We start from the raw sequence: 57,671 nt of genomic DNA, 5'->3' as shown, positions 1-57,671 counted from the left end.
TTCCATTACCAGGTCAAAACAAGGTGTCCGGGAGTTTTTCTCTCTGTGGCAGGCCATTGTTTTTTCCCTTTTCAGGAAACCATTTGATGATCCCGAACAAAAAAAAGGTCATGCTGGTCTTCAGCATTATTCTTATTACCGGATTCCTGCTCACCAGTTTTGTGAGCTATTATACCTCGCGGGCAGCCCTGCGGGTGGAAATCAGACAGAACGAACTTCCTCTTACCAGCGACACCATCTATTCTGAAATCCAGCGGGATCTGCTGCGGCCCATTTTCATCGCATCCCTCATGGCCAACGATACCTTCCTGCGCGACTGGGTTCTGCATGGCGAAAAAAAAGCGGAGCCCATCACCAGATATCTCAAGGAAATCCAGAAAAAATATGGCACGTTCACCAGCTTTTTCGTATCTGACAAAACAAAAATATATTACCAGTCAGAGGGCATACTCAAGACGGTCAACGAACAGGCAACCCGGGACGTCTGGTATTTCAGGCTGAAGAATCTCGACGCAGAGACAAAGTATGAAATAAACATAGATATCGACATGGCCCACAATGATGCCATGACCATCTTCATCAATCACAAAATGTTCGATTACCAGGGGAAGTACATCGGAGCCACCGGAGTGGGCCTCCAGGCCCATGCCGTCCAGGAATTGATTGATACCTATAAACAGCGCTACAACCGGACGATTTATTTTGTAGACAGGCAGGGCGCAATTACCCTGGACAGTTCCGATCTTCCCGGCCCCCGGGAATCCCTTTTTTCCATGCCCGGCATACAACCCTTTGCATCACACATTCTCGCATCTCCTGAAACATCCGTTACCTACTTCCGAGAAAATAAAACCGTCCACCTGAACACCCGCTTCATACCGGAATTCAAGTGGTATCTTCTTGTAGAACAACCGGAAGATGTGGCCATCCAGACAATCAACCGGGCTCTGGCCGTCAATCTCCTTGCCTGCGCATTCATTACCCTCATTGTGCTGGTACTCACCTATACTGTCCTGACCGCCTACCAGAAGAAGGTCGAGAAGCTGGCCATCACGGATTCCCTGACCGGTGCCTGGAACCGCACGCCCTTTCAAATCATTTTTACTGAGACCTTGAAAGACTGGAAACGAAAAGGCGGTCCCCTTTTTTCCGTTATTCTCCTCGATCTGGATCATTTCAAAGAAATCAACGATACCTATGGACATCCGGCAGGGGATGAGGTGTTAAAAGCCCTTGTCCAGACCATGCAGCAGATCATACGCCGGTCCGATGTCATTTTCCGGTGGGGCGGAGAAGAATTCCTGCTGCTGCTCAAGGAATGCCCGCCTGACCAGGCCAGTGTTACAGCGGAAATGATTCGCGAAAAAATCAAGTTAACCCCCTTCCGGTTTGAAGACCGGACAATCACTGTAACCATCAGTCTTGGCGTGGCAGGGTACCGGAATATGGAAACAAAGGAATCCCTGATCTCCCGGGCGGACCAGGCCATGTATAGAGCCAAACAGCAGGGACGCGACCGGACAGAAATGGCTGTGGAGGAATAACGAAGACATGGGGCAGCATCTGCAACTCCATTCTCAATAAGGAGTTCCATTATCAGGTCAAAATAGTTATTCTCTGTGCGCCAGGTTATTGCTTTTTTTTCCCCTTTTCAGGAGACCATTTGATGATCCCGGACAAAAAAAAGGTCATGCTGGTCTTCAGCATCATTCTGATTGCTGGATTCCTGCTCACCAACCTTATGGGCTATTATACCTCGCGGACGTCCCTGCGGGTGGAAATCAGACAGAACGAACTTCCTCTTACCAGCGACACCATCTATTCTGAAATCCAGCGGGATTTGCTGCTGCCCATTTTCATCACATCCCTCATGGCCAACGACACCTTCCTGCGCGACTGGGTTCTGCATGACGAAAAAGACACGGATGCCATCACCAGATATCTCAAAGAAATCCAGAAAAAATACGGCACTGTAACCAGCTTCTTCGTATCTGACAAAACAAAGACCTATTACCACTCAACGGGCATACTCAGGACGATCAATGCGCATGAGGCCCAGGATCTCTGGTATTTCAGGCTGAAGAATCTCGGCGCAGATACAAAGTATGAGATAAACATAGATATCGACCGGGCCCACAATAATGCCATGACCATCTTCATCAATCACAAAATGTTCGATTACCAGGGGAAGTATATCGGAGCCACCGGAGTAGGCATCCAGGCCAACACCGTCCAGAAATTGATTGAGACCTATAAACAGCGCTACAACCGAACGATTTATTTTACAGACAGACAGGGCGCGGTCACCCTGGACAGTTCCGATCTTCCCGGCCCCCGGGATTCTATTTTTTCCATGCCCGGCATACAACCCTTCGCCTCACAAATCCTGACATCCCCAGAGACCTCCCTCACCTATACCCGGGGGAATGAAACCATCCACCTGAACACCCGCTTCATACCGGAAATCAAGAGGTATCTGTTTGTGGAACAATCGGAAAATGCGGCCATTCAGGAAATCCACCGGGCTCTGGCCATCAATCTCCTTGCCTGCGCATTCATTACCCTTGTTGTACTGATGCTCATTTATATTGTCCTGACCACCTACCAGAAGAAGATCGAGAAGCTGGCCGTCACAGATTCCCTGACCGGTGCCTGTAATCGCACACTCTTTAAAAGCATTTTTGCTGAGACCGTAAAAGACTGGAAACGAAAAGGCGGCCCTGTTTTTTCAGTTATTTTCCTTGATCTGGACCATTTCAAAGAAATCAACGACACCTATGGACATTCGGCAGGGGATGAGGTGTTAAAAGCCCTTGTCCAGACCATACGACAGACCCTGCGCCAGTCCGATGTTATTTTCCGCTGGGGTGGAGAAGAATTTGTGCTGCTGCTCAAGAAATGCCCACCTGCCCAGGCCAGCGTTACAGCGGAAATGATCCGCGAAAAAATCAAGTTAACCCCCTTCCGGTTTGAAGACCGGACAATCACTGTGACCATCAGCCTTGGCGTGGCAGGCTACCGGGATATGGAAACAAAAGAATCCTTAATCGTCCGGGCAGACAAGGCCATGTACAGAGCCAAACAGCAGGGACGCGACCGGACAGAAATGGCTGTGGAGGAATAACGCAACATGGCACTCGATTACACAACCCTCGATCTGCTCCGCCAGAACCACCCCGCATGGCGATTGCTCTGCGCACAGCGTGCGCCCCTGGTGGCCAGTTTTCTGCATCGGATTTTTATTGCCCCCAATGTACGGAGCGTGTCTCAGGCAGATCTGGCCGAGGCACTGGAAGATGAACTTTTTGCCTTGCGTGAACAACTGGGGCCGGAAACACTTCCCGGATCCCCGCAAAAGTACCTCAACGACTGGGCGGAAAATGACAAAGGATGGCTGCGTAAATTTTATCCCGCCGGGACGGATGAACCCCATTTTGACCTGACCCCATCTACAGAAAAAGCACTGGCCTGGCTGGAAAGTTTGACTGAACGAGCCTTTGTAGGAACGGAGTCTCGTCTTCTTACCCTGTTTGAACTTCTGCGTCAGATGAAGGAGGGAAGCCAGAGCGACCCTCGGATACGGGTTGCCGAACTGCAGAAACGCCGTGACGAAATTGACTCTGAAATTGAACAAATCCTTGGCGGAGACATCCCGGTTCTGGATGATACGGCGCTCAAGGATCGTTTCCAGCAATTTCTGCAACTGGCCCGTGAACTGCTGACGGATTTTCGTGAAGTGGAACAGAACTTCAGGACGCTGGATCGCCGGGTACGCGAACGGATCGCCCTCTGGGAAGGAACCAAAGGGGCTTTGCTCCAGGAAATAATGGGCGAACGAGATGCCATCGCCGATTCAGATCAGGGAAAAAGCTTTCGCGCCTTTTGGGATTTTCTCATGTCACAATCCCGTCAGGAAGAGTTGACCCTGCTGCTGGACCTGGTGCTGGACCTGCCGTCGATCGTGGAAATGCGGCCTGAACCGCGCCTGCGCCGCGTTCACTACGACTGGCTGGAAGCGGGAGAACATACTCAGCGGATGGTGGCCCGGCTCTCTGAACAACTGCGCAGGTTTCTCGATGACCAGGCATGGCTGGAAAACCGGCGCATCATGGACATTCTGCGCGGTGTCGAAACCCATGCACTGGCACTGCGCGAAGACTTTCCTGCCGGGGGGTTCATGCCCCTGGCTGCAACCTCCGTCAGCATTGAACTTCCCCTGGAAAGACCTCTCTACCGCCCATCAATCAAGGCATTGATCACCGATATCGCCCTGGATGAAGGGAACGCCGAAATCGATACGGCAGCTCTCTACGCGCAGGTGGTCGTCGACAAAGCCGAACTTGCACGCAACATCAGCCAGGAACTTCAGGACCGCAGTCAGATCACCCTTGGTGAAGTAATCTCACGTCATCCCCTGCGCAATGGCCTGGCTGAACTGCTTGCCTATATGCAACTGGCCGGAGAATGGCCACAAACGACAGTGGATGAAAAAGAGCAGGAAAAGATCAGCTGGCAGACCGACACAGGTACAATCAGGCAGGCGACCCTGCTTCGTATTATCTTAATGAGGAACGGATAATGGATCATTCAAATAGCGATGAAACCCGGCCGATCTATCCCGTGCAGGAACTTTCACCCGTTGTGGTGCCCCTTTTGAAGGGCGTTATCTACCGGGAAGAAAATCCGGCACTGTGGAATTCCCTGCTCAATCTGCAGGCAGGTATTCGGGACTATGTGCTCGTGCTGGGCCTGGAGCTCATTCTTGACGAGGCCGAAGGATACGCTTTTTTGCGTTCCAAAGTCGAACCCGATGAAGAGATCGCCACTGCTGTTCCACGGCTGGTGACACGGAGGCAGCTCTCCTATCCGGTCAGCCTTCTCCTGGCACTGCTGCGCAAGAAGCTTGCCGAATTCGACGCCAGTGGCACGGAAACACGGATGATTCTTTCCCGGGATGAGGTGGTGGAGATGATCCGGATTTTTCTTCCGGTCGGGAGTAACGAGGTCAAATTGATCGACCAGGTTGATGCCAATCTGAACAAGATTGCTGATCTCGGTTTTATCCGACGTTTGCGGGGCCAGAAACAGATGATTGAGGTTCGACGAATCATCAAGGCATTTATCGACGCTCAGTGGCTGGCCGATTTTGATCTGCGGCTGACCGAATACCGGCAGCATCTTGAGCCAACACAGGAGAAAACAAATGGCTGATCAGCTTGATCTCGATTTCAGTTGTGATGACAGCCTGGCCGGCTTCCGTCTGCAACGCCTTGAAGTTTTCAACTGGGGGACCTTTGACGGACAGATCTGGACCTTGCACCTGGGAGGGAAAAATGAGCTCCTCACAGGAGATATTGGTTCGGGAAAATCAACACTGGTCGATGCCGTAACCACTTTACTGGTACCGAGCCGGCGCATTGCCTACAATAAGGCGGCTGGAGCCAGCAGCAAGGAACGCTCGCTGCGCTCATACGTGCTGGGCTATTTCAAATCCGAACGGCAGGAGAACCTCGGCAGCGCCAAACCCGTTGCCCTGCGCACATCCAGCAGCTATTCCGTAATCCTCGGTGTCTTTCACAACGCCGGATACAAAAAAACAGTGACCCTGGCTCAAGTCTTCTGGATGAAGAACAATGAGAGTCAACCCGCCCGTCTGCACGCCGTGTGTGAACGTGACCTTTCCATCGCCGCTGATTTTTCCGGTTTTGGCACAGAGATTTCAGGTCTGCGCAAACGGCTGCGCAAAGCCGACGTTGAGCTGTTTGACTCCTTTCCTCCCTACGGAGCCTGGTTTCGTCGACGATTCGGAATCGACAACGAGCAGGCACTGGACCTGTTCCATCAGACCGTATCCCTCAAATCAGTGGGCAATCTCACCGATTTTGTGCGCACCCACATGCTCAAGCCCTTTGATGTCGCTCCACTCATCGCCGCCCTTCTTGAGCATTTTGAAAATCTCAACCGGGCTCACAAAGCCGTCCGCAAGGCCAAGCAGCAGGTAGAGATGCTGACTCCCCTGGTGAGCGACTGCACTCGTCACCAGGAGCTGAAACAGATAACGGAAAACCTGCGGAGCAATCGCGACACCCTGCGCCCCTGGTTTGCCACCCTCAAACTTGCACTGCTTGAGAAACGTCTTCTCTCCCTGCATGACGAATACACCCGTCATCATGCCACCATCAAACGTCTGGAAGAACAACGCGGTGCGCAGCAGGAAAGTGAACGCGAACTGCGACGTTCCATCGCCAAAAACGGCGGCGACCGGATCCAGAGCATCGGCGCAGAAATCCGGCAGAAACAGCAAGACCTTGAGGGACGTAAAAAGAAAGCCGTGCGCTATGAAACATTGGCGCACGACCTGGGAGAAGCTCCCGCAACAACGCTGGAAGATTTTCTCTGTCGACGCGCTGAACGTCAGCATCTGCGTGAAGTGGCTGAGGAAAATGAAGTCCGGGTACAGAACGATCTCAACGAAGCCGGGGTTCTTTTTACTCAGGGGAAGCATGAACATGAACAGCTCATCTCTGAAATCAAAGGGTTGAAAGCCCGGCGAAGCAATATCAGCGAAAAGCAGGTCGCCATGCGTCGTTCCCTGTGCAAAGCACTCACATTGCCAGAAGATGAAATGCCCTTTGCAGGCGAACTGCTCCAGGTGCATGAAAACGAACGGGACTGGGAAGGGGCCATTGAACGACTGCTGCACAACTTCAGTCTTTCCCTGCTGGTGCCGGACCAGCACTACGCCCAGGTCGCTGCATGGGTAGATCGTACCCATTTGAAAGGACGACTGGTCTATTTTCATATACGCCAACAGGTACAGCAGAACCTGTCTTCAAGTCATCCTCATTCACTGGCACGTAAACTGGCCATTAAAACCGATTCTAAATATTTTGCATGGATGGAATACGAAGTCGGACGTCGTTTCGATCTGGTCTGCTGCACCAGCCAGAAAACATTTCTGCAGGAAAAGAAAGCCATCACCCAGGCTGGACAGATCAAGATGCCGGGGGGACGTCATGAAAAAGACGACCGCCACCGCCTGGACGATCGCAGCCGCTATGTGCTGGGGTGGAGCAATACAGCAAAAATAGCAGCCCTGGAAGAGAAAGCACAGGTGCAGGAGACGTACCTGGCCGGATTGGGTTCTCGTATCAGTGCTTTGCAGCAGGAACAGACAGCGCTCAAAAAGCAGCTCACCACCCTCTCACAGATCGACGAATATACAGATTTCCGCGATCTCGACTGGCAACCGCTGGCCGTGGACATCGCCACCCTGGAAGCAGAAAGAAAGGCTCTTGAAACAGCCTCAAATATCCTGAAAACTTTGACCGACCAACTTGAAGAGCTGGAAAAAAACCTGAAGAAAACCGAAGATCGCCTTGATGGCTCTAAACACAAACGTTCCCAGACAGAACTGAAGATACAAACTGCCGAGCACCTGCAACGTGAGAGCAAAACACTGCTGCCTGAAGAGGGAACGGATCTTTCACAACAATTCAAACTCCTTGAAGCCATACGTGTCGAAGCCACCGGCGACCATGCACTGACGATCGAATCCTGTGACAATCGTGAGAGAGTCATGCGCGAATGGCTGCAGATACAAATCGACGGCGAAGACAGAAAGCTCAACCGCTTGAGAGACAAAATCATCAAGGCGATGACCGAGTACAAGCAAAAATGGCCGATGGAAACCCGGGAGGTGGACCAGAGTATTGAAGCCGGATTTGAGTACCGGGCCATGCTTGAACAGCTGCAGGCCGACGATCTGCCCCGCTTTGAAAAACGCTTCAAGGAATTGCTCAACGAAAATACTATCCGCGAGGTGGCCAATTTCCAATCGCAGCTGGCCCGCGAACGGGAAACCATCAAGGAACGCATTACCCATATCAATGAATCCCTCACGCAGATAGATTACAATCCCGGTCGGTACATCAGCCTTGAAGCACAAATGAACACCGATGCCGAGATCCGTGCATTTCAGGCTGAGCTGCGCGCCTGCACCGAGGGTACATTGACCGGATCAGAGGATACCCAGTATTCTGAAGCCAAATTTCTGCAGGTACGGCAGATCATTGACCGGTTCCGCGGCCGGACAGAATACTCGGATCTGGATCGACGCTGGACGGCCAAAGTCACCGATGTGCGCAACTGGTTTGTTTTTGCTGCCAGCGAACGCTGGCGGGAGGACAACAGCGAACATGAACATTATGCTGATTCAGGGGGGAAATCCGGAGGGCAGAAAGAAAAGCTCGCCTATACGGTGCTTGCAGCCAGCCTGGCCTATCAATTTGGGCTGGAATGGGGAGAAGTACGGTCGCGTTCCTTCCGTTTCGTGGTGATCGACGAAGCCTTTGGCCGCGGTTCCGATGAATCGGCCCAATACGGACTGCAACTCTTTGCTCAACTCAATCTGCAACTGCTCATCGTCACCCCTCTGCAGAAAATTCACATCATCGAACCCTTTGTCTCAGGAGTCGGTTTTGTTCACAATGAAGAGGGACGCAACTCAGTGCTGCGCAATTTGAGCATCGAAGAATACCGCGCCGAAAAAGAGAAGGTACAGGTGTGAAGTGGACAACCCCGGCCGATCTGCGGGTTCAGGTGCAGAAACTCTGGGACAGGGGATGCCTCCTGGCCGAACTGGCAGGTGGTGAAACGATCTTCCCCCGCCGATTACCCCTGAAAGGACCCAATTCCAAAGAACTGAGTGATCGTTTCAACGAGGTGCGTGACTGGATCACGCACCTGAAAAACATAGACAGCAACTACCGGATTACATGGCGCAGCATCAACCACCGCATCCTGGGAACGAATGAAATCCCTGCTCAGGTATGGATAGACTCGCTGCAAGATGCCCTTGCCGTGCTCGGCAAACGCCGGGAAGCCAGGACCTTTGCCGGGTTGATCGCCCTGACCCGGAAGAGTCATCCAGAACTGCTTCCATGGCTCGCAAAACATCCACTGACAGCTCTGAAACTGGCCGACGACTGGTCGTGTCTACTGAAGATTGTAACCTGGCTGCAGAGTCATCCCCGACCGGGAATCTATCTGCGACAGATCGATATCCCGGGGATACACAGCAAATTCATTGAAAAACACCGGGGAGTGCTGGGGGCCTTGTTTGATCTGACACTGCCGCCGGAGGCTCTTGATCTCACAGCCAGAGGCATGGGAGGATTCTGCAGTCGCTACGGCTTTCAGGAGAAACCCCTGCAGATCAGGTTCCGTATCCTTGATCCAAAATCGGCCCTGCTTTCGACGAAAACCGACCAGGATATAACAGTAACCCAGGCGACCTTTGCCGAATTGAACGTGCCTGTTACCAGGGTATTCATTACCGAAAACGAGATCAACTTTCTGGCCTTTCCACGAGTTCCTGACGCCATGGTTATTTTCGGTGCCGGCTATGGATTTGACAACATGGCCACGGCTCACTGGCTGCAGGAACGGGAAATCCATTATTGGGGAGACATCGATACCCACGGCTTCGCCATTCTCAACCAGCTGCGAAAATTCTTTCCCAGAGCAACATCCTTCTTAATGGATCAGGAAACGCTGCACACCCATCGTACCCTCTGGGGTTTTGAACCTGGCCAGGAAACCGCAGATCTCCCGCGACTGACCTCCTCAGAAAATGCTCTGTATACGGCACTGCACCAAAACCTCTGGGCCAGGCAGGTCCGTCTGGAACAAGAAAGAATCGGCTTCGATTCCCTGCTCGAAGCACTGCAAAAGATCTGACATTGTAACCACGAATGGACACGACTGCGTAGACATCTTTTTTGCTTTTTCCTTTCTCCCGTCTCCTTTCTCCCTTTCCCCCCCCTGCCTTTGAATCCGCCAATACAAAATATAAATGGCATAACTTCTCAAAAATTTATGAGAAAAAAATCAGCTTATCCACTTTTCGACATCAGACTGTTTAGGAATATTACCCACCGATTTCACCTTGCCATCAATCACCACGGCTGGAGTTGAGAAGATACCCATCTGAGCAATTTCCTGAAAATCAGTGATCTTAAGAATTGTCGCTTCAATTCCTTTTGCAGCGACAGCCGCCTTGACAATTTTTTCGGTTTTCTCGCAGGAAGCACACCCTGGTCCACATACTTTAATTTCCATATTGTTCCTCATGTTGTTGTGTTGAATTTAGACTCATCTCATACAGATGAGTCCCGTTTGCTGCGTACTGATTACAAGATACCCTGCGGTCAAAAAATCAGATTAAATAAAAATCCCGTAAATAATATGCCGCTGCCAACCACCCCGATAAAAACAGCTATCAGTTTCAGGGTGAGCACTTTGCGGAGAATGACCATTTCTGGCAGCGATAAGGCAATAACGCTCATCATAAAGGCAAGCACGGTACCAAGTGCGGCCCCCTTGCCAAGAAGCGCTTCTACTACCGGGACGATACCTGCGGCATTGGAGTACATGGGGATACCAACCACAACAGCGGCAGGCACTGACCACCAGGCATCTTTACCCATGATGGTGGCCATAAAAGTTTCGGGCACATAACCGTGAATAGCTGCACCCACACCAATACCTGCAACCACATAGATCCACACCTTGCCAACGATATCCCGCACAGCTTCCCACCCGCGATCAATGCGATCGTGCCAGGTAAGCGTTTCTTCGACGACAACCGCTTCACCTGCCCGCAGCTCCTGAACCCATCCTTCAATCCAATGCTCAAGTTTGAAACGGCCAATGACCCAGCCTGAAACAATGGCAATCACCAGGCCCGAAACAAGATAAATTGCAGCAACTTTCCAGCCAAGCAAACCGTAGAGCAGAATCAGAGCAATTTCATTGACCATCGGAGATGCAATCAGAAAAGAGAAGGTGACGCCCAAAGGAACTCCAGCCTGAACAAAACCGATAAAAAGCGGCACTGCAGAGCAGGAACAAAAGGGGGTGACAATACCAAGCAGCGCGGCCATGACGTTGCCAGTGGACTCTCGTTTACCTGCCAGATATTTACGGGTTCGCTCCTGGGTAAAGAAAGAGCGGATAATGCCAATCACAAAGACAATAAGCGTCAGGAGCATCATCACTTTTGGGGTGTCATAAACAAAAAACTGGATTGCTCCACCGAGATGACTTCCCTTTTCAAGACCGAGCAGCGAATAAGCGAAGAAAGAGGAAAAAGGTTCCAGCTGTTTGTATATTATGTACCAGAGTACAAAGCCAGCCAGACCTGCAATACCGGCCCTGACCAGGGCATAATTTTTCTTTTTTGGTGATTGCTCCAGAGTTGTTTTTTTGCAGTCACAACCACAATCATCGTCTGCGGGTTGAATTGTTTTCATGATGAATATTTCCTTTAATTTTTTACTGCACACGTGCGTAACAGAGCCGCAGCAGGCAGAGCCTTACGCATTATGGCCAGCTCCCTGTCGTCATCCAGCCAGTCGCTTAATTTGAGCAGCATTGCTTCCGCATACGCTGACTCGCTGCCATCTGCCAGACTGTAAATCATCCAGGTTCCCTGCCGTTTTCTTTCCACCAGCCCGGCATCCTCAAGGATTTTCAAGTGCTTGGAGACTGTAGACTGGGCCAGCCCCAAAACCTCTTTAATCTCGCAGACACAGAGTTCCTTTTGCTGCAGGAGTTTTACTACCCGCACCCTGTTTGGGTCGGACAATGCTTTCATTACTTGAATAAATGCTTTCATAGCGTCCTCTTCTATATTCGTATATCGCGATTTAACGATAAATCTAATTGTCTCTTTTCTTTTGTCAATAATTTTTTCAGATCAGGGTATTTTCGGGAAGGTGAAAAAAGGGGAGAAAGGAGGCAGGAGGCAGGAGACGGGAGGCAGGAAAAAAAAGCAAAAGGTCTTTGTAGAGACGACCAATTGGGGCGTCTCCAGCACAACGGGCGTTTCTACAATAAGATCAATTTTACATCCTGTTTATCCAGTCGTAATCGCCCACCTTCTTCGTTACAGGGTACCTTGAATAACCAGTCTTTTGCCCATATCCTTCGTTACAGTCAAAAATTTATCCTCCGACAAAGCGAGGAACGAGACGTCGAGATATCAAACATATAGCTCCGGTAAATTTTCTCCTGTGCCTCGAAGATGAACACAAGACAAGATTATTCAAGGGACCCAAAAGGTTACAGTAAACCAAGATGTTTTGCCCTGGAGCAGAGCTGTTCTGCCATACGCACCGTTGCCTGATCAACCATCCGGCCTTCAACAGCAATAGCTCCTTTGCCGGAAGACGCTGCCTCTTCATTGGCAGCCAGGACTTTTTGGGCCAGAGCAATCTCTGCTGCTGCCGGAGTAAAGACCTCGTTAATCACATCGATTTGAGCCGGGTGAATTGCCCATTTTCCATCACAGCCAAGGGCACAGGTCATAACCGCAGCCTTTCTCAAACCCTCTTCATCTTTAAAATTACCGTAAGGGGCATCAATTGCCAGGGCACCACAGGCTTTGGCTGACATCACCATCCGGGAAAGCGGATAGTGCCAGCGATGACCGGGGTAGAGATCTTCTTCCTTTTCACCATGCCCTGAGATAGAAACCAGGCGGGCACCAACGGAGGCTGAATAATCAGCAATCCCAAAAACCAGGCCGAGGATACGCGGACTCGCCGCAGCGATTTTCGCGGCATTGAGAAGGCCTTCAGCTGTTTCGATAGACGCCTCTATCCCGAGAGTTCTACTGAATCCTTTACTCATTTCAATGCCGCTCAGCATGCAGTCGGCAAAATGAATATCCTTCTCCGTGTTCACCTTTGGAATAACAATGTTATCGATGATTTCCCCGGCACCTTCGGCAACTTCAAGAAGATCACGATAGCCAAATGGGGTATCCAGCGAATTGATGCGAACCGTGACCGTTTTTTTGGACCAGTCAAATTTATGCAGTGTTTCGATTACCTGGGCCCGTGCCTGCTCTTTCTGATCCACAGGTACACTGTCTTCCAGATCAAGCATAACAACATCGGCAGCACACTCTGCCGCTTTGGGGTGCATTTTGGTTACATGACCGGGTACGGATAAATTAGATCGACGTGGTTTCATGGAAAACTCCTTGAAAAAAGATTTATAATAGTCATCACTCCATTCGCGTAAACTGAAAAACTCTCCGGAATTACTCTCCATGCCGGAATACATTTCTGGTCCCAGACCGAGGAGTTTCAACATTCTTGCCTGTAACGATAAGTATGTCTTTTGATCTCATATTATTTATCACAGGGGTAGATACAGCAACATTTTGAGCAGAATCCAAATGGGACAAAAATCTCTCAATCTCTCGTTCCCCCATATCTTTGGGGTGGCGTTTTTTTCAATAAAAATAGATAGATCGTAAAATTCACTGGCAATACGTTTTTTCTGTTGAGCGTGCGTAATGAGAGTATCTCAGGGGTTCACGCACTTGATCCATCATTTTAAGCTGAGGATTTGGAGTGAATTTTGGCTTGTTTTTCATCATAGCTGTGATAATATCAGATTGTGTGAAAAAAAGGGAAGATAAAAGTAATAACTGAACATGATTTTTTATTTTTCGCCATTAATACAAAATGTAGTGGAAAGAAAGGCCATATATAAGGTAATATCATGAACTTTTTCCACTTAACCCACTGTTATTTTCTGTAAGTCTGCTATGAAACCAAACAGTAATATCACGAAAATATAACGACGTACAGGAATACCAATGAATGATATAAAAATATATTGTGCAGGTCCTCTTTTTAACAACAAAGAACGAGAAGAAATGCAGGAAATTGCAGATGGGTTAGAAGCAAACGACTTTGATGTTTTTTTACCACATCGTGATGGATTTGAATTTGCGAATTTATCAGATCAGTGCATTTCTTCAAAAAGGAAGATCTCTGATTGATATTGTTTATACCTTGAATCGTTCTAAGAGTACAATTTCACGTGAAATTTATCGCAACTTTTTGAAGATAGATATGATCCCGCTGGAAGTCTTCACTGGTAAACGTGTTGCACTTATTACTTGAATCCAGCCCTCACCATTAAGAACGTGTGCCGTGTCCGGCACACAACAAAAAGCTATACCTGACCGCTATTCCGCTGCGTTCGAAAGAGGACTTATGATAGAAATAATCAGTCATCGATGTTTGTTATATTTGATCGTAATCGGTACGTTGATTACAGTCATGACAACCAGTTGCATATCTCAAGGTGAGAAAAATATGAATGAAGAACAATTATCCGTAGAAAAGCTCTTAACCGAGCCTGATTATGATAGCGAAGGTTTTGTCGACTACATTTACGATGGTCATACCTATAAATTATGGTACGGCAGAATTGGCTCCAGTAATGCAATACCTGCGTTGGTTCTACACGGTGGTCCTGGAGGTAATCATCACAATCTTGTAGCGTTTCAGGCATTGGCTGATGAACGCCCTGTAATCTTCTACGACCAACTGGGGTGTGGGAAATCAGACCGCCCGGATAATTCATCATTGTGGACTGCTGAACGATATTTTGATGAGGTGAAAGCTATTCGGGATGGTCTGAACTTGAAGAAGTATCATTTGATTGGTCATTCATGGGGAACGACTCTAGCTGTTGGATTTGCCGCCAAAAACCCCGCCGGTATATTGTCTATTTCTCTTCATAGTCCGATACTGAGTTTTCCCTATTACATCAATCATATTGCCCCAATACTTAAGCAGGGTTTGAGCGGTCTGAATGGAAAGGCCGGGCAGGTGATTGATGATTATGAGTTGAGGGGGGTAGGGACAAAGAACGACTATGACGAAGCTTGCCTGGAGCTTATGAAGGGGCATGTTACAAATACCTGGCCACTGCCTGAGGCGATGAAGAAATTGATTGCCGCACGAAATCCAGCAATTCACGACATGATGATTGCAAGCGATTCGGAGTTAAATGTGCTGGGAAATCTAAAGACGGTCAACGTAACCTCGCAACTGTCCACGTTGAATATCCCTGTTTTGATGACCTGCGGAAGCGACGATGTGTGTACACCTGCCTATACTAAATGGCAGTCTGGATTTGCCAATAATGCCCAGTATTATATCATACAGGGAAGCGCCCACATGACCCCGGTGGACAAGCCGCTGGAACTCCTCGGGCTGCAACGGGCGTTTTTAAAAGAAGTGGAAAACGTGTCGAACGAATAAGGTTAGATCGTGAGAACGGAGCGAACCAGGATCTGAACCGTTTGTTGGACAAGCCCGGTTCTCTATATATAAAAGAGTTTTTTGAACCACATTCTTTACACTCATAGCGTTGTCTGGCAAATTCCTTGGCTACGACCCCGAAACGCAACATGAGCCTTAATTTTTACAGTGTACAAGGAGCTTATTGCAAGCCCCGTTAACTGGCACAGAAAGACGCAATACCGCCCCCGGAACAGAACGCAGATGATAAAGGTGAAACATTTGAAACAACGCAATCTATTTGGCGAAATTGAGTCTACTACAATCACTATTGAGGAATCAGCCAATCGCTTAGGAGTGTCAACTGCGACGATTCGCAATTGGGTAAAAACGAAATATTTGGAACAGGTAGGAAAAGGAAGGGTCACTCTCGAATCGATAGAGCAGTTTCAGTCTAAAGTTTCTGGAAAGGAAAAGTTGACCCTGCGGGCCAACAAATCTTTAAAAGACTCTCATGACCATGATAAAACTGTAGCAATATTTCTTAAGAAGATTACTTCTTCAATAAGTTCGTCAGATAAAATTGGGATAGAATATGAGGCAAGTTTATCGGACTCCTATCGCAATAAAGAAGGGATCTACTACACACCAGGCCAGGTTGTCTCCGATCTATTAGCAGTGACAAAGGATGATGCCCAAGATGCCTCGTTCTGTGATCCGTGCTGCGGTTCCGGCAACTTTGTTGTTCGCGCAATAGAGTTGGGTTTCAAACCAGAAAACATTTATGGATATGACATTGATCCTGTTGCAGTCGAAATAACAAAAGCGCGAATTTATAATATTACTGGATATAAAAGTGAGAATATCAAGGTGACTGGTTTCTTAGACATAACTGCCAACCCCACTTCACCAAAGTTTGATTACATATACACAAACCCACCATGGGGAAAGAAGATTGCGAAGACCACAAGAGAGAGAATCGCATTAAGACTTGGAGCAGGAAGCAGTATAGACACATGTTCGCTCTTTTTCTTTGCTTGTTTAAAATGTCTTAAAGACGGTGGTGATCTTGGGTTACTTTTACCTGAATCTTTTTTCAATATTGCTATTTTTGAGGATGCGCGGATCAAAGCTCTTCAGCTTTCTATTGAAAGGCTAATTGATTATGGAAAAGTATTCAAAGGTCTCGTAACGAAAGCGCAGGCAATTGTTATTAGAAACAAAGTCCCTGATTATTCCGCAGGAATTTCATGCACAGTCATGGATACTAGTTACAGAAGATCGTTTGATTCATTTTCCTGTAATCCAAAATCAATCTTGAACTTGTATTGTGATGATGAGGACGCTTTTGCGTTGCAACACTTAATGTCAATTCCATACATAACGCTTGAAAAACAAGCGTCTTGGGGATTAGGGATCGTTACCGGAAATAATACGAAATTCATTAAAAATCGTCCAGAAAGTGGCTACATTCCCGTCTACAAAGGTGCTGATATTTTGCGAGACAAATTAAAAGATCCTGGTAGTTTTATACCATCAGATCTAAACCTGTATCAGCAAGTGGCGCCACGTCAGATATACGAAGCTAAAGAAAAATTGATATATAAGTTTATTTCCTCTCGACTTTGTTTTTTTTATGACGATAAGCAGAGATATGTGATTAATAGTGCAAATATTTTAATCCCTGACAAAGCCTTCCCTGTCTTAACTAAAGTGCTCGGTGAACTATTGAGCAGTGATTTTATGAATTGGGTATTTTCAAGCATATTCAACACACACAAAATATTAAGAGGCGACCTGGAGTCACTTCCGGTTCACAGTCAGTTTCTGCAAGACGTATCAAGCTTTGATGAAGCTCGCTATATAGAACAACTTAACATGGAGAAAAAAAGCAATGGAGCTTACCGAATTAAGATATAGAATAATCTCCTCATTTACTGGATCAAAGAGTGATTTAGAAGATATTCTTACGATGGACGAAGAAGACCAATCAATATTTCCTTTTAATGAATACGAACAACTTATATGTAACCTGATTGACAAAGGAGGTATGAGCTATGAGCAGTATATCGAAATACGCACTGAATACATCAGTGAAAACCCAAATCTTTGGATATTTGAAATTTCTGCACCTCGCGGGTTTGGTGAAAAGTTTGCTCAAACTTATGTCCAGGGTAAGTGTTCAAAATTAAAGAAGCCATCAAAAAAATTAGACCCTAATTACTCCGGTGAATATGATCTCTGGCTCGACGGAATTACCATTGAAGTAAAAGCGTCGAGGGGTGTCGATAGCGATAGTGAAGAACCCCTTTACATGAAAGCATTATCACGGGATACAAAAAAGCCATTTTTAATGAACTTCCAGCAGTTGAAGCCACAATGCTGTGATGTATTCATTTGGGTTGCTGTGTTCCGCGATGAAATAGTGTTATGGATAATGAATTCAGCTGAAGTGCTAAACAACCCGCTGTACTCAAAAGGACAGCATCGAGGGAATAAGGGCAATGAAGGCCAGCTTCATGTGAAACATGACAATGTGCATCTTTTAAGTAACTATGAGTTGAAAGGTGACAATATCGAAAAAGCAATTCGAGATGCAGTAAAAAGAAAAAAGCAGCGCAGTCTCATTTAACAACTTCTCAAAACCCCGTGAACAAAAAAAAGAATACAAATATCAGTATATTACGTATTGTACAGGGTTTACCTGAAATTAAAAATTAAACAGGGGATTACTGTTGTTATATCTCTACTCTTCGTATCCTTCGCGGTGAAATTCTTTGTCTTTTTCCATAGCTTTTTGAAGAAGTTACGTTTTTATATAAATGTCCCTGTTTCGCATTTTTAGATCCTTTTTGCGTTGGCAAAAAAAGTCTTTCCGCCGTTCCGTCTTTCACAAAAACACCTTGAAGAAATCTCATCCCCCAACGGACGTCATCAAGTTATGTTGCCCTGTTTTTTCCCTTCTCCTGTCTCCCTTCTCCTGTCTCCTGTCTCCTTTCCCCCTTCTCTACTCCGGCTCCTCCACATCAACCAGCTCAATATCAAAGTAGAGATCCTGCCCGGCAAGCGGGGGGTTGGGATCAAGAACAATTTCTTCCGCCTCCAGTGCCATCACCGTTACAAGAACTGCGCCACCGTGAGGACCCGGCATCTCAAGCTGCTCTCCCGGTTCCGGATCAAGCCCCTCGGGAATTTTCTCACGCGGCAGGCGAAAGATCCTCTCCGGCCGGTGGAGACCGTAGGCCTCTGCCGTCGGGATATGCACTGACTTCTTTTCGCCGATTTCCATCCCGATCACCGCCCCGTCAATACCGGGAATGACCTGTTTCGTACCAACACGAAACTGCAGCGGGTCGCGACAGCGACTGGTATCAAAAACCATGCCGTCCGCCAGCCTGCCAGTATAGTGAATTTCGACCCCGTCACCATTTTTCACAGCCATCACATCCTCCAGAAAGAAGGGGATCTTAAAGAGCAGAGATCAATTCTTCAGAATCCCCATAAAGAAATGCCCGGAACCACTGTGCGGTTGCGAGCATATTCGGGCAGCCTTCCAGACAGGCTCCACACAGTACAATATTACCTCGTTTTACCACTAATACCATTTACATTTTGTATTGGCGGATTTAGAGGCAGGGGGATAGGAAAAAGCAAAAGAATTTCGTGAAGGTACTTATACCGGCTTACCGTTCATCACCGGTATAACTTTGATATCGGAGTCCAGCGCGTACCGCCGAGGATATTTTTTTGACTATAACGAAGAAGATGGGCGATTATTCGATGTTTTCTTTACCGCCAATATTCTCCAGATGCTGGATTATCTCAGATGGGGATAAATTGGCTTTTTCTACATCCCGGGAGGTGCAGAAAAACACAGGGGTTTCAGATTGATATACCAGGATGTCCAAAGACAATGATTTTCAAAATGGTTTTGGTTTAACGATAGCCCGGAATAAAATCAAAAAAATCTTGATAAATCTAAAGAAATTGGATATTTTAGTCGATTAAAATATCCAATTATAGTATACATTTATATGTTTTTGAAACCATCGCATTAACTCTTAAAACAAATATCAGGAGGATTGTATCATGTACAATGTTAGAGAAATTTTGGACGGATTTGTAAATGGATTAGGTGCTTTAGGAGAAACTAATGGAGAGACAGTTGATGCATTTATGGGATTATTAGGTGCTTCATATAAACCAAATGCAATAGATTTGAAAAATAAAGAGTTAATTAGTGTTGCAATTGGATGTTTTACAAGATGTGAATATTGTATCGTATATCACTGCTATAAAGCGTTAGAAGCTGGAGCAAGCAGAGAAGAAATTAATGAAGCGGCTATGGTGGCTGTTGCATTTGGTGGTGGCCCTTCAATGGCATATTCGGGAACTTTACTTAAAGAAAGTTTAGACGAATTTGAAGGAGAATTTGTAAAGGCATAAGGGTCCCATAAATCAATTCTTCAGAGTCCCCATAAAAAAATGCCCGTAACCACACAGTGGTTGCGGGCATTTTCGGGCAGCCTGCCAGACAGGTTTCACACACAAGGATACTATTATTCAAGGAACCCTTTAATTTTAAAATCTTTTTTTAAAGTTTTTTGCCTTTCTCCTGCCTCCCTTTTCCCGTCCCTGCCTTTAAATTCGCCAATAGAAAGTGAAAATGGCATTTAGCGAGGGCATAACTTAATCGGAATAGTATCACCTTATTTTACCAGTGACTGCTCAATATAGGCAACCGTTTCAGGAGCAAGAGCAAGTCCCCGGGCGAGCTGCTGCATATACTGCTGCTCGGCAGCGGTATCCACCTCAATAGTGAGCAGGGAGGCCGCATAGATCTGTGCCGCGAGTTCTGGACGTCCCCCCGCAGAAGCAATCACCGCGTCGAGATTAAGCGGGGCCTGCGCCTCACTGGTGAAAAACTGTTTTTCCTCGTCGGTGAGACCATCATCATCCAGTTTGCCAAGAATACGCTGCATCTCAGTCTTATCCAGTTTACCGTCGGCCTTGGCAGCATTGATCATCGCCTGCACAAGAATCTCTGCCTCGTTGTCGAGATCAGCCTGCTGCGGCTCTTCATAGAGTGCAGCAGGGGTCTGCACCGGAGTCTGTCCGCCCCGCTTCAGTGCGGAGACCGCGAGGGAAGCAAGCAGTGCAAGGGCTCCGCCACCGACCGCGCCCTTTGCCGCGCCTCTACCACCACCGATGAGAGCACCGCCAAGGGCACCGAGACCACTGATGGCGGATTTGTTATTACCAAGATTGCCGAGAACATCACCAATCACACCCCCCAGTCCCCCTTGAGAACTCTGGCTGCCGGAAAGTCCGCTGAGAAGACTGCCCAGCATATCACCGAGGCCACCGCCCTGGAGACCACCGCCCTGGTTAAACATGCCGCCAAGACTGCTCATCAAATCTCCCTCTCCCTCCTTTCCGCCGGTACCGCCCAGAAGACTGCCGAGAACACTGGTGAGACGATTGTTACCGCTGCCAGCCATACCTGACTGAACGAGAGAACCGAGAATATCTGCAAATCCTGCCATTTTTCCCTCCTGTGATAGGAAATTTTTTTTACTCACTCGAAAAATATGGCGGTGAAATTTCACCGCCATTACGCTTCTTACTATTATAAGCGAAACAGAAGGCCTCACAACCACCTGACGAGAAAAATTGAATTACCTGCCAAACAAATTCTCAGGGATTGACGGCCGCATTGTTTTCCCATAAACTTATGGTCAAATTATCTTCTTCAAGGAGTTGCCATGGAACGTATTCTCATTATCTGTCTCTCAGTCGCTATTGGTGTTGGTTTTTACTACTGGACAACACAGGCCATTCGCCGTCCAGGAGCAAAAGAGTATGTCATGAACCATCTCTGGTTCTGCCATCCCAATGCCATTTGTTACTGGCGCACCGCGCTCGCCCTCATCGCCCTGCCGCTCTATTTCCCTCTCCACCTTGAGAACCTCGGTATCATGATCTTCACCTTCGCAGCAGTACTCGACGGAGTAGACGGAGTGGTGGCACGCAACTGCAACCTGGTCACCCCCCAGGGTGAATCACTTGATCCGCTGTGCGACAAACTTACCTATCTGCCAGCGATGCTCGCCTTCGCATACCGCGGTCAACTCTCCATACCCCTTGTGATAACATTGATTGTCATCGAGGTGCTGGGCCAGTTCGGTGCCCGGCCGATGCTGACGCTGTTCAAGATCTCCGGTGCCGCCAACAACTTTGGCAAGATCAAGGCGATGATCTGCTTCGGGCTGGTCATCTTCTGCGCTCTGCGCTCCGCCAACCCGGGGATAAGCAACATGGGTGATGAAATTTTGGTGGCCTGTATTGTGCTGGCAAGTGCTTCCATTGTTTTCAAATTTGTTCCCAACCGGCTCTATGCCGACATCCTCTCCACCCTCAACTTTTCCTGCGGCATTCTCAGCCTCTACTTCGCATCTCAGGGGCATTTCGCTCTGGCGGTCTGTGTAATTATCGCGGGCCAGCTCTTTGACCTCTTTGATGGCCGCATGGCGGAGTTGCACGGCGGCACTCAATACGGTCCCTATCTTGATGACATTGCCGACTTCATCAGCTTCGGCGTCGCACCATCCTACATCATCTCGAGAATCAGCCCGCAATGGTATGGCTGGCTGGTAGCCGTGATCTTCCTCGGGGCGGTTGCCTTCCGTCTCTACCGCTTCGTGGCTGTGGACAAAAAACGCACAGATCTGGCTCCCGGCATCTTCAACGGTCTTCCCAGCCCCGCCGGTGCCCTGCTGGTCCTCGGAGCAGCACTGTTCAAGATTCCCGCCGGCCTGCTGGTCTGCGCTCTCATCTCCGCCGCCCTGATGGTCAGCCACCTGCACTTCGCCCACTTCGGACGAATCATTCTGAAAAGTGTTCCCAAACCGATCTTTTTCAGCCTGAGTGCGGGACTGATTATCATTGTCGCCTTTCTGATCAAGACCCGCAGTGTCAACCTCTTCGGAGCGATGATTCTCGCATCCTGCCTTATCTATCTGGTGGTTGGCAAGCGCCACGCCCTGTAACCAGGCAGGAATGAACAAAGAAAAGTGGCTGGGAAAAGGGAGAAAGGAGACGGGAGACAGGAAAAAGCAAAAGACGGAACAGCGAAAAACTTTTTGCCAACGAATAAAAGCTCTAAACATGCGAATAAAGGCAAAAAACTTAAAAAAAGATTTTAAAATTAAACAGAGAATTGCTGTTGTTCTGTCTTTATTCTTTGCGTTCTCTGGTCAATAAAAATGTGATTGGTGTCAGTCGTTGGCAAGCGCGGCCAGTTCCGCCTCGCCAAACAGCTCCAGCAGATGAACTGCCCGCGCGGGCAACCCCGCCCGACAGAGGGAAGTCTCAAGCTGCATCACGCAACCGGGGCAGGCAGTAGCAACCAGTTCTGCACCGCACTCCTGCACTCCTTCCACCTTTTTTTCTCCAATGAGAAGGCTCTCTTCACTGTGATGAACGGAGAAGGTTCCGCCAAGACCACAACAACGGGACGCCCCTTCCATCTCAACAAAATCGACCCCCGGCAGAGCGGCAAGCAGATGCCTCGGCGGCGCAAGGATACCCCGATTTTTCAAATGACAGGGATCATGCCAGCAGACCTTCTGCCGTTTCACCGCTCTCGGTAACGCGGCCAGCCGTTCGCAGACGCCCTCCTCTTCGAGAAAAACGGTGAAATCCACTACTTTCTTCGCCAGGATGGCGGAATCACCACCCATGGTATGGTAATATTCGCCGATTCCACTGCCGCAGGAAGCACAGGCAGTAATTATATAATCAACGTTGAGGGGCGCGAAGGCCCGCACGTTGGCCGAAGCAAGACGGCTGACCAGCGGACCATCTCCCGAGGAGAGTGCGGGCATCCCGCAGCAGCCCTGCCCCTTCGGTAAATAAACAGTGCAGCCGAGACGGACAAGGACCTCCACCATTTTTTCCCCGATCTGTGGAAAGAGCCAGGTGATGGCGCAACCGGCGAAGAAAGCCACTTTCGGCCTTCCCGGCTGTCCCTCAATCCGTTCCGGCAGGCGGGCAAAAAGGCTCTTCCCCGCCGGAGCGGGCAAAATTCTCTCACCAACAGCTGGCAGCCTGTCCAGCGGAAACCGCAGCCGCAGGCCACTGCTCTCCGGGACTTTCTCCATCATCAGCGGGGCCAGTGCCGCGCCCGCTGCGGCCACACCACGCATCAGGGTTTTACTGCCAAGCAGAGCGGCAACACCAACACCCACAGCGGAAAGGCCAGCCTCTGCTGCCACCTCGCGGCGTATCGCGCCGACAATCTCAGCGGTGGGGACATCATTGGGGCAGCCACAGGTACAGGAGCCACACATCAGACAAAGACTGATATCCTGCCGCGCAGCCGATTCCAGCTCTGCACCCCGTCCGAGTTCTCCCGCCAGCATTGCCGCAGCCACCGCCACTTTACCCCGGGCCACATCCCCCTCACGCCGTCCTGCAGACCACGCCGGACAGTATGCCTGGCAGGCGCCGCATCGTACACATCTCTGTATTGCATCGGCAAAATCTTCGAGAACATTATGTCTGCCAGGAGTTTTCTGCACAAGAACGTTATTCATCATCCCGTCCTCTGAGAAAAATTTTTCCCGGATTGAGGATATTATCAGGATCCAGCGCCCGCTTAAGGGTACGCATGTACGCGATGGTGTCCGGGGAAAGCTCCATATCGAGATAGCGGGCCTTGGCGAGCCCCACTCCGTGCTCGCCGGAGATGGAACCGCGCAGCTCAACAGCTGCCGCAAAGACCTGTTCAATCAACGCGTCCACCCGCGCCTCCATCCCGGCCTCGCGCAGGTCGGTGAGGATATAGACGTGGATATTGCCATCTCCGGCGTGTCCGAAATTGACGATGGGCAGACCAGACTCCACCGACAGTGTCTCAAGACGGCGAATCATCTGCGGGATCTTTGACCGCGGCACCACAATATCCTCGTTGAAACAGTCTGGTGCCTGTTCGCGAACGGCCGGAGAGACCGCCCGCCGCATCTGCCAGATCCGCTCGGATTCCTCCTCCGTCTCCGCCACGACACTGCCAATGACATCCCTGCCGGCAACCACCGCCATCACCCGCGCCGCCTCTCCGTCGAGCCACTCCCGGCAGCCGTCCACCTCAACAATCAACGCTGCACCGCATTCTTCGGGAAGGTCAATCTCTGTTCTGCCGCGAATACAGGCGAGGGTTGCACGGTCCATGAACTCAAGGGTGGCAGGGATAATCCGCGCACTGATAATCGCCGAGACCGACTCCGCCGCCCCGTCGATGGAGGAGAAAAAGAGCAGCATGGTCTTCTTTGCCTCCGGTTTCGGCAGCAGTCGCAGAGTAATCTCCGTGGCAATCCCCAGCGTTCCCTCGCAACCGACAAAGAGACGGGTGAGGTCGAAACCAACCACGTTTTTCAGGGTGCGGCCGCCGGTATGTATAATCTCGCCGGCAGGCGTTACCACCTCAAGGCCGAGCACATAATCACGGGTGACACCGTATTTCACGCAACGGGGCCCGCCTGCACACTCCGCCACATTCCCGCCAATGGTGCTGAACTCTTTTGATGCAGGATCCGGAGGATAGAAGAGACCACGTTTTTCCACCTGTGCCTGCAGCTCAGCAGTAACAACCCCTGGCTGCACCACCGCAAGAAGATTCTCTGTGTCGATTTCCAGAATACGGTTCATGCGTGTGAGCGACAACACGATGCCGCCGTGCACCGCCAGCGCACCACCGGTGAGGCCGCTGCCCGCGCCCCGCGGCACCACCGGCACTTTCAACTCTCCGGCGAGACGCATCACCGCCGCCACCTCCTCAGCACTCTCGGCGTACACCACCGCTTCCGGCAGAAATCGGCCCCGCCCGGCGTCGAACCCATAGATAAGACGATCGGTCTTTGTCGTTGTCACCCGGTTCCTGCCAACAACCGCAGCGAGCCGCCTCTCAAGACTGCTCATGGCAACCTCGGAAAATCTGTTTGGCTCCCGCCGCTCTGCAGCCAACGACCAGCGGCAAATATGCCAATACACGGTAGAATCCTTTCATTCACTCTTTCTCCATTATGCTATTCCCATTAAGTTGTAACCCCATTTCAAGGAGACCCAATCCCGGTTACATCTGCTCTTAATAATTCCGGGAATTGCTACCAGTTTATTCCATATATTACAAATCATTCCACCGTTATCGTTACGTTTATCGTCACCGTGTAGACAAGGCATGCCTTGTCTCTACATCATCGCCGGAATCACTGTTGTACCGATTTTTCACCAATGATGTGTAAGGTCATCGTTATCACCATTGCGACCAATTTTACATCCTGTTTATCCATTCGTAATCACCAAAAAAAGATGTCCACACAGAATCTACCACCCATAACTTTTATATCGGAGTCTGGCGCTTACCTCCAGGGATAATTTTTTGACTGTAACAAAGGAGGTGACCAGGTATTCAATGTTCCCTGGAATTTGAATGCTTGAATACGCCTGATAATTATATTATATTTAGTCTATGAGAAACAACAACGATATTCGACATGGCAGGCATTGTGTCTTTGGCATGCATGTTCACTTGGTCTTCGTGACGAAATATTGTCGCGGAGTATTCACTGCTGAAATGATTGAGGACTTACGTGATATCTTTGCGAAAGTCTGTACCGATTTTGAGGCGGAACTTGTGGAATTTGACGGGGAACATGATCATGTACATTTGCTGGTGAATTATCCGCCGAAGGTTGCGGTATCGGTACTGGTAAACAGCCTGAAAGGTGTGTCGAGCCGGATGATTCGGAAAAAAAGATATGCCGATATCAAGGAAAAATTATGGGACAACGCCTTGTGGTCCCCTTCTTATTTTGCTGGCAGTTGTGGCGGTGCACCAATCAGCATTATTCGCCAGTACATAGAAGAACAGCAGACATCGGAAGAATAAGGGTACGGGAAACTTGAAGGATACGCTGTAAAACCATCTCTTGCAGCAAAACCGCCTCATCGAGCAGAGAAAGCGGTTCTGCTGTTTCTGCTATAGTTTGAATAAGGAGCATTCCATGGAATATATCAACACTGATAAAGCCCCCGCCGCCATTGGCCCCTATGCCCCCGCTGTCCGCGTGGGAAACCTCTGCTTTATTTCCGGCCAGGTACCCTTTCATCCCCAAACCGGCGAAGTCGTCGGAAAAGAGATCAGGGAACAGACCAGACAGGCTCTGACCAATCTCGGGAGTATTCTTGAGGCTGGAAAACTTAAGATCACTGATCTTGCCCAGACAACCATCTATCTCAGCAATATGGATGATTTCAGTGACTTCAACGAAGTTTATGCTGAGTTCATGGGTGCCCACCGCCCCGCCCGCTCCTGCGTCGAGGTCTCCCGGCTGCCACATGATGTTCTGGTGGAAATTACCGCTATTGCGGTAGAAGAGAAATAATACCATTTACATTTTGGCTACCTTGAATATGAACGAAATACAAGATTATTCAAGGTACCCTTTTGTATTGGTGAAAATTCGTGTCCATTCGTGGTTACAAACTGCAAAAGGAACCACGAATGGACACGAATAAACACGAATTATTACTCATTCGTAATCGCCAAAAGAGATGTCCACGCAGTTGCGTTCTCTGGTCAGTAAAAAAGGTAATTGGGATACAAAATAGAACAGCGAAAAAAAATACAAAGAATTTCACCGCGAAGGACACGAAGAACGCAAAGAGTAAAGATACAACAGCAATTCCCTGTTTAATTCAAAAAATCTTTATTCTCAAAGGTTTTTGCCTTCTTTCGCGTGGTTAGCGTATTTCGTTGCCCATTCAGTCTTTGTCTTTCCGTCTTTTGCCTTCCTTCGCGTTTCTTCGCGTTCTTCGCGGTAAAAAATTGTCTTACCGCTTTTCCCTTTCTCCTGTCTCCTTTCCGTCCCGTTTTAATTTCAATGAACTCTTTGTTCTTAAGCTGCGTTGCAGGGGCCGGGAACTGCTGGGAAAAGAATGCAGAAAGCCGGAGTCTCCCTGTGGAGGCCCCGGCTTTCTACATTCTTTATCTGTTCCCGGAGACAGCAGACAACCAAAATCTGCCGCCCGCCAGGAAGTGCAAAAATTCTTCTTTTCTGATTTCCTTAAAAATACCCTACGAAAAGGAACAGTCCTGCAGTGATAAGTGCACCAAGAAAACCATAGGGCATCTGCGTCATGGCATGACGGAAATTATCACAACCAGAGGCCGCCGAACTGAGAATGGTCGCATCTGAGTAGAAACAGATGTGTGAGCCCCATACCCCTGCTGAACACACTGCACCTATAGCCACATAGGGATCAACACCAAGAGATTTCGCCAGCGGAACAACGATGGGGATGGCGATAGCGTACATTCCCCAGCTCAACCCCATGATGAACTCGGTAATCCCGAGGACAATGAAAATGGAGAGCGGCAGTAGCTCCGGCGTCATTACACGTGTCCCGGAATCGATAACATACTGCAGAAAGCCGATCTGTTCGTTGGCGGCGGCAAAGGTCAGTGCGAGAATAACCATCACCAGCGGAAAGAGCATCTGTTTGATCCCGGTAATACAGGTATCAAAAAAAGCCTCCGGCGAGAACAGGTGCTGCGGAATATAGAGCAGAAACATGAAGGCAACGGTGAAGAGAACCCCGGACTGCATATCGATATCGAAATAGATTGTTGAGGCGATCAACACGATAATAGGCAGAAAGAAATTGTAAATCTTTGGATGCTCAGGGGGCTCGAGGGTTACGTCGCCACGGATATCGATCTTGTCAGAGCCTGGAGGTGCAAGAACCCCCGTCTCTGCCGCACGCTGTTCAGCCTTCTTCATCGGCCCGAAAATCGGAATAATACCAACAATCACCAGAGGCACAATGAGGACCGCAGCCCAGGCGTAAAAGTTATAGGGAATAGTTTGAATGAAGAACTTCAGCCCTCCTCCCTCCGGCGCGGCACCGGACTGCTCCAGCAGCGAACCAATATACACAGCCCAGGTGGAGATGGGGATCAGTACACAGACCGGAGCGGCGGTGGAGTCTACGACATAAGCCAGCATCTCCCGGGGGACTTTGTGTTTGTCGGTAATCGGTGACATGCAGGCACCGACAGTCAGGGAGTTAAGATAGTCATCAATAAAGATGACAACTCCGAGCAGCCAGGTCCACAACAGGGTTCCCTTACGGGACTTTGCCCGTTTCGACACCCAGCGGGCAAATGCTTCAGCACCACCGCTGCGCTCAATAAGAGCGATAATAGAACCCATCAGACCACAGACGATAAACAGCCACTGCGTGTCATCGTCGGTCATAACCTTGAGCAGACTTTCGTTCATGGTACCGAAGAAAGCACCCTTGGCGGCCATCATGAAGGCCAGCAGAGAAGCCAGGGTCAGACCTTCAAGAATACGCTTTGTTGCGAGAATAAATGTGAGAAGAAATGCAGCGGGGATACAGCATATCACCCCAAAATCCGCTTTATTATCCGGCGATATGAGAATCGAGATGATAAAAACGAGGGCAATAAGGGAATACTCGAGGATAAATCGGTGTTTAGTCAGCAAAAAGCCCGCAAGATGCGGTGCTTCAACCTGAACATGGGAGTCCTGCCTTACTTTTGTGTTGTTTTCTTTTGCATGGTCCGCCTTTCTTTTTGCCATCAATACGTCTCCTTGAAATGGCGGCATACATACCGCCAGAGGAAGCGGAGCCCCAGAGAAAGGTGTTCTTCTCCGGGACCCCGTTGATCAAGCGATGCTGGCCAGAGTTTCGTCAAGCCGTACCATTACCTCGTCGATCAGTTCATAGGGAATAGTAAGAGCTGGTTCAAGACGGATGGTTTTTGAATTGGTCAGGGTTCCGGCGACGAGCACATTGCGGCTGAAGAGTCCGGAAGCAACTTTGTAACCAGTCTCATCATCCTCAAAGACCATTGCCAGCAGCAAACCACGGCCCCGAATTCCTTTGAGGACTTTCGGGTATTTTTTCTGCATCGCACTGACTTTTTCCAGGATGTATTTCCCTTTTTCCATCGCCTGGTCAGCCAGTTTCTCATCAAGAAGAACGGTAACCGCTGCCAGCGCGGCCGCACAGGCCAGCGGATTGCCACCGGTGGTTGTGGTATGCATGAAGGGATTGGGCTCCATGCACTTCCAGATTTTTGCGGTAGAGAAGAAGCCGGACATCGCCACAACCCCGCCACCAAGAGCCTTGCCGAAACACATGATATCAGGAGCCACATTCCAGTGATCTACACCGAAGATCTTCCCGGTACGGCCAAACCCGGTCTGCACCTCATCGGCGATAAGAAGAACCTTATGGCGGGTACAGATCTCACGCAGTTTCGGCCAGTAATCATCCGGAGGAACAACAGCGCCTGCCTCACCCTGGATTGGCTCGGCAACCACGGCGGCAATGTCCCGTCCAACGGTTTCTGCGAGTTGCAACAATCTTTCCACGGCGTCTGCATCTCCGTAAGGCACATGCTGCACTCCTTCAAGCAGGGGCAGTACGGGTTCGCGAAAGACTGATTTTCCAAGCAGGGAAAGCGCTCCAAGAGACTTGCCATGGAAAGCGCCAATTGTAGAGATGAAACCCTTCTTGCCTGTATAGAGTTTGGCTAGTTTCATCGCTCCGTCCACAGCCTCAGTCCCGGAGTTTGCAAAGAAACCATACTGGATATCACCGGGAGTCAGTTTGGCAATAACCTTGGCAAGCTGGGCACGCAGCGGGTCGAGCATTTCCTGGCTGTACTGAGGGCTGCGATCAAGCTGAGCCTTCACTGCAGCAACAATTTTCGGGTGGCGGATACCCGGTCCATAAAGGCCATAACCACCAAGCATATCGATATATTCACGTCCCATAACATCGCGCAGTATTGATCCCTGGCCATACCAGTCAGTGAGAGCGAAGTCATCGGTTTCGGTAACGGATTTACGATATTCAAGAAAACCCTTGTTGACGTGATTGGCAAAGTTATCCGACACTCCTTCCGCCACCCACCTGCGCTCCGCTTCGCTCAATTTCTCTTCGGGAGTGAGAATTATATCATTCATTTTCTTTGCTTCAGCGTAAGCGGCATCAAGATTGCGCGCTGCAGGATTCTGGTCAGCCATGGGAAATCTCCTTCGGTAAGTGTTTGAATAGACAGCTCTCAAACGATTCGCATGAGAGCTGGTCTCTCGTCGAGCCGGAGCGGAGGCTTCACAGGAAAATCTGAAAGCCAGCGGCAACGCAGAGAAACGATGGTTTTTTTACGACCTGAGTAAAACGGCACTTCAGAAACAATCAATTTCACAGTTTTGTTTTATTTTCTGCCCTAAAAAAAATATCTTCCGAGTAAAATTGGTTTAAATCTATGCTTTTTTTGGGCAGCTGCAGAAACACAGCAGGAAAAAAATCTGCTGAGGATGGAACAGGGACAAAACATACCCCAGAACTAATATTCGTTACAAATATGACATAACAGAAAGTGCCTGTCAAGCGATCATGGCGAATTTCGCTAAAAATCACGCCAATAAATGTAATTTTCGCAGAGAAATGGCGTAATTTAATTACTTTTCCACTGCTATTTTACGTAAAATTACAGCAGAGAGAAGATCATAAAATCATAAAGAAAAAAAACAGAAGCCGGAGTTTCCCTCAGGGAGACTCCGGCTTCTGTTTTTCTTTCTGTGCCTGTGCGGTTGCTGAGCAGGGAGAAACCCCCTCAATCACCAGACGTCCGCGAAACTGTTCCTTAAAAATATCCTACGAAAAGGAACAGTCCTGCAGTGATAAGTGCACCAAGAAAACCATAGGGCATCTGCGTCATGGCATGGCGGAAATTATCACAACCAGAGGCTGCCGAACTGAGAATGGTCGCATCTGAGTAGAAACAGATGTGTGAGCCCCACACCCCTGCTGAACACACTGCGCCTATAGCCACATAGGGATCAACACCGAGAGATTTCGCCAGTGGAACAACGATGGGGATGGCGATAGCGTACATTCCCCAGCTCAACCCCATGATGAACTCGGTAATCCCGAGGACAATGAAAATGGAGAGCGGCAGCAGCTCCGGCGTCATTACACGTGTCCCGGAATCGATAACATACTGCAGAAAGCCGATCTGTTCGTTGGCGGCGGCAAAGGTCAGTGCGAGAATAACCATCACCAGCGGAAAGAGCATCTGTTTGATCCCGGTAATACAGGTATCAAAAAAAGCCTCCGGCGAGAACAGGTGCTGCGGAATATAGAGCAGAAACATGAAGGCAACGGTGAAGAGGACCCCCGACTGCATATCGATATCGAAATAGATTGTTGAGGCTATCAACACGATAATAGGCAGAAAGAAATTGTAAATCTTTGGATGCTCAGGGGGCTCGAGGGTTACGTCGCCACGGATATCGATCTTGTCAGAGCCTGGAGGTGCAAGAACCCCCGTCTCTGCCGCACGCTGTTCAGCCTTCTTCATCGGCCCGAAAATCGGAATAATACCAACAATCACCAGAGGCACAATGAGGACCGCAGCCCAGGCGTAAAAGTTATAGGGAATAGTTTGAATGAAGAACTTCAGCCCTCCTCCCTCCGGCGCGGCACCGGACTGCTCCAGCAGCGAACCAATATACACAGCCCAGGTGGAGATGGGGATCAGTACACAGACCGGAGCGGCGGTGGAGTCTACGACATAGGCCAGCATCTCCCGGGGGACTTTGTGTTTGTCGGTAATCGGTGACATGCAGGCACCGACAGTCAGTGAGTTAAGATAGTCATCAATAAAGATGACAACTCCGAGCAGCCAGGTCCACAACAGGGTTCCCTTACGGGACTTTGCCCGTTTCGATACCCAGCGGGCAAATGCTTCAGCACCACCGCTGCGCTCAATAAGAGCGATAATAGAACCCATCAGACCACAGACGATAAACAGCCACTGCGTGTCATCGTCGGTCATAACCTTGAGCAGACTTTCGTTCATGGTACCGAAGAAAGAGCCCTTGGCAGCCATCATGAAGGCCAGCAGAGAAGCCAGGGTCAGACCTTCAAGAATACGCTTTGTTGCGAGAATAAATGTGAGAAGAAATGCAGCGGGGATACAGCATATCACCCCAAAATCCGCTTTATTATCCGGCGATATGAGAATCGAGATGATAAAAACGAGGGCAATAAGGGAATACTCGACGAAAAATTTGTTCTTTGACAGCAGAAGCCCCATAGGATATGGGGATTCAGGAGAAACTGACGTTTCATCAACTGCCTCATCATTTTCCACTTTTCTTTTAACCATTACCAGTCTCCTTCAGGCAGCAGAGGGGGGATTCCCTCCGCAGGAACAGGAACATCTGAAAAGGCCTTCTCAACGGCCCCAATGATCAGGCGATATCCGCCAGTTTTTCCTCCAGGCATCTGTACTTCTTTACCAGTCAACTCAAATCTCCTTTGGCAGATATTTTGACAGTTGGCTCCTGTATGGAAGCAGGCCTCTTTCCCCGAAATCGGGCTATCACTGGAGTGCCTGAAAAGCGCGTCAGACAGAGGAAAAGGCATTTTCTACAATCAGGCTGCCAGTGTTTATCAACGACAGCCCTTACAGTTTTGTTTTTTTATTCTATTTACCGGAAACATGCAATAAGCAAACTGAAAATCAAATATTCCTTGCATCGATGACACAAAATGACACTCATATCACGAAATTATGGCGAATTTCGATATTTTTCGCATAAATTTGCACTGCTGATGAAAATCTCATTATTATTACATTTGTTTGTCAGGCAAAATGCAGAAAAACTCGACACATTGAGAAGAGAGGAGACGACACAGCGAGAGGAAAAAAGCAAAGAGAATTACTCAGAGCTGTCTTCTGAAGGATGGAGTTCATACTCACCATAGTCGTAGCGTTCTTTCACATACTCAAGAACCATAACCATATCGGTATCCACCACCCCCTCTTCGGCGTTGATATGGTCAATCAGCGCCCTCGCCTCGCTCATGCCTCTAACAAAGAAGGACGCCTCAAAATCTGCGCTGCCAGAGACCCGGGCAACATAGAAAAGTTGTGGCAGTGAAGAGAGGAAAGAACCCACTTCACGGAGATGTTTTATATCTACTTTGAGGCGAATTGTCCCTTCAAGACCGTTGCCCAGTTTGAGTGGATCAACAATGCCGACAATCTGAAAGAAATCACTTTTCAGCAGCTTCTGCAGGCGGTAGCGGACGGTGTTTTCCGACACTCCGCTCAGGCGGGCTATCTCCGTGTTGGACATTCTGCCATTTTTTTGCAGCAGCTTGAGAATAGTGGCGTCCGTTGCATCAATTTTCATACCAGGCATTCCTCGCCCCACAGGGCATTTAAAAGGACATTGGGGAACCTTGAAGCAAAAATCCATCTCCCGAGAAACTCCGAGAGATGGATTTTTCAGGACCTTATCCCTTCAAGGCCGCCAGCACCTTGTCCGGCGTGGCAGGCAGTTCCCGCACCCGCACACCGGTCGCATTGGCGATGGCATTCATGATAGAGGCATGGGGAGAGGAGAGAGGCAACTCGCCCGCTCCGGAGGCCCCGAACGGCCCGTTTTCCCGTGGAGTTTCAAAATATTCCAGTTCAAACTCATCTGGAATATCTGTACTGTAAGGCAGACCACAGCGGAGAAGATCGGTATGTTTGCTCAGATCTTCAAAATTCTCACTGAGAGCAAATCCAACCCCCTGGGCCAGGCCACCCATCATCTGACCATCAACAGAGTTTTTATTGATAACCTTGCCGACATCAATGGCCATGGTCATCTTCTTCACTTCAGTCCTGCCGGTGTTGATGTCAACAACCACCTCGGACATTATCATGCCATACATATACATTGCGATGGGATTACATTGCGAGGTCTTCTCATCAATCATGGTGCAGAATTCAGTGGTGGAGAATTCCCCTTTATAGAGGAGATCTTTTCCTTCAGCCACCATCTCATCGTAACTGAGGAAGCTGCCGTCATCTTTGCGCATGGCGTCAAGCATTTTATCACAGGCGTCTTTCATGGCACTGCCGAAATAGACCTGTCCGCGACTTCCTGCCGAAAGTCCGCCATCCGGAGCGGTGGCTGTATCATTCAAGATAAATTTGATCTTCTCCACGGGGATTCCAAGGGGACGCAGCGCCTCATGAATAATGGTCAGGGTTCCCATGTCGGCCCCCTGCCCGTGATCCTGCCAGCAGTTATAGACCACGACACCGCCGTCCGCCTGAAGTTCAACCCAGGCCTCGGAGGCATCTTCAAAGTCTCCGCCCACAGAGTAGGTGGCAAGGGAGACGCCCACACCGCATTTTTTATCGGCAGTGGAATTCTGCTTCGCCTTTTCCAGAGCCGCCTGATACTTCGGACGCAGCCAGTCAATCATCTCCGGCAGAGAAAACGTCAACGGCGAACAGCCGAGGGGCGTGGTGGAACCAGGCCGATAGACGTTTTTATAACGGAACTCCAGAGGATCCATCCCCATCTTCACCGCCAGCTCATCCACCATGCACTCACTGGCAAACAACGCCTGAGGTGAACCATAGGCACGGAAGGCAGTGCCGTAGGCATGGTTGGTACAGACAAGTCTGCCGTATCCACGAATATTGTCGATATTGTATCCGGCACCAATAAAGCTGTTCCCTTTGAACAAGATCAGGTCACCCCATTCAGAATACGCACCGTGGTCAAAGATATGCTGATACTCCATCGCCTTGATCATTCCATCTTTATCGGCACCCATCTTTATATCAACATGAGTCGGTGACCGTTTCCCGGTATAGGTAATGGTCTGCTTCATATCAAATTCAAGATAACAGGGGCGACCGGTTGCCATGGTGGCCACACCGAGATAGCCTTCATTGGTCGGGCTCAACTTATAGCCGAAGGTACTGCCCATATTATTTTGAATGATGCGCATCTGATCCTGCTTCACCCCGAGTGCTTCATAGAGCATGTCGATATGCAGGAAGAGGCAGATGCTTTTTGACTGGATGGTAAGACGACCCTCCTCGTCATAGTAGGAAAAGCCAACGTCCGGTTCAAGTACGAGGTGAGGCTGACGCGAGGTATAGTAGTGCGCCGCTGCACTGAAGTCTGCGTCCTCCATCAATGGCGCAGTCTCCGCTCCTTTTACCAGGGGCAGTTCATAGTAGGTATTGGGAACACCGGGATGAATCTCGATGGCGTCGTCTGCCATCGCCTCCTGCGCATTCATATAGGCGGGCAGTTCTTCCAGTTCCACCTTTACTTTACTGGCAGCAGCCTTTGCGTGCTCCCCGGTATCGGCGCAAACGATGGCCATGACATCACCATACATGAACACCTTTTTATCACAGATGATGGGGCGGTCGAAGCCATCGCATTTGTTGCCCGGCATCATTGCCATGCCGTTGATACGGTTGGTTCCCTTAACATCCTTTGCCGTAAGAACCCGCTCAACCCCGGGCATCTTCAATGCTTCACTGGTATCAATGGAGAGAATATTGGCATGGGAGACTTCCGCCTGCACCAGTGCGAGCTGGAGGGTCTCCGCCGGCAGCTTCAGACCAAGGTCAGCACCAAAGTCCCAGCGGCCGGTCACCTTGGCCACCGCCGAGGGGCGCGGGGCGTAACTGCCGAGAAGACTCTCGCCCTCTTTGAAGTCCCAGAGCAGATCCTGCACGGTGAGTTCTCCGCGCATCACCTTCGCTGCGGCCATAACGGCATCCACCAGTGGTTTGTAGCCGGTGCAGCGGCAGGCATTCCGTTTCTTTTTAAACCACTCCCGTACCTCTTCCCGGGTAGGATCTGTATTTTCATCAAGCAGCCCTTTGGCTGAAACAATGAATCCCGGGGTACAGACCCCGCACTGCGCCCCGCCATATTTTATCCAGGCTGCCTGCAGAGGGTGGAGATTTTCCGGATCGCCAAGACCCTCAATGGTGATAATATCAGCACCATCGGCAACCGTTTTCATCTTGATCAGGCAGGAGCGTTTCACCTGACCGTCAAGGATAATGGAGCAGAGACCGCACTGTCCCGCCCGGCATCCGACTTTTGTGCCGGTCAGTCCAAGCTGGGAACGAATGACATCCACCAGACGATCTTCGCCATCGACGATGACCATCTGTTTCAAACCATTAACTGTCAGTTCTTTCTTCTGATAAACACGTTGTCTTGTTTCATCTTTTTCTGGAGCTGGACAGCTTTCATGGGTGTCACACATAATCTGTTTTCCTTTGAGTTTGAAGAGGTATTAACGCCCTGGACAGGGCAGCAATTGACAAGCAACAGACAAAACAATTTCTTCCAGACCTGTTACAAATAAAGAAGTTATCGGTAACGAATTAACCAGTTTTCGCAAAAAATTCAAGCGCTTCAAAGATTGACCCGACAAGGTATTCGTGAAAAAAAGCAGAGGCAGCAACCTCAACAACAGGCGGCGGGGAGTGTTCACCATCCGCATAAAAACGGGAAGAGGGAAGATGAGAGAATGCGAAGCAACGGGCAGGACCTCCCGCGTCTGAAGAACTCAGACACGGGAGGAAAAGGAAAAAATCAGGATAACTCTTTGAGACCGGCTTCTATAATACCAAGACCTTTTTGCAGTACATCATCTTCAATGGTCAGCGGCATCAACATACGGATAACATCACCTTTGATCCCGCAGTTAATGACCAGGAGACCATGATCCCAGCAGTATGCAATGAGAGCTTTAACCTTGTCGGGAGCTGGAGTGCCATCGGCATCCTGCATGGTAAAACCACGCATGGAACCAATACCGCGAATCTCCCCGACAATGGAGATATCTTTACACCATTTTTCAATGGTTGCGGTGAGTTTTTTACCAAGCTCAACAGCCTGATCAAGCACATGTTCTTCCTCATAGGCATCAAGTACCGCAAGGGCAGCGGCACAGGCCATCGGGTTGGCCCCATAGGTTCCGCCAAGGCCACCGGGATGTACGGAATCCATGATCTCCGCACGACCGACAACCGCTGACAGCGGCATCCCGACAGCGATACTTTTAGCGGTAGTGATCAAATCCGGTTCTACACCCCAGTTTTCAATAGCGTACATTTTACCAGTGCGACCATATCCACTCTGGATTTCATCAACCACAAAGACAATGCCGTTCTCTTTACAGAAGGCATGCAGTTCTTTGAAATAATTTTTATCTTCCGGAATAATAAAACCACCCTCACCCTGCACCCCTTCAATGACCATACAGGCCACACTTTCGGGATCAATTCCGGTGAGGAAATAGTTTTTCAGTGCGTCCATGTCACCGTAAGGAGCACGATACACCTCGGGGGAATAGGGACCGAAATTCCATTTATAGGGCTTCACTTTGGCGGTCATGGCCATGGTCAAACTGGTACGTCCGTGATAAGCCCTGTCAAAAACAACAACTGCCGGCCGTTTCGTATACGCACGGGCAATCTTCACCGCATTTTCCACGGCCTCGGCACCGGAGTTGACGAAAACAACTTTCTTCGCAAAATTTCCGGGAGTGACTTGAGTAAGTCGCTCAGCCAGCTCAACGGCATTGGCGTAAGGACTGACCATAAAACAGGTATGGGTAAAATTTTCCGCCTGCTCTTTCAGTGCTGCAACGACTTTCGGATGGCTGTGCCCGAGGTTCATGACGCCGATGCCACCAGCGAAATCGATAATTTCATTCCCCTCAACATCTGTGAGAATGGAACCTTTAGCTTTGGCGATAAATGCCCTGGTACTACAGCTGTACCCTTTGGAAAAAACATTCTCGCGAACAGCCTCAATAGCCGCGTTACTGGATGTATCCATTTTAAATCTCCATGTGAAATTATTCGCATCCTGGACTGTAAAAAAACTCAGCCACACTGATCTCCCCCGCAGGCAATCTCGTCAACCTCTGCAGCGTTGCGAGTGTTCCCTGCGGGAGAGAAGCGCGGCCAGTCTTATTCTCCAGGATCCCTTCTACCATACCGTGAGATGAATTTTCCTGTAAACAGAGATTTTCTCTCGCGATGATATCTCTACCAGCCAACTGACTGGTAAGCTGAAAGCTTTTATATTTATGACCAAACATCTGATAGTCAATCTCTTCTGAAGTTACACCTTTTCTTCCGTTGTCGATAGATTGAACAAGAGAGAGTATAACACCAGGTACCCCCCCCAACGAGAGACCATTCGATTTTTGTCAGCGGTGAAGGTAAATCTGAAGGCAGATACAAATAAAGAAAAAAGAATGCAACACCTATCTCAAGAATTCTGACCAGTCTGCCTTCACCTTGAGAGGTTGTTCCCGTTCAGGTTGCTTTGTGCTCCCCATGGAAAAAATACGGGTCGCCCCGGCAAAAAATCCATTCCAGCTGGTGGACCTCTTCCCCGACCTGAAAAGTGCTATTCCTTCGTTATCACGCATTTTTTTGCGTGAATTACTTCGAGGGGGCCTGCTGGTGTTATAAGGATTACGGGTAGAAATTCGCTACCACGTACGCTTTTTTTGGCTTCCAAATACCGCAGAATCTCCCCCAATTATGGTCGATAATCGACTTCTTGAGGGCACCTTGAGACTCAGTTCCGTTTTTACGCTTCATCCTGAGGTTTCAACATTATCACATACCAATTTATTCATTTTTTACCTTAATTCTGCCCAGACCTTATCTTTTATAAAAAGAATTTCCATTACAATTTCAGGATTAAAAGCTAATATCCTGGTCTCAATTTTTTCACGAATACGGTCTAAATCAGCGACTGTATTAAAATGAAAATCGTCTGACACCATCAAATGTACAAGCACGAAGGTATTGCGACCATGCTTCACCACCCTAAATTCATAATCATTTAAAGGAATGTCCTTTGTTGCATCATCCAGTTGCTTTTCCAGTTCATTTAAAAAAGGTTCAGGTGGAGCCATATAGAGAACTTCACGCATATTACTGAATAATATTTTTAGCGGTATTGGCACTGCAATAATGGCGATGACAATTAACATGACAGGGTCAACATAAGGGACCAGGTAATTCCACGGTCCCTGCTGTAAAAACAGTGCTATTGTAAATCCCAAAAAGAGACCCAAGCTCAGCATGGCATCAACGCCCCACTCCATAGCCTCAACCTTGAGTAACCCTGAGCGACACTTTTTTGCTTTCTTCCAGAGGTAAAAAGCTATGAAAAAACTTCCCACAGCAGCAATTGCTGCATAAATAATGGGGGCTCCCATATCAATATGGTTCCCGCCATTAACTATTGTTTTTACCGCGCCAAAAACTGCGTATATACAGGCTGTAATTATAAAAACAGATTTGAATACATTAATTAATGGTTCGAATTGCGTATAGCCAAAATGGAAAGCATCGTCATCTGGTTTAACCGCCAGCTGAGAAACCTTCAGAGTCAGGAAAACGATACTAAAAGAAATAAGTGAATATATACCATCAAACAGTATCGATTCTGAGCGCGTAAAGAGTGCAAAACCCAGACTAAGGAAGACAAAAGCTACAATACTGAGCATTGAAAATATTAATGCTTTTTGTTCGATTTTAGAATTGTTCTTCATATATTACTTCCTCGAAATCCCCTCACAGTAATTTTTTACTCTTAATGGCTTATATAAATTCAACCAATAACCTTCCAAAACATTCAATTTCCGGAAGTACTTCACACGATGCTGTCTTTTTTTTTGCAATCGCTACAATAGGCATCCTTCCATCTTTTTGCAAAAGATTTATCATTCGATAATATATTTTATTTAACGCCTTGATCTAATGTTTTTTTTGTTGTTCATAACGGACATCTGAGGAAAGGTCGTTGTTCCCGGTTTGCTCGTAACGCATTGCAACAGAGATATTTTTACAGGCAGACACCCCTCACCCATTCTTCGATTTTCCGAGAACAATGACCCGCCGATAAAACGTTAACACTCTTTCTGTAATCCTTTCCATGGAGTAGGTCTCGGCAAATACCCGGCTGTTTTCAGACAGTACAGCAAGCTTTTCACTATCCGCCAGCAAGGTTACAACTGTCTCCGCCCAGGCATCAGTGCTTTCTGCGACCTTGAAGCCATTATAGTCGTCCTTGACCACGTCGTAGACCCCGCTGGCCCGCACCGCCACGACAGGGCAGCCACCGGCCATGGCCTCAAGCAACACCATCCCCTGCGTTTCAGAGGTCGAAGCAAAGACGAAGAGATCGGCAGCCAGGTAACAGCGTATAACCTCCTGCGGAGGAAGACTGCCAGCAAAAACAATCTGCTCCTGCAGGCCCATCGCCGCCACCTTCTTCTCAAGTCGTTTCTTCTCCGGACCGTCTCCCACCAGCAGACACGTGAAAGGAACAGAAGTCCATGCCCTGGCCTTCGCCAGCCCGGCCAGGAGAAAATCAAGGTTCTTTTCCCTGGCCATTCGTGAAACACAGAGCAGAAGGCGTTCCCCGGGAGCGATGTATTGACTGCGCAGTGTCTGAACCTGTGATGGCGACCATTGCGCATAATCTCCGAGATTGATACCGGTGGGAATGGTCTCAATAAGAGCGCTGACCCCGAGATTCCGCAGGTATTCCTCAGTGGATAACGTCGGGGTGATAATAGCGTCGCAGTGGTTGGCAAAATGCTTGATGAGAAAATGGGCAACGAGATTTTTCAGGACCGTCCCGGGAAAGGGAAAGTAATGCGTATAGCGTTCCAACCGGGTGTGACAGGTTAAAATCACCGGGATGTCGCGCCTTCTGGCGAGCCGCAGCCCTTTTTTGCCAAGCCAGAAGGGATGGTGAACGTGTACGAGGTCACAGTCAAACTGCTTGAACGCCGCCTCAATTTTTCGCGAAAAGATATTCACAATCGGGAAGAAGGCCCATCGGGCATGCAGGAGTGAGGGACATCGGAAGACAGTGTCGTCCACATCTGTATACGGCTGTGGATACGTTGGCGCGAAGACCTTCACCACAGAGCCCTGCCGAACCAGCCCCCGGCGCAGTCTCTCTATGGAGAGGGATACTCCACCAATAAAGGGCAGATAATTGTTGGTGAACATGGCTACGCGAAGCGGCTTTTGTGAGAGAGCCTCTTCATCGACGTTAAAATCCCGATACAGGTGCTCTTGACGGAGAATCAGCGCATACAGCCTGAGTACAACGAGGCTGACAATGCCCAGGACCAGCAGCAGGTTGAAAAGATTCATATAAAAGAACGAATGCAGAAACAGTTTCAATATCTCCAGCTTTTCACGCCACCTGCCCTGCCACCCCGTAACAGTCACATCTTTCCAGACCACCTGCTCCGGTCCCACCTCAACTTTTACGAACTGATACGGCTGCTTCCGGTCGAAGAGCAGCCCGCCACCACCGCCTGAGACGATATAGTGAACACCATTTTTCACAGTTTCATGACAGATGTGATAGCCAGCCGAAAAGACCATATTCACCCCGTACTGAGAAAACATCCGCTGCAAGTCTTTGCTTACGTCTTTTTCCAGCACATAAGGGGTGTTATCCGAATCAAGACCCGACAAGGGAAAGGGAGAGTGATTTAGAAAGACAAATCGGTACGGACAGCTGGCGGCGGCCTCAAGTTCATGGCGCAGCCAGGGGAACTGCCACTCGAACGACGTTTCTCCTGTGGAATCAAGAAAGATAAAACAGGCATTTTCAAGGTAAAAAGAGAAGAAGTAGGGACCGAAATGTCGATAAAATTTTCCCGCCCCGAAATTTTCCATCTCGTTGTGTCCAACGCCCAGCACGTACGGGATATCCATTTTCCTGAGACCACGATACAACAGGCGGTATTTTCCTTCCGATCCGTCGTAAACAGCGTTTCCTGCGGAGATCATAAAATCAACGTCATTCTCTTTGATCAGGGGGACGAGGCGCTTTTCAAAGATCCGCATGGAATTTCTGATATTGCCGACAACGGCAAATGTATAACTGGTTTTACCGTGCAGCCGGGTTTCAATCTGCTTAATATGCCTGGCATTGAGCGACTGGTAGTCCGTCTCTTTGACAAAGAGATAAATCCTGTAGGTGATAAGTGTCGCCAGCAGGAACAGAACGGCGATGAGAGCAAGAGTTATTTTTTTTTTGCGCCTCATGAACAGCCCGCCTTTTTACGCTTCACTATTTCCCTGCAGAGGACCAGAATACCAATCGCCACTCCGACATAGATGGTAAAAAAGCGCCAGGAAAGGGTCAGCAGAGTGATATCCTGTTTGTCTACCAGCTGGGCGAACAGGAGTCCGTATCCACCTTCAGCAATACCCGTTGCTCCCGGAGTAGGGGCAAAGTACATGAAAAAGGTCACCACCACCTGAAAGGCCAGAATAGTCAGCACCGGCACCTGATATCCCAGCGCCCTGATCAGAACGATGGAAAAGGAAAAAAGCAGCAAAAGGAAAAGAGCAGTAAAGACAACAGAAAGGATGGCCCAGCCGGGATTGTTCCTGAAATATTTTTTGAATCCACAGGAAAACAGGTCCAGTTCACACGAAACTTTTAAAAAAAGGGTTCTGAACCGCAACCGCGATACAATTTTCAGGACAGTAAGGAGATACAACCCCCGAAACACGCAGTGCTTAACTTTACGTATTTTGTATAAAATAATCCAGAAAACAGCGATATAAGCGCAGGATATCAAGGTGATACCGTAGAGCATATTTCGGTGAAAAAAGATATGAACCAGATTTGGGTTGCCCCAGAGAATGACCGGGGTAAGCGTGAAAAGGATCAGAGCGGCGAGAATGGTTCGAATTGATGTAGCCGCTGTTGCCTCACCAACAGTCATACCGTTTCGATTCAGGAAATAGACCTGAGCCACCCCGCCTCCGGTGGCCAGTGGAGTGACATTGGAGACGAGAAAATTGATAAAGACAAGTTTAAAGATGCAGGTAAAGGCGATACGAAAATCCATGGCCCGGATGACACAATACAGTCGTAAACCGTCAGCCAGAAAATAAAGGGCGAGAAGAACCGCCAGGCTGCCGATCACACCGGCTGAAAACAGATTGGCAGGAATCCGGAACTGCCCGCCGGAAAAGGAGTGGAACACAAAATACACAGTGCCCAGAGAGAGCGCAAAAAACAGCAACGTCAGCCCCAAATATCCTGTACCCTGCCGGGAAACACGCAGAGGGACACGCTGCAATTCTTTTATCATCAGGCCTTCTCCACTTCAGGGTATCCTTCAAACAATCTTTCCCCGATCATTATCAAGATACCCGTCAGCCCTCTTTTGAGCCTCATCGCCCAGCGTTGTAATCACGTCAGCAAGATGGTCCGCCCATTCCCGGATCTGTCCTTTACGAAGTTTGGGCGGAACCTTGAGAGGCGTGCCAAAAGCCAGACAGACCCTTGTGAAGGGCAGCGGCAGCTCCATCCGATCCCATCTTTTGTGCAGAACAATTTTTTTGCGACTGCCAACTGCAACCGGTAAAAGCTCAAAGTCGAAATTTGAGGCCAGCCGTATCACGCCGTTTTTAACCCGATGACGGGGACCGAGCGGGCCGTCCGCCGCAGTAGCAACAGCATGCACCTCCGATAACACTTCGACCATACACTTCAGGGAACCACGTCCCGGTCGATCTGGAATCAGGGCGCTTTTGTACCCGAAGTTTTCACAAATTTCGGCGATAACACTCCCGCGCATTGACTGGCTGCTGAGGACACAGGCCTCGTATCCCTCCAATAAAGAAAATATCGGGACGTAATTCCCGTGCCAGAAACAAACCAGAAAACGCCTTTTTGTCCCGCAGAGCCGGTCCAGATGCTCACGGCCTGCAAAATGAACCTGCCATGTCTGGCGCTGCCACCGCAGAACACGGGCCATTAAAGCGCCTTTCACCTGGATAAGTCTCATGGCAAATCCCCCACTGAAGGTATCTTCGATCACCTTCAGCGTCCAGTTATCAGCGCAATAAAGGCCGCTATTCCACGCCTGTAATACCAATCACATTTTTTACTGACCAGAAAACGCGACTGCGTGAACATTTTTTTTGGCGATTACGAATGGATAAACAGGATGTAAAATTGATCTCATTGTAGAAACGTCCATTGTGCTGGAAACACCCCAATCGTTCGTCTCTACAAAGACTTTTTGCTTTTTCTCCTGCCTCCTGTCTCCCTTTTCCCGTCCCCCTGCCTGTCTTATCCCCTTAATCCTCATCAATCAGAGAAATTTCCATATCAATCATCTCTCTCGCTCTTTCCAGGGTACGTTGCCGGGTGATACCACCCATCCTGACATGTTGCGTCTGTTTTGACGGACTGGTGATATCGAAACTAAAGGCAGAACACTGGTTATCTTCAGCAGTTATGGAAATAATCCACCCTTTGTAAAGATCTGAAATTGCCTGGTTCATTTCAACCTCCTGTGTGTTTAGGAACAGCAGCGACTCAAAACCATCCTTTGAAAAAGGCTTTGGGCAGATGGGCGATTCTTCGATATTTCCAGTTGTCTATTTTTCCTCGACGCAGCAGTTCCTGCCCAGTTCCTTCGCCGCGTACAACGCATCATCAACCCTTTTCGTGAGCTTTTGTATCGTATCCTTTGCTTTATACTCAGTAATACCAAAGCTGCAGGTAATTATTCCAATATCAGGAAATACCGTTGTTTCGATTGCTGCGCGCACTCTCTCGGCGATCATACAGGCTTTTATCCCGTCTAACTGTGGCAAAATGATAAGAAATTCTTCCCCACCCCACCTGCCCGGGGTATCTATTTCGCGAAAGTTTTTTCTCAGGATGTCTGCCATTTTTTTCAGGGCTTCATCTCCTGCAAGATGTCCATAAGTATCATTGACTTTTTTAAAGTAATCAATGTCCATAAGTATGATGGAAAAGGTCCCGGAATACCTGTTTACCCGCTTCAATTCATATTCCATCACTTCATCTAATCTCATACGGTTATTCAGTTGTGTGAGGACATCGGTGCGCATGTTGGCATAGGCATGTTTCAGGGCAAACATCATCTCCTGAAAAGAAGAGGCAAGCAAAATTATTTCATTCTCTGTCCCTTTTACAGGCGACAAATCCTCGGAAAATTCATCAAACGCCTGCACCATTTTGTCAAGCCTCTGACCTCCACCATCACCTGTTTCGCTGCCGATTCCCTGGATATGCTGCATGACATTGCGCAGCTTGTAGACAGGGGTCAGGACAACCCTTACCAGAATACTGTTCAGCACTATACCAGTCAGTATCGCTATAGAGAGAATCAGGGTGGTAAAGAGGAGAATAATCTCCCGAGTTTCTCGTTCCAGCGAAGCCAGGGAGTAATGGATGTTCCAGAAACCAACGTTTTCACCATAGGCTGTGATCGGGCTTGCAAAGTCTAAAACAGATTGATTGTTCTCTTTTTGTTTTGTTGAAATGGATGTCATCCACAACGCCCCAATCTGCTCACGAGAGAGTTTTTTTTTCGCATTTTTATCCGTGGAAACAAGCACTTCTCCATACTCATTGTATGCGGTTATAGTCAGGATACTCTTTCGTTTCATGATCTCTGCCATGGTGGCCTTCATTGCCATGGTTTGAGATGCAAAGATTTCATTCCCCAGTTGTTCACTGTATTGTGAAGTCAGCTGCTTCAAAGAACGATCGATCTCCAGGACAGCGGCATTGCGCCGATTGGTTTCGTAAACGGTAAGAGCTGTCCCGAAAATGAGGGTGACAACTGTCAGCGTCAGTGCAACCGTGAGGGTTATTCTGTATCGAAGACTCTTCCTGTTCAGCATATTTTATTTTGACAAAGGATTTTTCAATCCGGTGTAATTATCTTGAAAATGGCAGGTCGTCCTTTTGTAATTTTCATCACAACAACCTGTTTGAGGGGATCACCATGCGTATCAAAAGAAATCTTACCGGTAACTCCGTCAAAGTCTTTTGTGGCGGCGATTGCATCACGGATTGCACCGCGATCAACAGAACCGGCACGGTTTATGGCATCGAACAGCAACATGGCTGTATCATAGGGAAGAGCTGAAAAATCCGTCACCTCATACACTTTACTATAGCGTGCAACAAAATCCCTGGATGTAGCTGTGTCCAGATCCTTATTCCAGCTCGTCGTATAATAACCCTCTTCTATGTCCTGGCCACCGTTGGCATAGAACTGACGATAGGGCCAGCCGTCTCCACCGAGCACTTTTGCCTTGATTCCAAGATCCTGGGCCTGCCGCACCATATAACCGCTCTCAGCATGTCCCGGGATAAAAAGCACATCCGGGTTAAGCTCTTGAGCCACCTTGAGAAGGCTGGTGAAATCGGTTTGTCCGGACTTATAATTTAAGACAGCAAGTACCTTCCCCCCCCTGGCTGTAAAATTCTGTGCAAATATTTTTGTAAGCCCCAGACTGTAATCACTGCTTATGTTCTGCATGATAACAACTGCAGAAGCCTTCAGGTAATTTCTCGCGAACCTGGCAAGGACTTTTCCCTGAACAGAATCAACAAAACTTGCCCGAAAAATATAGTTACCTGCCAGGGTAACATCCGGATTGGTTGAATCCGGACTGATCATGGGAACCTTCATTTTCTGCAGATAAGGGGCCATGGCCAGGGAATGAGAACTCCAGGATGCGCCCATAACGGCCACCACACCATCCTTTACTGCCTGTTGTGCTGCCAGTTTGCTCTGTATCGGTGTGCTGTGATTATCATACTCTATGAGTTTTATTTTTTTCCCAAGAAGCCCGCCTTTGGCGTTTACCTCTGCAACGGCAAAGCGAAACGCTTCAAAAAGCTCAAGATTGTCTTCCGCAGCTTCCCCGGTTTTTGCCAAAACAGCAGCTATTTTAATCTCGTCTGCAGCTGCCGCTGTTGCAAAACCAGCACTGAAAAACGGAAACAGGCACACGAGAAGGATGATTGTTTTATTCATATATAATTCCTGGATTCAAGTGGCTTCCTTGAAACAGCCTGCATTTATTCAGCAGTTCTCGGAGAGGAATAACCTGGTATACTAAAATTATTAGTAAAAAATAAGAAGTTTTATGATTGTTTTTCGTAAAATATAAAGGGTTCATAGTAACAATTACAAACACTTACAAGGTTTTACTCCGGGAATAGCTGGCATTTGTTCATATTCGAAGCACAGAAAGAATGACAAGAAATTCCTCCCCACCCACCTGCCCGGGGTATCTCTTTCGCGAAAGTTTTTTCTCCGTATGTTGACCAGTTCAAAGGATTTTTCAATCCGGTGTCATTATCTTGAAAATGGCAGGTCGTCCTTTTGTAATTTTCATTACAACAACCTGTTTGATGGGATCACCATGATTGTCAAAAGAAATCTTACCGGTAACTCCGTCAAAGTCTTTTGTGGCGGCGATTGCATCACGGATTGCACCGCGATCAACAGAACCGGCACGGTGTATGGCATCGAACAGCAGCATGGCTGTATCATAGGGAAGAGCTGAAAAATCCGTCGCCTCATACACTTTACTATAGCGTGCAACAAAATCCCTGGTTTTAGCTGTGTCCAGATCCTTATTCCAGCTTGTCGTATAATAACCCTCTTTTACGTCCTGGCCACCATTGGCATAGAACTGGCGACAGGGCCATCCATCTCCACCGAGCACTTTTGCCTTGATTCCAAGATTCTGAGCCTGCCGCACCACATAACCGCTCTCAGCATGTCCCGGGATAAAAAGCACATCCGGGTTGAGCTCTTGAGCCACCTTGAGAAGGTCGGTGAAATCAGTTTGCCCGGACTTATAATTTAAGACAGCAAGCACCTTACCCCCCCCGGCGGTAAAATTCTGTGCAAATATTTTTGTAAGCCCCAGACTGTAATCACTGCTTATGTTTTGCATGATAACAACTGCAGCAGCCTTCAGGTCATCTCTTGCAAACCTGGCAAGGACTTTTCCCTGAACAGAATCAACAAAACATGCCCGGAAAATATAGTCACCTGCCAGGGTAACATCCGGGTTGGTTGATTCCGGACTGATCATGGGAACCTTCATTTTCTGCAGATAAGGGGCCATGGCCAGGGAATGAGAACTCCAGGATGCGCCCATAACGGCAATCACACCATCCTTTACTGCCTGTTTTGCTGCCAGTTTGCTCTGTATCGGCGTGCTGTGATTATCATACTCTATAAGGTTTATTTTTTTCCCAAGAACCCCGCCTTTGGCGTTCACCTCTTCAACAGCAAAGCGAAACGCTTCAAAAATTTCAAGATTGCCTTCCGCAGCTTCCCCGGTTTTTGCCAAAACAGCAGCTATTTTAATCTCGTCTGCGGCTCCCGCCCTTACAAAACCAGCACTGAAAAACGGAAACAGGCACACGAGAATAACAATTGCTTTATTCATATATAACTCCTGTATTCCGTTCATATTCGAGGCACAGAAAGGATGATAAGAAATTATTCCCCACCTGTCCGGGATCTCTCTTTCTCGAAAGTTTTTTCTCCGTATGTCTGCCATTTCAAATGGATTTTTCAATCCGGTGTAATTATCTTGAAAATGGCAGGTCGTCCTTTTGTAATTTTCATCACAATAACCTGTTTGATGGGATCACCATGCGTATCAAAAGAAATCTTACCGGTAACTCCGTCAAAGTCTTTTGTGGCGGCGATTGCATCACGGATTGCACCGCGATCAACAGAACCGGCACGGTGTATGGCATCGAACAGCAGCATGGCTGTATCATAGGGAGGAGCTGAAAAATCCGTCGCCTCAGACACTTTACTATAGCGTGCAACAAAATCCCTGGTTTTAGCTGTATCCAGATCCTTATTCCAGCTTGTTGTATAATAGCCTTCTTCTATGTCCTGGCCACCGTTGGCATAGAAGTGGCAAAAAGGCCAGCCATCTCCACCGAGCATTTTTGCCTTGATTCCAAGATACTGGGCCTGCCGCACCACATAACCGCTCTCAGAATGTCCCGGGATAAAAAGCACATCCGGGTTGAGCTCTTGAGCCACCTTGAGAAGGTCGGTAAAATCGGTTTGCCCGGACTTATAATTTAAGACAGCAAGTACCTTCCCCCCCCCGGCTGTAAAATTCTGTGCAAATATTTTTGTAAGACCCAGGCTGTAATCACTGGTTATGTTCTGCATGATAACAACCGTAGCAGCCTGCAGATCATTTCTCGCAAACCTGGCAAGGACTTTTCCCTGAACAGAATCAACAAAACATATCCGAAAAATATAGTCACCTGCCAGGGTAACATCCGGATTGGTTGAATCCGGACTGATCATGGGAACCTTCATTTTCTGCAGATAAGGAGCCATGGCCAGGGAATGAGAACTCCAGGATGAGCCCATAACGGCAACCACACCATCCTTTACTGCCTGTTGTGCTGCCAGTTTGCTCTGTATTGGTGTGCTGTGATTATCATACTCTCTGAGTTTTATTTTTTTCCCCAGAAGCCCGCCTTTAGAGTTCACCTCTGCAACGGCAAAGCGAAACGCTTCAAAAAGCTCAAGATTGTTTCCTGCAGCTTCCCCCGTTTTTGCCAAAACAACAGCTATTTTAATCTCGTCTGCAGCTGCCGCCGTTGCAAAACCAGCATTGAAAAATGGAAACAGGCACACGAGAATAACAATTGCTTTATTCATATATAATTCCTGGATTCCGTTCATATTCGAGGCACAGAAAGAATAATAAGAAATTATTCCCTCTCTCTTTCGCGAAATTTTTTATCCGTATGTCCGCCATTTCAAAGGATTTTTCAATCCGGTGTAATTATCTTGAAAATGGCAGGTTGTCCTTTTGTAATTTTCATCATAATAACCTGTTTGATGGGATCACCATGAGTATCAAAAGAAATCTTACCACTAACTCCGTCAAAGTCTTTTGTGGCGGCGATTGCATCACGGATTGCACCGCGATCAACAGAACCGGCACGGTGTATGGCATCGAACAGCAGCATGGCTGTATCATAGGGAAGAGCTGAAAAATCCGTCACCTCATACACTTTACTATAGCGTGCAACAAAATCCCTGGATGCAGCTGTGTCCAAATCCTTATTCCAGCTCGTCGTATAATAACCTTCTTCTATGTCCTGGCCACCGTTGGCATAGAACTGGCGACAGGGCCAGCCGTCTCCACCGAGCATTTTTGCCTTAATTCCAAGATCCTGGGCCTGCCGCACTACAGAACCGCTCTCAGAATGTTCCGGGATAAAAAGCACATCCGGGTTGAGCTCTTGAGCCGCCTTGAGAAGGTCGGTGAAATCGGTTCGCCCGGACTTATAATTTAAGAAAGCAAGTACCTTCCCCCCCCCGGCTGTAAAATTCTGTGCAAATATTTTTGTAAGACCCAGACTGTAATCACTGGTTATGTTCTGCATGATAACAACCGTAGCAGCCTTCAGATCATTTCTCGTGAACCTGGCAAGGACTTTTCCCTGAACAGAATCAACAAAACATATCCGAAAAATATAGTCACCTGCCAGGGTAACATCCGGATTGGTTGAACCCGAACTGATCATGGGAACCTTCATTTTCTGCAGATAAGGGGCCATGGCCAGGGAATGAGAACTCCAGGATGCGCCCATAACGGCAACCACACCATCCTTTACTGCCTGTTGTGCTGCCAGTTTGCTCTGTATCGGTGTGCTGTGATTATCATACTCTATAAGGTTTATTTTTTTCCCAAGAACCCCGCCTTTGGAATTGACCTCTGCAACGGCAAAGCGAAACGCTTCAAAAATCTCAAGATTACTTTCCGCAGCGTCCCCGGTTTTTGCCAAAACAGCAGCTATTTTAATCTCGTCTGCAGCTGCCGCCGTTGCAAAACCAGCATTGAAAAACGGAAACAGGCACACGAGAATAACAATTGCTTTATTCATATATAATTCCTGGATTCGAGTGATAAGTGCAACACGTTTAGCAGTAATTTCAGCCCTTTTTACATGGTTAATTCATCGGTTCATTCGCTTTCAAAACAGCAGATGAAAATTTTTCTGTATCGTACCATTTATAAGGAGTGTCCGGTTATAAAATTGTGTGTTTCTTCTTTTAATCGTTTTTGTTTGTGTATTTGCGTAGCTGCGGCATGTTCTGCAACCTGCTGTCTTGCTTCATTACGAATCTGATTACGCAGCTGGCGAACACGGCGAACAGAGACAGATTCACCGTGTTTTTCCTGACAGTAATTTGCCATGAGAAGAGAAGTAATCAAACCGGATAATATCTGCAGGGTACCTTGCACCACCATGCAAAGAAACTTTCGATATCCCGGCGGCATTTGTATATCAATGCTGTCTATTCGGCTGACAGGTTGTTTGCCTGACAGATTGAATATGTCTGTGGCAACCCGGTACTGCCTGCCAGCGACACTACAACCGACAAAACGAAGCAGCTCTGCAGGGTCCCTTGATATCAGGAGTTCCATTACCGGGTCAAAATGGGTACTCTCTGTGGCAGGCGTTTGCATGATATAAAATTTTCCGTTGAAACAGAGGCAAAAGCATGTTCTTCCAAGATTCAGGCATTGAAGTAGCTCTCTGGATTCCGCCACTGGTGGCATTTGTGGTCTCCTTTTTCACCTCGATGGGCGGGGTTTCGGGTGCTTTTTTACTTTTACCTTTCCAGGTGTCAGTTCTTGGAAATATCTCCCCGTCAGTCAGCGCCACCAATCAGGTATACAACATAGTGGCAATCCCCAGTGGCGTCTATCGCTACTGGAGTGAGGGGCGGATGGTGTGGCCTCTGACCTGGGTTGTTATTATCGGAACCTTACCGGGTGTCTTTATCGGGGCCGTGGTGCGGGTTGCATACCTGCCCGATCCAAAGCATTTCAAGCTCTTTGCCGCAGGTGTCCTTCTTTATATTGGCCTGAAGATGGTACTGGATCTCCTCAAGAAGAAGGGAGGCGGAGAAAGCACCGAAGAGCGCTTTCAGGATTCGGTGAAAAGATACCGGTTAAAGACCGGGAAAGAAGAGTTGAAGACCACCACAGTGACATACTTCAATCTCAAACGAATAGGCTACACCTTCTATGATGAATCCTTCGACGTTTCGTTTTGGGGGATTTTCTTCCTCAGCTTCATCGTGGGCATTATCGGAGGCATCTACGGCATCGGTGGCGGATCGATCATTGCCCCATTTTTTGTAACGTTTTTCGGCCTGCCGATATATACCGTGGCCGGAGCTGCCCTCATGGGCACCTTTGTTACATCAGTGGCCGGTGTTGCTTTTTATCAGGCTCTCGCACTGTTTTTTCCTGAGTTGCAGGTGGCGCCAGACTGGCTGTTGGGGATACTTTTCGGAGTGGGAGGAACAGCAGGGATGTACCTTGGTGCATCCTGCCAGAAATTTATTCCCGCCAAAGCAATTAAATGGATGCTCGGCGGGATCATTCTTCTGACAGCCTGCAAATATATTTTCTCTTTTTTTAGTTCTTGAGAGGATGATTGCCATTTCGCTGATTACCGCCACCGTAGAGACAAGGCATGCCTTGTCTACACAACAACATTGTGGGAAACCACCACCGTACCAATTCCCCACCAATGGTCTGTAAATCCACCGTTATTACCCAGTGGTGACAGCATGGCGTGTATCATTTCACGGATTATCGTTGATGATTACCATTTCGCTGATTGCCGCCACCGTAGAGACAAGGCATGCCTTGTCTACACAACAACATTGTGGGAAACCACCGCCGTACCGATTTTCTACCAATGGTCTGTAAATCCACCGTTATTACCCCATGGTGACAGCATGGCGTGTATCATTTCACGGATTATCGGTGATGATTACCATTTCGCTGATTGCCGCCACCGTAGAGACAAGGCATGCCTTGTCTACACAACAACATCGCGGGAAATCACCACTGTACCGATTTTCCGCCAGCGGTTTATAATTCCACCGTTATCACCAATGAGATCAATTTACATCCTGTTTATCCCTTCGTAATCACCAAAAAAGATTCCCACGCAGTCGTGTTCTCTGATCAATAAACAATGTAATTGGTATTAGTGAAAATTCGTGTCCATTCGTGGTTACCAAAAAAGAGGTCTACGTAGTTGCATTCTCTGGTCAACACAAAATGTAATTGGCATTAATCCTTTTTATACGATCTCTGCTTCACGTCCCTGCACACCCTCTCAACCTGATAACTTATGGCCTTTATACGCTCCACTGAAAGAACCTGCCTGCCTTTTGCAAGAAAAGCACAATTTTTGCCACTATATATGACAATGTCACTCGACTTCGTCCTGCTAATAAACCATCCTGGAAAAGATAACACAGGCACAACCGGTTGAGGCGTCCCTGTTGAAGACGCAATCCATTTGCTGAGCCACTCAGCCTGACGCCTTGCCTGCTCTAATGGCTTCCTCTCCGTCCACGAAGGGAACTGTAGATGTTCACCATCAAACGTGAGTTTATACCCTGGCTTATCCTTTGAGTCTAAGGGTTTTGCCCTCCCCTTGGTTTCAATTGCAAATACACCTGTCGGTCCAATAGCGATATGGTCGATATTAAAACCATCAGCGGGGAAGTCATGAAAGATGTTGAAACCGAACGTAATCAATGTAGTTAAATCCTGCCCTGTAGCGACCTCACACTCATATCCTAAACGTAACGTGTTCCTTTGGTGAAACTTACGATAAGAGTTAATGATTATATAGATAAAAAAGCCACTACCACAGAGTAACAGCACTAAAATAAGCATAAATCTATTACACTCAGGACAATTCAATATCTGCAGGAGATAGAGAGATACTATCTGAAGAAAAATAATTGGTATCATCAATGTTTGAGCTGTAATTTCTACTGTCAATTCGTTAATTTTTTCAAGGAGAGATTGACCCGGATTTCTCAAAAGGTCATTACTCAACGGAGACTTCCTCTTCCTTGTAGAGAGCTTGAAGAGCTTCAGCAACAAAACTGCAGGGACGACAATTAAGCCGACTGCAATTAGAGGTGCAACCAGAGGCGAAATAAACGTAGAAGAGAGAGTCAAATTCATTTTTTGTCACTTGGAAAATTCATATTTAGGATCGTCATCATTTACACCAATTTCTATTATCAGCCTGGATAGTAATAAATGCAACAGGTTTGCCAATGGAGGTTTCTCTGTGTCAAATTCAACAACAGAACTCCGTTGTCTCTTTCCTCCTTCTGATACCATTTACATTTTGTATTGGCGGATTCAAAGGCAGGGACGGGAAAAGGGAGACAGGAGGCAGGAAAAAGCAAAAGGTCTTTGTAGAGACGACCAATTTGGGAATCTCCAGTACAACGGATGCTTCTACAATGAGATCAATTTTAGCTCTAACGAAGAAAAGGAGCAATTCAGCACTCCGCAATCTCAGTCTGAGATCTTCCTGTTTGAAGAAAAAGGCCACGACCTGGCACCTTGCTACAAGAATGCCTACTGGCAGTGAATACCGGGACCTGTGCCGGGAACCTCCGATCAGGTTGTGGCGACGTAACCATATCGGCAGCTCTCTCTTTTTTATATGTCTGTGTTGCACCTATTGTACCCATCCAGCGACCTTCCACAACGGCAGAAGAAGATCACACCTTCCTACAGAACAACCGGTATGTCTTAACCCGTTTAAACCGGGACCCTCCACGACTAAAACAAGAATACTTCAACGGATGCAACGTGGACGGTATGTCTTAACCCCGTTTACAAACCGGGACCTTCCACGACAAGGATTTTGTTCAGCGCATATTTAATGCAGGACATGATGTCTTAACCCCGTTTACAAACCGGGACCTTCACGACAGTACCTCTTTTTTCCCCATTAAAAACAACAGGTTACAACAGTGTTTCCGGCGACCAGGCCAACAGCCACGAAACCACACCGAAACAACTCCTCCTTTTTGCCATTTTTCTCAATGATTTCAACGCCCGGCGGCATATTCTTTGCTTTTCACCTCTATCACGCTGATATCATTATGTTTTCCTCGTTTTCGGCAGTTTATCATCTTTTTTTTAAACGATTACCGGACCCCTTGAAATTATTACATATTTTCGATTTCAACTGTTGGGACCTCTTTTAAAAAATCTCTTATCCGCCTGCGTTTTTCCTCAAGGGAATGGCCATCCCACTCTTTTTCGCAGGCAGGCCACTCGCCGATACGTTCAATTGGGAAAAGAGGTTTCGTTCACAATCCCCCAACATTACCCCATCACTCCCTGCACAACCCCGATTTGACTTCACCTTGTGACCAGGCCTGAAGATAATTTCAACGCCCGGCGGCATATTCTTTGCTTTAAAACAAAAAAGCGGTAAGACATTTTTTACCGCGAAGAACGCGAAGGAAGGCAGGAGAAAGGCAAAAGACGCGAAACAGTCTCATCCCACAACGGATGTTATCGAGTTTTGTTGCCCTGCTTTTTCCTGCCTCCTGTCTCCTGTCTCCCTTTTTGTCTTTTTCGAAAGCAGGCCACTCGCCGATACGTTCCTTTCTTGAATGAAAATGACCACAAGGGTCTTAACCCCGTTTACAAACCGGGACCCTTCACGACGAACCAGCGCGAAGGGGACGTATTTTGCGAATGGCGTCTTAACCCCGTTTACAAACCGGGACCCTTCACGACAGAAACAAATTAGCGTCCCTTGCAGAAAGAGTCTCTACCATTCCGTCTTAACCCCGTTTACAAACCGGGACCCTTCACGACAGTACCTCTTTTTTCCCCATTGAAAACAACAGGTTACAATAGTGTTTCCGGCGACCAGGCCAACAGCCACGAAGCCACACCGAACTTACCCCTCCTTTTTGCCATTTTTCTCAATGATTTCAACGCCCGGCGGCATATTCTTTGATTTTCATCTCTATCACGCTGATATCATTAGCTTTTCCTTATTTCCGGAAATTTTTCATCTTTTTTAAAAACGATTACCGGACCCCTTGAAATTATTACATATTTTCGATTTTCCATAAAACCGGCAATGAAAAAGAAAGGTCTTCAGGGAACCTTGAAACAGCTTGTCTTTCATTCATCTTCAAGGTGCAGGAAGAAACTTACCACAGGCATAACCTTGTATCCCGAGGATAAATTTTTGACTGTAATCAAGAAGATAGTCGATTATTCAATATTCCCTTCAGATGATAGTATAGCGGGGATCAAGGCTCACCTTTCCCGGCCCGTCAATGCGAATTGTATTGATATCTTTATTACAGAGTGAATAATACCGTATCGAATCCTTATCAGCCTCAATTATCCTGGCCAGCCGTTGCTGTAATTCCGTGAGTTCGTCGTCATCGAGATGACATTCAAAGATAGACCGCTGTACCCGAAGGCCGAAGTTCTCCATTTCCCGGGCCACCTTGCGTAATCGTTTGTCATCGCTTATGTCAAAACAAATGAGATACATGAGGGTCCCTTGAAACAGATTGAATTTCGTTCATATTCGAGCACAGGAGAAAATCTAACTCTGACAAAGTAAAGGAGTGATTATTCGATGTTCCCATAACTATACGATAAAATAATCACCGTCACCGGTCAATTCCCCCTTCCCTTGTCTGGTGATCTTGTCAGCGCACCAGCTGCATAAAGAATACCAGCGTATGGAATCCTGCCCCACAATCAGACCTGTGATCTCTACTCTCAACTGATCAAATTCCTTACCGTCAAGATGGCACTCGAAAACCGAATGCTGTACCCGGAAACCATAATTCCCCAGGATGCCGGCGACCTTGCCCCGGATCTTGTCGTCGGAGATATCATAGGTAACAACCCGCAACATACTCATTTCAACAGCAGGGGCTGATATCTTTCCTGCCTGCCCTGGATAACACGAGCGATTTGCAATATCTGATATTCCATACAGCGGCGATAGTCCATTTTCGTACTGGTCACCGGGTGCTGACGGGTTGAGTTCAGCTTTTTTTCCAGTTCTCTGATAAAGAGATTTTTCGCGTTCTCCCCCAGCAAACACCCACTGCCATATTTCTTCCCGACAGAAAAATCAGCCGGTTTGATCCTGCGAGAAATAACCAGTTTCCAGACCACCGTATCTACGATCAAGGCCCTAAACTCCTCTATTAAATCAGAAGGCTACCTTGAATAATCAGTCTTTCGCCCATCTTCTTCGTTACAGTAAAAAATTTATCCTCGGAATATCAATCATATACCTGCGGTAAATTTCTTCCTGTGCCTCGAATATGAACGAAATACAAGATTATTCAAGGTACCCAGAAATCAATGCCGGATGACCAGGGCGGATAGAATGGAGAAAACCAACATGAGGGTTCAGGCCCCTGGCTCTGGCCAATGAATAGATGTTGTAGTACAGCAGTGTATATCCGTAGGAGAGCAATGCGTTTACCGGATCCGCTGGTGGATGCTTTTTTCTGCCGGAAAACCGCCAGTCGCCATCAAGGACAGACGCTATCCCCTGAAAATAGCTCCTTGCCGCGAATCCTTCATAGCCTCGAAGCTCATCCAGTGTTTGCGCAGATTTCATTTTTTGCACTATGGAGGTCATGCCTGTGACACTTTTTGACAACTCTCTGCTCGACTGCCGCCTGCTTTGCCGGCGCAGGAGCACAAGACTGTTGTTGATCTTGCCATGAATGAGTTCTTTTGCCAGACCAAGGCAGAAATCGATATCACCCGCCCTGTTAAACTGATCTCGATGAAGTAAAACCGGGTCTGTGTCAAAGGCGTCGATGATGCCGTAAAACTTTCCCTTGCCCGACAGCAGG

At 48.1% G+C, this 57,671-nt stretch carries 51 protein-coding genes (1 of these 51 running past the window's edge); 18 read left to right on the top strand and 33 right to left on the bottom strand.

Annotated elements, in window-relative coordinates; all coding sequences use genetic code 11:
* Positions 1-57, bottom strand: partial view of a hypothetical protein gene (locus tag JWG39_RS16705; protein WP_275888957.1) — the start only. The gene continues 72 nt to the left of window position 1, outside the view; only the first 57 of its 129 coding nucleotides appear in the window; it begins with the start codon at positions 55-57; its stop codon lies off the left edge, out of view.
* A gap of 29 nt (positions 58-86) precedes the next feature.
* Here JWG39_RS16705 and JWG39_RS04790 point away from each other — a divergent pair, with 29 nt between their 5' ends.
* From JWG39_RS04790 to JWG39_RS04765, 6 genes are all read left to right on the top strand, one after another.
* Positions 87-1,544: a sensor domain-containing diguanylate cyclase gene (locus JWG39_RS04790; protein ID WP_205218239.1), complete on the top strand. Its 1,458-nt coding sequence runs from the start codon at positions 87-89 to the stop codon at positions 1,542-1,544.
* A 122-nt stretch (positions 1,545-1,666) separates the two neighbouring features.
* On the top strand, positions 1,667-3,124 hold the full coding sequence (locus JWG39_RS04785) for a sensor domain-containing diguanylate cyclase (protein WP_205218238.1): 1,458 nt from the start codon (positions 1,667-1,669) through the stop codon (positions 3,122-3,124).
* Between the two features lie 6 nt (positions 3,125-3,130).
* Entirely contained in the window at positions 3,131-4,579 is a 1,449-nt protein-coding gene (locus tag JWG39_RS04780) for a DUF3375 domain-containing protein (protein WP_205218237.1), read from the top strand.
* Positions 4,579-5,211: a DUF4194 domain-containing protein gene (locus JWG39_RS04775; protein WP_205218236.1), complete on the top strand. Its 633-nt coding sequence runs from the start codon at positions 4,579-4,581 to the stop codon at positions 5,209-5,211. Before JWG39_RS04780 ends, JWG39_RS04775 begins: the two co-directional genes overlap by 1 nt.
* The gene (locus JWG39_RS04770; protein WP_205218235.1) at positions 5,204-8,569 is read left to right on the top strand and encodes an ATP-binding protein; all 3,366 of its coding nucleotides are present in this window, start codon (positions 5,204-5,206) and stop codon (positions 8,567-8,569) included. The genes JWG39_RS04775 and JWG39_RS04770 overlap by 8 nt, the downstream gene beginning before the upstream one ends.
* Complete coding sequence (locus JWG39_RS04765; RefSeq protein WP_205218234.1) at positions 8,566-9,741, top strand: DUF3322 domain-containing protein; 1,176 nt, start codon at positions 8,566-8,568, stop codon at positions 9,739-9,741. Before JWG39_RS04770 ends, JWG39_RS04765 begins: the two co-directional genes overlap by 4 nt.
* A 150-nt stretch (positions 9,742-9,891) precedes the next feature.
* On the opposite strand, the gene JWG39_RS04760 is transcribed toward JWG39_RS04765, so the two are convergent.
* The 4 genes from JWG39_RS04760 to JWG39_RS04745 all read right to left on the bottom strand — a co-directional run bounded on the left by JWG39_RS04760 (position 9,892) and on the right by JWG39_RS04745 (position 13,041).
* Positions 9,892-10,122 carry a thioredoxin family protein gene (locus JWG39_RS04760; RefSeq protein ID WP_205218233.1) on the bottom strand — a complete coding sequence of 77 codons (231 nt, stop codon included), beginning with the start codon at positions 10,120-10,122 and terminating at the stop codon, positions 9,892-9,894.
* An 89-nt stretch (positions 10,123-10,211) separates the two neighbouring features.
* A complete protein-coding gene (locus tag JWG39_RS04755; RefSeq protein WP_205218232.1) occupies positions 10,212-11,315 on the bottom strand; it encodes a permease in 1,104 nt (367 codons plus the stop codon).
* Positions 11,316-11,329: 14 nt separating this feature from the next.
* A complete protein-coding gene (locus JWG39_RS04750; RefSeq protein WP_205218231.1) occupies positions 11,330-11,680 on the bottom strand; it encodes an ArsR/SmtB family transcription factor in 351 nt (116 codons plus the stop codon).
* 446 nt (positions 11,681-12,126) lie between these two features.
* Positions 12,127-13,041, bottom strand: a complete 915-nt coding sequence (locus JWG39_RS04745) for an HpcH/HpaI aldolase/citrate lyase family protein (protein ID WP_205218230.1) — start codon at positions 13,039-13,041, stop codon at positions 12,127-12,129.
* Positions 13,042-13,675: 634 nt separating this feature from the next.
* Between JWG39_RS04745 and JWG39_RS04740 the strand changes: the two genes are divergently transcribed.
* The 5 genes from JWG39_RS04740 (at position 13,676) to JWG39_RS04720 (ending at position 17,745) form a co-directional block, all read left to right on the top strand.
* Positions 13,676-13,861 carry a TIR domain-containing protein gene (locus tag JWG39_RS04740; RefSeq protein WP_205218360.1) on the top strand — a complete coding sequence of 62 codons (186 nt, stop codon included), beginning with the start codon at positions 13,676-13,678 and terminating at the stop codon, positions 13,859-13,861.
* Positions 13,776-13,985, top strand: a complete 210-nt coding sequence (locus JWG39_RS17010; RefSeq protein WP_369130569.1) for a helix-turn-helix domain-containing protein — start codon at positions 13,776-13,778, stop codon at positions 13,983-13,985. The genes JWG39_RS04740 and JWG39_RS17010 overlap by 86 nt, the downstream gene beginning before the upstream one ends.
* Before the next feature lie 195 nt (positions 13,986-14,180).
* Positions 14,181-15,134 (top strand): proline iminopeptidase-family hydrolase, encoded by a 954-nt coding sequence (locus JWG39_RS04730; protein ID WP_205218228.1) that lies wholly within the window; start codon positions 14,181-14,183, stop codon positions 15,132-15,134.
* A gap of 243 nt (positions 15,135-15,377) precedes the next feature.
* Complete coding sequence (locus JWG39_RS04725; RefSeq protein WP_205218227.1) at positions 15,378-17,033, top strand: TaqI-like C-terminal specificity domain-containing protein; 1,656 nt, start codon at positions 15,378-15,380, stop codon at positions 17,031-17,033.
* The gene (locus JWG39_RS04720; protein WP_205218226.1) at positions 17,008-17,745 is read left to right on the top strand and encodes a hypothetical protein; all 738 of its coding nucleotides are present in this window, start codon (positions 17,008-17,010) and stop codon (positions 17,743-17,745) included. Before JWG39_RS04725 ends, JWG39_RS04720 begins: the two co-directional genes overlap by 26 nt.
* Before the next feature lie 375 nt (positions 17,746-18,120).
* Here JWG39_RS04720 and JWG39_RS04715 read toward each other — a convergent pair whose 3' ends face one another.
* Complete coding sequence (locus tag JWG39_RS04715) at positions 18,121-18,555, bottom strand: FKBP-type peptidyl-prolyl cis-trans isomerase (protein WP_240191992.1); 435 nt, start codon at positions 18,553-18,555, stop codon at positions 18,121-18,123.
* Between the two features lie 647 nt (positions 18,556-19,202).
* On the opposite strand from JWG39_RS04715, the gene JWG39_RS04710 reads away from it, so the two are divergent.
* Positions 19,203-19,559, top strand: a complete 357-nt coding sequence (locus JWG39_RS04710) for a carboxymuconolactone decarboxylase family protein (RefSeq protein ID WP_205218224.1) — start codon at positions 19,203-19,205, stop codon at positions 19,557-19,559.
* A 263-nt stretch (positions 19,560-19,822) separates the two neighbouring features.
* Here the strand turns inward: JWG39_RS04710 and JWG39_RS04705 are convergent, their stop codons facing one another.
* Positions 19,823-20,659, bottom strand: a complete 837-nt coding sequence (locus JWG39_RS04705; protein WP_205218223.1) for a tellurite resistance TerB family protein — start codon at positions 20,657-20,659, stop codon at positions 19,823-19,825.
* Between the two features lie 219 nt (positions 20,660-20,878).
* Between JWG39_RS04705 and JWG39_RS04700 the strand changes: the two genes are divergently transcribed.
* Positions 20,879-22,162 (top strand): CDP-alcohol phosphatidyltransferase family protein, encoded by a 1,284-nt coding sequence (locus JWG39_RS04700; protein WP_205218222.1) that lies wholly within the window; start codon positions 20,879-20,881, stop codon positions 22,160-22,162.
* Between the two features lie 10 nt (positions 22,163-22,172).
* Positions 22,173-22,376 carry a hypothetical protein gene (locus tag JWG39_RS04695; RefSeq protein ID WP_205218220.1) on the top strand — a complete coding sequence of 68 codons (204 nt, stop codon included), beginning with the start codon at positions 22,173-22,175 and terminating at the stop codon, positions 22,374-22,376.
* Positions 22,377-22,390: 14 nt separating this feature from the next.
* Here JWG39_RS04695 and JWG39_RS04690 read toward each other — a convergent pair whose 3' ends face one another.
* Both JWG39_RS04690 and JWG39_RS04685 read right to left on the bottom strand, forming a co-directional pair.
* Complete coding sequence (locus JWG39_RS04690; protein ID WP_205218219.1) at positions 22,391-23,713, bottom strand: (Fe-S)-binding protein; 1,323 nt, start codon at positions 23,711-23,713, stop codon at positions 22,391-22,393.
* Positions 23,703-25,091 carry an FAD-binding oxidoreductase gene (locus tag JWG39_RS04685; RefSeq protein ID WP_205218354.1) on the bottom strand — a complete coding sequence of 463 codons (1,389 nt, stop codon included), beginning with the start codon at positions 25,089-25,091 and terminating at the stop codon, positions 23,703-23,705. The genes JWG39_RS04690 and JWG39_RS04685 overlap by 11 nt, the downstream gene beginning before the upstream one ends.
* Positions 25,092-25,641: 550 nt before the next feature.
* On the opposite strand from JWG39_RS04685, the gene tnpA reads away from it, so the two are divergent.
* Together tnpA and JWG39_RS04675 are read left to right on the top strand one after the other, a co-directional pair.
* On the top strand, positions 25,642-26,061 hold the full coding sequence (gene tnpA, locus JWG39_RS04680; protein WP_205218218.1) for an IS200/IS605 family transposase: 420 nt from the start codon (positions 25,642-25,644) through the stop codon (positions 26,059-26,061).
* Between the two features lie 115 nt (positions 26,062-26,176).
* Positions 26,177-26,557 carry a RidA family protein gene (locus JWG39_RS04675; protein WP_205218217.1) on the top strand — a complete coding sequence of 127 codons (381 nt, stop codon included), beginning with the start codon at positions 26,177-26,179 and terminating at the stop codon, positions 26,555-26,557.
* A 681-nt stretch (positions 26,558-27,238) separates the two neighbouring features.
* Here JWG39_RS04675 and JWG39_RS04670 read toward each other — a convergent pair.
* The 19 genes from JWG39_RS04670 to JWG39_RS04580 all read right to left on the bottom strand — a co-directional run bounded on the left by JWG39_RS04670 (position 27,239) and on the right by JWG39_RS04580 (position 51,438).
* Entirely contained in the window at positions 27,239-28,780 is a 1,542-nt protein-coding gene (locus tag JWG39_RS04670) for a Na+/H+ antiporter NhaC family protein (protein WP_205218216.1), read from the bottom strand.
* Between the two features lie 87 nt (positions 28,781-28,867).
* The gene (locus tag JWG39_RS04665; protein ID WP_205218215.1) at positions 28,868-30,235 is read right to left on the bottom strand and encodes a putrescine aminotransferase; all 1,368 of its coding nucleotides are present in this window, start codon (positions 30,233-30,235) and stop codon (positions 28,868-28,870) included.
* A gap of 623 nt (positions 30,236-30,858) precedes the next feature.
* Positions 30,859-32,385: a Na+/H+ antiporter NhaC family protein gene (locus JWG39_RS04660; protein ID WP_205218214.1), complete on the bottom strand. Its 1,527-nt coding sequence runs from the start codon at positions 32,383-32,385 to the stop codon at positions 30,859-30,861.
* Positions 32,385-32,525 (bottom strand): hypothetical protein, encoded by a 141-nt coding sequence (locus JWG39_RS04655; RefSeq protein WP_205218213.1) that lies wholly within the window; start codon positions 32,523-32,525, stop codon positions 32,385-32,387. The genes JWG39_RS04660 and JWG39_RS04655 overlap by 1 nt, the downstream gene beginning before the upstream one ends.
* 416 nt (positions 32,526-32,941) lie before the next feature.
* Positions 32,942-33,418, bottom strand: coding sequence for an Lrp/AsnC family transcriptional regulator (locus JWG39_RS04650; protein ID WP_205218212.1), 477 nt, complete (start codon positions 33,416-33,418; stop codon positions 32,942-32,944).
* Positions 33,419-33,521: 103 nt separating this feature from the next.
* Entirely contained in the window at positions 33,522-36,308 is a 2,787-nt protein-coding gene (locus tag JWG39_RS04645) for a molybdopterin-dependent aldehyde oxidoreductase (RefSeq protein ID WP_205218211.1), read from the bottom strand.
* Between the two features lie 332 nt (positions 36,309-36,640).
* Positions 36,641-37,891: a 4-aminobutyrate--2-oxoglutarate transaminase gene (gabT, locus tag JWG39_RS04640; protein ID WP_205218210.1), complete on the bottom strand. Its 1,251-nt coding sequence runs from the start codon at positions 37,889-37,891 to the stop codon at positions 36,641-36,643.
* 19 nt (positions 37,892-37,910) lie between these two features.
* Positions 37,911-38,246 carry a hypothetical protein gene (locus JWG39_RS04635; protein WP_205218209.1) on the bottom strand — a complete coding sequence of 112 codons (336 nt, stop codon included), beginning with the start codon at positions 38,244-38,246 and terminating at the stop codon, positions 37,911-37,913.
* Between the two features lie 462 nt (positions 38,247-38,708).
* On the bottom strand, positions 38,709-39,629 hold the full coding sequence (locus tag JWG39_RS04630) for a cation diffusion facilitator family transporter (protein WP_205218208.1): 921 nt from the start codon (positions 39,627-39,629) through the stop codon (positions 38,709-38,711).
* 310 nt (positions 39,630-39,939) lie between these two features.
* Entirely contained in the window at positions 39,940-42,153 is a 2,214-nt protein-coding gene (locus tag JWG39_RS04625) for a glycosyltransferase (protein WP_205218207.1), read from the bottom strand.
* Positions 42,150-43,214: a lysylphosphatidylglycerol synthase transmembrane domain-containing protein gene (locus JWG39_RS04620; protein WP_205218206.1), complete on the bottom strand. Its 1,065-nt coding sequence runs from the start codon at positions 43,212-43,214 to the stop codon at positions 42,150-42,152. The genes JWG39_RS04625 and JWG39_RS04620 overlap by 4 nt, the downstream gene beginning before the upstream one ends.
* 27 nt (positions 43,215-43,241) lie before the next feature.
* Positions 43,242-43,913: a lysophospholipid acyltransferase family protein gene (locus JWG39_RS04615; protein WP_205218205.1), complete on the bottom strand. Its 672-nt coding sequence runs from the start codon at positions 43,911-43,913 to the stop codon at positions 43,242-43,244.
* Positions 43,914-44,208: 295 nt separating this feature from the next.
* Positions 44,209-44,415: a hypothetical protein gene (locus tag JWG39_RS04610; RefSeq protein ID WP_205218204.1), complete on the bottom strand. Its 207-nt coding sequence runs from the start codon at positions 44,413-44,415 to the stop codon at positions 44,209-44,211.
* 96 nt (positions 44,416-44,511) lie between these two features.
* Positions 44,512-45,789, bottom strand: coding sequence for a GGDEF domain-containing protein (locus JWG39_RS04605; RefSeq protein ID WP_205218203.1), 1,278 nt, complete (start codon positions 45,787-45,789; stop codon positions 44,512-44,514).
* 23 nt (positions 45,790-45,812) lie between these two features.
* Positions 45,813-46,934 carry an ABC transporter substrate-binding protein gene (locus JWG39_RS04600; RefSeq protein WP_205218202.1) on the bottom strand — a complete coding sequence of 374 codons (1,122 nt, stop codon included), beginning with the start codon at positions 46,932-46,934 and terminating at the stop codon, positions 45,813-45,815.
* Between the two features lie 310 nt (positions 46,935-47,244).
* Positions 47,245-48,366: an ABC transporter substrate-binding protein gene (locus JWG39_RS04595; RefSeq protein ID WP_205218201.1), complete on the bottom strand. Its 1,122-nt coding sequence runs from the start codon at positions 48,364-48,366 to the stop codon at positions 47,245-47,247.
* Between the two features lie 128 nt (positions 48,367-48,494).
* Positions 48,495-49,616 carry an ABC transporter substrate-binding protein gene (locus JWG39_RS04590; protein WP_205218200.1) on the bottom strand — a complete coding sequence of 374 codons (1,122 nt, stop codon included), beginning with the start codon at positions 49,614-49,616 and terminating at the stop codon, positions 48,495-48,497.
* Between the two features lie 113 nt (positions 49,617-49,729).
* The gene (locus JWG39_RS04585; RefSeq protein WP_205218199.1) at positions 49,730-50,851 is read right to left on the bottom strand and encodes an ABC transporter substrate-binding protein; all 1,122 of its coding nucleotides are present in this window, start codon (positions 50,849-50,851) and stop codon (positions 49,730-49,732) included.
* 128 nt (positions 50,852-50,979) lie between these two features.
* Positions 50,980-51,438, bottom strand: a complete 459-nt coding sequence (locus tag JWG39_RS04580) for a hypothetical protein (protein ID WP_205218198.1) — start codon at positions 51,436-51,438, stop codon at positions 50,980-50,982.
* 35 nt (positions 51,439-51,473) lie between these two features.
* Here JWG39_RS04580 and JWG39_RS04575 point away from each other — a divergent pair, with 35 nt between their 5' ends.
* Complete coding sequence (locus JWG39_RS04575) at positions 51,474-52,409, top strand: sulfite exporter TauE/SafE family protein (protein WP_205218197.1); 936 nt, start codon at positions 51,474-51,476, stop codon at positions 52,407-52,409.
* 144 nt (positions 52,410-52,553) lie between these two features.
* Positions 52,554-52,919, top strand: a complete 366-nt coding sequence (locus JWG39_RS04570; protein ID WP_205218196.1) for a hypothetical protein — start codon at positions 52,554-52,556, stop codon at positions 52,917-52,919.
* Between the two features lie 145 nt (positions 52,920-53,064).
* Here the strand turns inward: JWG39_RS04570 and JWG39_RS04565 are convergent, their stop codons facing one another.
* From JWG39_RS04565 to cas1, 5 genes are all read right to left on the bottom strand, one after another.
* Positions 53,065-53,976 (bottom strand): NERD domain-containing protein, encoded by a 912-nt coding sequence (locus JWG39_RS04565; protein ID WP_205218195.1) that lies wholly within the window; start codon positions 53,974-53,976, stop codon positions 53,065-53,067.
* Between the two features lie 2,089 nt (positions 53,977-56,065).
* A complete protein-coding gene (cas2, locus tag JWG39_RS04560; protein ID WP_205218194.1) occupies positions 56,066-56,338 on the bottom strand; it encodes a CRISPR-associated endonuclease Cas2 in 273 nt (90 codons plus the stop codon).
* Between the two features lie 99 nt (positions 56,339-56,437).
* Positions 56,438-56,716 carry a CRISPR-associated endonuclease Cas2 gene (cas2, locus tag JWG39_RS04555; protein ID WP_205218193.1) on the bottom strand — a complete coding sequence of 93 codons (279 nt, stop codon included), beginning with the start codon at positions 56,714-56,716 and terminating at the stop codon, positions 56,438-56,440.
* On the bottom strand, positions 56,713-57,009 hold the full coding sequence (locus JWG39_RS16700) for a CRISPR-associated endonuclease Cas1 (RefSeq protein WP_338032179.1): 297 nt from the start codon (positions 57,007-57,009) through the stop codon (positions 56,713-56,715). The genes cas2 (JWG39_RS04555) and JWG39_RS16700 overlap by 4 nt, the downstream gene beginning before the upstream one ends.
* A gap of 136 nt (positions 57,010-57,145) precedes the next feature.
* Positions 57,146-57,671, bottom strand: a 526-nt coding sequence (gene cas1 / locus JWG39_RS16695; protein WP_205218191.1) for a CRISPR-associated endonuclease Cas1, incomplete at its 5' end; no start/stop codon positions are given.

It is taken from the genome of Desulforhopalus vacuolatus (assembly GCF_016918505.1).
Classification (GTDB): Bacteria; Desulfobacterota; Desulfobulbia; order Desulfobulbales; family Desulfocapsaceae; genus Desulforhopalus; species Desulforhopalus vacuolatus.
This window is presented reverse-complemented; position numbering and strand designations above follow the sequence as displayed.

Coding starts and splice junctions, on each gene's coding strand:
- JWG39_RS04790 (WP_205218239.1), top strand. CDS start 87: ATGATCCCGAACAAAAAAAAGGTCATGCTGGTCTTCAGCATTATTCTT.
- JWG39_RS04785 (WP_205218238.1), top strand. CDS start 1,667: ATGATCCCGGACAAAAAAAAGGTCATGCTGGTCTTCAGCATCATTCTG.
- JWG39_RS04780 (WP_205218237.1), top strand. CDS start 3,131: ATGGCACTCGATTACACAACCCTCGATCTGCTCCGCCAGAACCACCCC.
- JWG39_RS04775 (WP_205218236.1), top strand. CDS start 4,579: ATGGATCATTCAAATAGCGATGAAACCCGGCCGATCTATCCCGTGCAG.
- JWG39_RS04770 (WP_205218235.1), top strand. CDS start 5,204: ATGGCTGATCAGCTTGATCTCGATTTCAGTTGTGATGACAGCCTGGCC.
- JWG39_RS04760 (WP_205218233.1), bottom strand. CDS start 10,122: ATGGAAATTAAAGTATGTGGACCAGGGTGTGCTTCCTGCGAGAAAACC.
- JWG39_RS04755 (WP_205218232.1), bottom strand. CDS start 11,315: ATGAAAACAATTCAACCCGCAGACGATGATTGTGGTTGTGACTGCAAA.
- JWG39_RS04750 (WP_205218231.1), bottom strand. CDS start 11,680: ATGAAAGCATTTATTCAAGTAATGAAAGCATTGTCCGACCCAAACAGG.
- JWG39_RS04745 (WP_205218230.1), bottom strand. CDS start 13,041: ATGAAACCACGTCGATCTAATTTATCCGTACCCGGTCATGTAACCAAA.
- JWG39_RS04740 (WP_205218360.1), top strand. CDS start 13,676: ATGAATGATATAAAAATATATTGTGCAGGTCCTCTTTTTAACAACAAA.
- JWG39_RS17010 (WP_369130569.1), top strand. CDS start 13,776: ATGTTTTTTTACCACATCGTGATGGATTTGAATTTGCGAATTTATCAG.
- JWG39_RS04730 (WP_205218228.1), top strand. CDS start 14,181: ATGAATGAAGAACAATTATCCGTAGAAAAGCTCTTAACCGAGCCTGAT.
- JWG39_RS04725 (WP_205218227.1), top strand. CDS start 15,378: ATGATAAAGGTGAAACATTTGAAACAACGCAATCTATTTGGCGAAATT.
- JWG39_RS04720 (WP_205218226.1), top strand. CDS start 17,008: ATGGAGCTTACCGAATTAAGATATAGAATAATCTCCTCATTTACTGGA.
- JWG39_RS04715 (WP_240191992.1), bottom strand. CDS start 18,555: ATGGCTGTGAAAAATGGTGACGGGGTCGAAATTCACTATACTGGCAGG.
- JWG39_RS04710 (WP_205218224.1), top strand. CDS start 19,203: ATGTACAATGTTAGAGAAATTTTGGACGGATTTGTAAATGGATTAGGT.
- JWG39_RS04705 (WP_205218223.1), bottom strand. CDS start 20,659: ATGGCAGGATTTGCAGATATTCTCGGTTCTCTCGTTCAGTCAGGTATG.
- JWG39_RS04700 (WP_205218222.1), top strand. CDS start 20,879: ATGGAACGTATTCTCATTATCTGTCTCTCAGTCGCTATTGGTGTTGGT.
- JWG39_RS04695 (WP_205218220.1), top strand. CDS start 22,173: ATGAACAAAGAAAAGTGGCTGGGAAAAGGGAGAAAGGAGACGGGAGAC.
- JWG39_RS04690 (WP_205218219.1), bottom strand. CDS start 23,713: ATGATGAATAACGTTCTTGTGCAGAAAACTCCTGGCAGACATAATGTT.
- JWG39_RS04685 (WP_205218354.1), bottom strand. CDS start 25,091: ATGAGCAGTCTTGAGAGGCGGCTCGCTGCGGTTGTTGGCAGGAACCGG.
- tnpA (WP_205218218.1), top strand. CDS start 25,642: ATGAGAAACAACAACGATATTCGACATGGCAGGCATTGTGTCTTTGGC.
- JWG39_RS04675 (WP_205218217.1), top strand. CDS start 26,177: ATGGAATATATCAACACTGATAAAGCCCCCGCCGCCATTGGCCCCTAT.
- JWG39_RS04670 (WP_205218216.1), bottom strand. CDS start 28,780: ATGGCAAAAAGAAAGGCGGACCATGCAAAAGAAAACAACACAAAAGTA.
- JWG39_RS04665 (WP_205218215.1), bottom strand. CDS start 30,235: ATGGCTGACCAGAATCCTGCAGCGCGCAATCTTGATGCCGCTTACGCT.
- JWG39_RS04660 (WP_205218214.1), bottom strand. CDS start 32,385: ATGGTTAAAAGAAAAGTGGAAAATGATGAGGCAGTTGATGAAACGTCA.
- JWG39_RS04650 (WP_205218212.1), bottom strand. CDS start 33,418: ATGAAAATTGATGCAACGGACGCCACTATTCTCAAGCTGCTGCAAAAA.
- JWG39_RS04645 (WP_205218211.1), bottom strand. CDS start 36,308: ATGTGTGACACCCATGAAAGCTGTCCAGCTCCAGAAAAAGATGAAACA.
- gabT (WP_205218210.1), bottom strand. CDS start 37,891: ATGGATACATCCAGTAACGCGGCTATTGAGGCTGTTCGCGAGAATGTT.
- JWG39_RS04630 (WP_205218208.1), bottom strand. CDS start 39,629: ATGAAGAACAATTCTAAAATCGAACAAAAAGCATTAATATTTTCAATG.
- JWG39_RS04625 (WP_205218207.1), bottom strand. CDS start 42,153: ATGAGGCGCAAAAAAAAAATAACTCTTGCTCTCATCGCCGTTCTGTTC.
- JWG39_RS04620 (WP_205218206.1), bottom strand. CDS start 43,214: ATGATAAAAGAATTGCAGCGTGTCCCTCTGCGTGTTTCCCGGCAGGGT.
- JWG39_RS04615 (WP_205218205.1), bottom strand. CDS start 43,913: ATGAGACTTATCCAGGTGAAAGGCGCTTTAATGGCCCGTGTTCTGCGG.
- JWG39_RS04610 (WP_205218204.1), bottom strand. CDS start 44,415: ATGAACCAGGCAATTTCAGATCTTTACAAAGGGTGGATTATTTCCATA.
- JWG39_RS04605 (WP_205218203.1), bottom strand. CDS start 45,789: ATGCTGAACAGGAAGAGTCTTCGATACAGAATAACCCTCACGGTTGCA.
- JWG39_RS04600 (WP_205218202.1), bottom strand. CDS start 46,934: ATGAATAAAACAATCATCCTTCTCGTGTGCCTGTTTCCGTTTTTCAGT.
- JWG39_RS04595 (WP_205218201.1), bottom strand. CDS start 48,366: ATGAATAAAGCAATTGTTATTCTCGTGTGCCTGTTTCCGTTTTTCAGT.
- JWG39_RS04590 (WP_205218200.1), bottom strand. CDS start 49,616: ATGAATAAAGCAATTGTTATTCTCGTGTGCCTGTTTCCATTTTTCAAT.
- JWG39_RS04585 (WP_205218199.1), bottom strand. CDS start 50,851: ATGAATAAAGCAATTGTTATTCTCGTGTGCCTGTTTCCGTTTTTCAAT.
- JWG39_RS04580 (WP_205218198.1), bottom strand. CDS start 51,438: ATGCAAACGCCTGCCACAGAGAGTACCCATTTTGACCCGGTAATGGAA.
- JWG39_RS04575 (WP_205218197.1), top strand. CDS start 51,474: ATGTTCTTCCAAGATTCAGGCATTGAAGTAGCTCTCTGGATTCCGCCA.
- JWG39_RS04570 (WP_205218196.1), top strand. CDS start 52,554: ATGGCGTGTATCATTTCACGGATTATCGTTGATGATTACCATTTCGCT.
- JWG39_RS04565 (WP_205218195.1), bottom strand. CDS start 53,976: ATGAATTTGACTCTCTCTTCTACGTTTATTTCGCCTCTGGTTGCACCT.
- cas2 (WP_205218194.1), bottom strand. CDS start 56,338: ATGTATCTCATTTGTTTTGACATAAGCGATGACAAACGATTACGCAAG.
- cas2 (WP_205218193.1), bottom strand. CDS start 56,716: ATGAGTATGTTGCGGGTTGTTACCTATGATATCTCCGACGACAAGATC.